44 protein-coding genes and 2 pseudogenes (2 of these 46 only partly in view) are annotated in these 57,671 nt (G+C 73.2%); 24 read left to right on the plus strand and 22 right to left on the minus strand.

What is annotated here, in order from left to right; translation table 11 throughout:
- Positions 1-44: the beginning of an acyl-CoA dehydrogenase gene (locus AC069R_RS09785; RefSeq protein ID WP_478766033.1), read on the minus strand. 1,783 nt of this gene lie to the left of the window's left edge; 44 of the gene's 1,827 nt are visible here — the first part of the coding sequence; it begins with the start codon at positions 42-44; the stop codon falls past the left edge of the window.
- 195 nt (positions 45-239) lie between these two features.
- On the opposite strand from AC069R_RS09785, the gene AC069R_RS09790 reads away from it, so the two are divergent.
- From AC069R_RS09790 to AC069R_RS09800, 3 genes are all read left to right on the plus strand, one after another.
- Entirely contained in the window at positions 240-722 is a 483-nt protein-coding gene (locus tag AC069R_RS09790; protein ID WP_478766035.1) for an SseB family protein, read from the plus strand.
- Between the two features lie 114 nt (positions 723-836).
- Entirely contained in the window at positions 837-1,814 is a 978-nt protein-coding gene (locus AC069R_RS09795; protein WP_478766037.1) for a pirin family protein, read from the plus strand.
- A 125-nt stretch (positions 1,815-1,939) separates the two neighbouring features.
- The gene (locus tag AC069R_RS09800; RefSeq protein WP_478766039.1) at positions 1,940-3,013 is read left to right on the plus strand and encodes an AI-2E family transporter; all 1,074 of its coding nucleotides are present in this window, start codon (positions 1,940-1,942) and stop codon (positions 3,011-3,013) included.
- Here the strand turns inward: AC069R_RS09800 and AC069R_RS09805 are convergent.
- Complete coding sequence (locus AC069R_RS09805; RefSeq protein WP_478766041.1) at positions 2,956-5,115, minus strand: SpoIIE family protein phosphatase; 2,160 nt, start codon at positions 5,113-5,115, stop codon at positions 2,956-2,958. The two genes, AC069R_RS09800 and AC069R_RS09805, sit on opposite strands and share 58 nt — an antisense overlap.
- A gap of 169 nt (positions 5,116-5,284) precedes the next feature.
- On the opposite strand from AC069R_RS09805, the gene aspS reads away from it, so the two are divergent.
- Positions 5,285-7,048, plus strand: a complete 1,764-nt coding sequence (aspS, locus tag AC069R_RS09810; protein ID WP_397984944.1) for an aspartate--tRNA ligase — start codon at positions 5,285-5,287, stop codon at positions 7,046-7,048.
- Between the two features lie 54 nt (positions 7,049-7,102).
- Here the strand turns inward: aspS and AC069R_RS09815 are convergent, their stop codons facing one another.
- From AC069R_RS09815 to AC069R_RS09830, 4 genes are all read right to left on the minus strand, one after another.
- A complete protein-coding gene (locus AC069R_RS09815) occupies positions 7,103-7,831 on the minus strand; it encodes a hypothetical protein (protein WP_478766043.1) in 729 nt (242 codons plus the stop codon).
- A 100-nt stretch (positions 7,832-7,931) separates the two neighbouring features.
- Positions 7,932-9,548 (minus strand): methionine--tRNA ligase, encoded by a 1,617-nt coding sequence (metG, locus tag AC069R_RS09820; protein WP_478766045.1) that lies wholly within the window; start codon positions 9,546-9,548, stop codon positions 7,932-7,934.
- 97 nt (positions 9,549-9,645) lie between these two features.
- Entirely contained in the window at positions 9,646-11,661 is a 2,016-nt protein-coding gene (locus tag AC069R_RS09825; protein WP_478766047.1) for a VWA domain-containing protein, read from the minus strand.
- Between the two features lie 98 nt (positions 11,662-11,759).
- Entirely contained in the window at positions 11,760-12,548 is a 789-nt protein-coding gene (locus AC069R_RS09830; protein ID WP_478766049.1) for an alpha/beta fold hydrolase, read from the minus strand.
- A gap of 87 nt (positions 12,549-12,635) precedes the next feature.
- On the opposite strand from AC069R_RS09830, the gene AC069R_RS09835 reads away from it, so the two are divergent.
- Positions 12,636-14,003, plus strand: coding sequence for an aminotransferase-like domain-containing protein (locus AC069R_RS09835; protein ID WP_478766051.1), 1,368 nt, complete (start codon positions 12,636-12,638; stop codon positions 14,001-14,003).
- Here the strand turns inward: AC069R_RS09835 and AC069R_RS09840 are convergent.
- Both AC069R_RS09840 and AC069R_RS09845 read right to left on the minus strand, forming a co-directional pair.
- Entirely contained in the window at positions 13,891-14,826 is a 936-nt protein-coding gene (locus AC069R_RS09840; protein ID WP_478766053.1) for a hypothetical protein, read from the minus strand. The genes AC069R_RS09835 and AC069R_RS09840 overlap by 113 nt on opposite strands.
- A gap of 77 nt (positions 14,827-14,903) precedes the next feature.
- The gene (locus tag AC069R_RS09845) at positions 14,904-15,386 is read right to left on the minus strand and encodes a hypothetical protein (RefSeq protein WP_478766055.1); all 483 of its coding nucleotides are present in this window, start codon (positions 15,384-15,386) and stop codon (positions 14,904-14,906) included.
- 166 nt (positions 15,387-15,552) lie between these two features.
- On the opposite strand from AC069R_RS09845, the gene AC069R_RS09850 reads away from it, so the two are divergent.
- Positions 15,553-16,839 (plus strand): PP2C family protein-serine/threonine phosphatase, encoded by a 1,287-nt coding sequence (locus tag AC069R_RS09850; protein WP_478766057.1) that lies wholly within the window; start codon positions 15,553-15,555, stop codon positions 16,837-16,839.
- A 98-nt stretch (positions 16,840-16,937) separates the two neighbouring features.
- A complete protein-coding gene (locus AC069R_RS09855) occupies positions 16,938-18,308 on the plus strand; it encodes a hypothetical protein (protein WP_478766059.1) in 1,371 nt (456 codons plus the stop codon).
- Between the two features lie 65 nt (positions 18,309-18,373).
- Here AC069R_RS09855 and AC069R_RS09860 read toward each other — a convergent pair whose 3' ends face one another.
- Together AC069R_RS09860 and AC069R_RS09865 are read right to left on the minus strand one after the other, a co-directional pair.
- The gene (locus tag AC069R_RS09860; protein ID WP_478766061.1) at positions 18,374-19,618 is read right to left on the minus strand and encodes an amidohydrolase; all 1,245 of its coding nucleotides are present in this window, start codon (positions 19,616-19,618) and stop codon (positions 18,374-18,376) included.
- 94 nt (positions 19,619-19,712) lie between these two features.
- Positions 19,713-19,892, minus strand: a complete 180-nt coding sequence (locus AC069R_RS09865; RefSeq protein WP_478766063.1) for a hypothetical protein — start codon at positions 19,890-19,892, stop codon at positions 19,713-19,715.
- Between the two features lie 347 nt (positions 19,893-20,239).
- Here AC069R_RS09865 and AC069R_RS09870 point away from each other — a divergent pair, with 347 nt between their 5' ends.
- The gene (locus AC069R_RS09870; protein WP_478766065.1) at positions 20,240-20,587 is read left to right on the plus strand and encodes a hypothetical protein; all 348 of its coding nucleotides are present in this window, start codon (positions 20,240-20,242) and stop codon (positions 20,585-20,587) included.
- A 45-nt stretch (positions 20,588-20,632) separates the two neighbouring features.
- Here the strand turns inward: AC069R_RS09870 and AC069R_RS09875 are convergent, their stop codons facing one another.
- Entirely contained in the window at positions 20,633-21,421 is a 789-nt protein-coding gene (locus AC069R_RS09875; protein ID WP_478766067.1) for a hypothetical protein, read from the minus strand.
- 328 nt (positions 21,422-21,749) lie between these two features.
- Between AC069R_RS09875 and thrS the strand changes: the two genes are divergently transcribed.
- From thrS to AC069R_RS09905, 6 genes are all read left to right on the plus strand, one after another.
- Positions 21,750-23,051, plus strand: coding sequence for a threonine--tRNA ligase (thrS, locus tag AC069R_RS09880; RefSeq protein WP_478766069.1), 1,302 nt, complete (start codon positions 21,750-21,752; stop codon positions 23,049-23,051).
- Positions 23,052-23,106: 55 nt separating this feature from the next.
- Positions 23,107-24,075 carry a nucleoside hydrolase gene (locus tag AC069R_RS09885; RefSeq protein WP_478766071.1) on the plus strand — a complete coding sequence of 323 codons (969 nt, stop codon included), beginning with the start codon at positions 23,107-23,109 and terminating at the stop codon, positions 24,073-24,075.
- A gap of 140 nt (positions 24,076-24,215) precedes the next feature.
- Positions 24,216-25,862 carry a glycoside hydrolase family 13 protein gene (locus tag AC069R_RS09890; protein WP_478766073.1) on the plus strand — a complete coding sequence of 549 codons (1,647 nt, stop codon included), beginning with the start codon at positions 24,216-24,218 and terminating at the stop codon, positions 25,860-25,862.
- 225 nt (positions 25,863-26,087) lie between these two features.
- Positions 26,088-26,789: a DUF6445 family protein gene (locus AC069R_RS09895; protein ID WP_478766075.1), complete on the plus strand. Its 702-nt coding sequence runs from the start codon at positions 26,088-26,090 to the stop codon at positions 26,787-26,789.
- Between the two features lie 37 nt (positions 26,790-26,826).
- The gene (locus AC069R_RS09900; RefSeq protein ID WP_478766077.1) at positions 26,827-27,504 is read left to right on the plus strand and encodes an SDR family NAD(P)-dependent oxidoreductase; all 678 of its coding nucleotides are present in this window, start codon (positions 26,827-26,829) and stop codon (positions 27,502-27,504) included.
- A 109-nt stretch (positions 27,505-27,613) separates the two neighbouring features.
- Entirely contained in the window at positions 27,614-28,552 is a 939-nt protein-coding gene (locus AC069R_RS09905) for an MIP/aquaporin family protein (protein WP_478766079.1), read from the plus strand.
- A 67-nt stretch (positions 28,553-28,619) separates the two neighbouring features.
- Here the strand turns inward: AC069R_RS09905 and AC069R_RS09910 are convergent.
- Positions 28,620-28,747: pseudogene (locus tag AC069R_RS09910) on the minus strand (VOC family protein); the annotation flags it as partial.
- A 31-nt stretch (positions 28,748-28,778) separates the two neighbouring features.
- Positions 28,779-29,846: a PucR family transcriptional regulator gene (locus AC069R_RS09915; protein WP_478766081.1), complete on the minus strand. Its 1,068-nt coding sequence runs from the start codon at positions 29,844-29,846 to the stop codon at positions 28,779-28,781.
- Between the two features lie 236 nt (positions 29,847-30,082).
- Here AC069R_RS09915 and AC069R_RS09920 point away from each other — a divergent pair, with 236 nt between their 5' ends.
- A complete protein-coding gene (locus tag AC069R_RS09920; RefSeq protein WP_478766083.1) occupies positions 30,083-32,269 on the plus strand; it encodes a flotillin family protein in 2,187 nt (728 codons plus the stop codon).
- Positions 32,270-32,507: 238 nt separating this feature from the next.
- The gene (locus tag AC069R_RS09925) at positions 32,508-37,403 is read left to right on the plus strand and encodes a DNA repair ATPase (RefSeq protein ID WP_478766085.1); all 4,896 of its coding nucleotides are present in this window, start codon (positions 32,508-32,510) and stop codon (positions 37,401-37,403) included.
- Between the two features lie 6 nt (positions 37,404-37,409).
- Here the strand turns inward: AC069R_RS09925 and AC069R_RS09930 are convergent, their stop codons facing one another.
- The 5 genes from AC069R_RS09930 to AC069R_RS09950 all read right to left on the minus strand — a co-directional run bounded on the left by AC069R_RS09930 (position 37,410) and on the right by AC069R_RS09950 (position 43,730).
- A complete protein-coding gene (locus AC069R_RS09930; RefSeq protein ID WP_478766087.1) occupies positions 37,410-38,810 on the minus strand; it encodes a DUF6177 family protein in 1,401 nt (466 codons plus the stop codon).
- Between the two features lie 11 nt (positions 38,811-38,821).
- On the minus strand, positions 38,822-39,682 hold the full coding sequence (locus AC069R_RS09935; protein WP_478766089.1) for an immunity 49 family protein: 861 nt from the start codon (positions 39,680-39,682) through the stop codon (positions 38,822-38,824).
- A 2-nt stretch (positions 39,683-39,684) separates the two neighbouring features.
- The gene (locus AC069R_RS09940; protein ID WP_478766091.1) at positions 39,685-42,021 is read right to left on the minus strand and encodes a hypothetical protein; all 2,337 of its coding nucleotides are present in this window, start codon (positions 42,019-42,021) and stop codon (positions 39,685-39,687) included.
- A complete protein-coding gene (locus AC069R_RS09945; RefSeq protein ID WP_478766093.1) occupies positions 42,018-42,476 on the minus strand; it encodes a DUF6507 family protein in 459 nt (152 codons plus the stop codon). Before AC069R_RS09945 ends, AC069R_RS09940 begins: the two co-directional genes overlap by 4 nt.
- A gap of 81 nt (positions 42,477-42,557) precedes the next feature.
- The gene (locus tag AC069R_RS09950; protein ID WP_478766095.1) at positions 42,558-43,730 is read right to left on the minus strand and encodes a permease; all 1,173 of its coding nucleotides are present in this window, start codon (positions 43,728-43,730) and stop codon (positions 42,558-42,560) included.
- Between the two features lie 94 nt (positions 43,731-43,824).
- Between AC069R_RS09950 and AC069R_RS09955 the strand changes: the two are divergent.
- A pseudogene (locus AC069R_RS09955) lies at positions 43,825-44,145 on the plus strand (GNAT family N-acetyltransferase); the annotation flags it as partial.
- A gap of 44 nt (positions 44,146-44,189) precedes the next feature.
- Here AC069R_RS09955 and AC069R_RS09960 read toward each other — a convergent pair.
- Positions 44,190-44,819 carry a phosphatase PAP2 family protein gene (locus AC069R_RS09960; RefSeq protein WP_478766097.1) on the minus strand — a complete coding sequence of 210 codons (630 nt, stop codon included), beginning with the start codon at positions 44,817-44,819 and terminating at the stop codon, positions 44,190-44,192.
- Positions 44,820-45,355: 536 nt separating this feature from the next.
- On the opposite strand from AC069R_RS09960, the gene AC069R_RS09965 reads away from it, so the two are divergent.
- The 4 genes from AC069R_RS09965 (at position 45,356) to AC069R_RS09980 (ending at position 50,039) form a co-directional block, all read left to right on the plus strand.
- A complete protein-coding gene (locus AC069R_RS09965) occupies positions 45,356-46,606 on the plus strand; it encodes a hypothetical protein (protein WP_478766146.1) in 1,251 nt (416 codons plus the stop codon).
- A 217-nt stretch (positions 46,607-46,823) separates the two neighbouring features.
- Positions 46,824-47,576: a GntR family transcriptional regulator gene (locus AC069R_RS09970; protein WP_478766099.1), complete on the plus strand. Its 753-nt coding sequence runs from the start codon at positions 46,824-46,826 to the stop codon at positions 47,574-47,576.
- Between the two features lie 6 nt (positions 47,577-47,582).
- On the plus strand, positions 47,583-48,845 hold the full coding sequence (locus tag AC069R_RS09975; protein ID WP_478766101.1) for an MFS transporter: 1,263 nt from the start codon (positions 47,583-47,585) through the stop codon (positions 48,843-48,845).
- Between the two features lie 156 nt (positions 48,846-49,001).
- A complete protein-coding gene (locus AC069R_RS09980) occupies positions 49,002-50,039 on the plus strand; it encodes a sphingomyelin phosphodiesterase (RefSeq protein WP_478766103.1) in 1,038 nt (345 codons plus the stop codon).
- A 2-nt stretch (positions 50,040-50,041) separates the two neighbouring features.
- On the opposite strand, the gene AC069R_RS09985 is transcribed toward AC069R_RS09980, so the two are convergent.
- From AC069R_RS09985 to AC069R_RS09995, 3 genes are read right to left on the minus strand one after another with little or no spacing between them, the layout of a single operon-like run.
- Positions 50,042-51,553 carry a hypothetical protein gene (locus AC069R_RS09985; RefSeq protein ID WP_478766105.1) on the minus strand — a complete coding sequence of 504 codons (1,512 nt, stop codon included), beginning with the start codon at positions 51,551-51,553 and terminating at the stop codon, positions 50,042-50,044.
- A 25-nt stretch (positions 51,554-51,578) separates the two neighbouring features.
- On the minus strand, positions 51,579-53,759 hold the full coding sequence (locus tag AC069R_RS09990) for a TIR domain-containing protein (RefSeq protein WP_478766107.1): 2,181 nt from the start codon (positions 53,757-53,759) through the stop codon (positions 51,579-51,581).
- A 39-nt stretch (positions 53,760-53,798) separates the two neighbouring features.
- Positions 53,799-54,530 carry a hypothetical protein gene (locus AC069R_RS09995; protein WP_478766109.1) on the minus strand — a complete coding sequence of 244 codons (732 nt, stop codon included), beginning with the start codon at positions 54,528-54,530 and terminating at the stop codon, positions 53,799-53,801.
- A 479-nt stretch (positions 54,531-55,009) separates the two neighbouring features.
- On the opposite strand from AC069R_RS09995, the gene AC069R_RS10000 reads away from it, so the two are divergent.
- From AC069R_RS10000 to AC069R_RS10010, 3 genes are all read left to right on the plus strand, one after another.
- Complete coding sequence (locus AC069R_RS10000) at positions 55,010-55,345, plus strand: hypothetical protein (protein ID WP_478766111.1); 336 nt, start codon at positions 55,010-55,012, stop codon at positions 55,343-55,345.
- Between the two features lie 121 nt (positions 55,346-55,466).
- A complete protein-coding gene (gene sigJ, locus AC069R_RS10005) occupies positions 55,467-56,411 on the plus strand; it encodes an RNA polymerase sigma factor SigJ (RefSeq protein ID WP_478766113.1) in 945 nt (314 codons plus the stop codon).
- Positions 56,412-56,529: 118 nt separating this feature from the next.
- Positions 56,530-57,671, plus strand: the 5' portion of a protein-coding gene (locus tag AC069R_RS10010; RefSeq protein WP_478766115.1) for an NAD(P)/FAD-dependent oxidoreductase. Its footprint extends 79 nt past the window's final position; the window shows 1,142 of its 1,221 coding nt (coding positions 1-1,142); its start codon is at positions 56,530-56,532; its stop codon lies off the right edge, out of view.

Here is a 57,671-nt window from a genome sequence, read left to right on the forward strand (position 1 = left end):
AGGTTGAACTCGATGTCGCGGAGATTCGACTTGTAGTGCCCCATGGCGACGGCTCCGTTGAGGGATCGGCGAGGCACTGACTCCTCGCAGCTGTTTCACGTACCAATAAGTAGCTACGATGATGCTACCCGCCGGTAATAAGACGCAACCCCAGTCCGGCCAAGTGTGAGATGGGTCTACTCCTGTAGGCCGTTCGGGTCCATCCCTGCGGCGGCGCGGATCTCGGTACGCTTGCGCCCATGTACGGATACGGCCAGCCCATGGACGGCGGCGCCGCGCAGCAGCAGTACACGTCGGGGCAGCAGCAGATGGCGGGCGGGGCCGGCGGATACGGCCAGCAGCCGCCGCTCTATCCGGAGCCGTCCCCGCCCTCGCTCGCGGACGCCGTGCGCGCGTTCACCACCGGTCAGATGTCCCCCGAGGACTTCCAGCAGATCTTCGCCACGTCGAAGGTGTACTGCCCGCGCGGTGACACCCCCGGCTTCCTCGCCCTGCACAACACCCAGCAGCCGGTGATCCCGATGTTCACCTCGCTCAAGGAGCTGCGGCGGTACGCGGGCAAGGAGTCCAAGTACTTCGTGATCACCGGCGCGGAGGTGATCGACCTGCTGCCGACCGGCTACGGCTTCGTCCTGGACATGGAGGGCGAGCACCGGATGGTGTTCGACGCGAAGGCGGTCGAGCAGATGGTCGACTACGCGATGTGCCGCATGTACGGCTGATCGGCCGAGAGGCGCCGTTGCGCGGGCCCGGAGGGAATTCCTTCCGGGCCCGCTCTGTTGTGGGTGGTAAGAAGTTCAACGCTCAACTAAAGTGAGCGCACGAAGGAGGCCGCCATGCCCGCAGTGACCGTCGAGAACCCGTTGACGCTGCCCCGTGTGTCCGCTCCCGCCGACGCGGTGGCGCGCAAGGTCCTCACCGTCACCACCGCGCCGAGCGGCTACGAGGGTGAGGGCTTCCCGGTGCGCCGGGCGTTCGCGGGGATCGATTACCGCCATCTCGACCCGTTCATCATGATGGACCAGATGGGCGAGGTGGAGTACGCGCCGGGCGAGCCCAAGGGCACCCCCTGGCATCCGCACCGCGGCTTCGAGACCGTCACCTACATCATCGACGGGATCTTCGACCACCAGGACAGCCAGGGCGGCGGCGGCACCATCACCGACGGCGACACCCAGTGGATGACCGCGGGCGCCGGGCTGCTGCACATCGAGGCGCCGCCGGAGCACCTCGTCGTCTCGGGCGGCCTCTTCCACGGGCTCCAGCTGTGGGTGAACCTCCCGGCCAGGGACAAGATGATGGCACCGCGCTACCAGGACATCCGGGCCCGCAGCGTGCAGCTGCTGACCTCGCCGGACGGCGGTGCGCTGCTGCGGGTGATCGCCGGCGAGCTGGACGGCCACGAGGGCCCCGGCATCACGCACACCCCGATCACCATGGTCCACGCGACGCTCGCGCCGGGCGCGGAGATCACGCTGCCCTGGCGGGAGGACTTCAACGGGCTCGCGTACGTACTGGCCGGCCGCGGCAGCGCCGGTGCCGAGCGCCGCCCCGTCCACACGGGCCAGACGGCCGTCTTCGGCGCCGGGTCCTCGCTGACCGTGCGCGCGGACGAGCGGCAGGACGGCAACACGCCGGACCTGGAGGTCGTCCTCCTGGGCGGCCGTCCGATCCGCGAGCCGATGGCCCACTACGGCCCCTTCGTCATGAACACCAAGGACGAACTGATGCAGGCATTCGAGGACTTCCAGAAGGGCCGCCTGGGCACCGTCCCGGCCGTCCACGGCATGACCGACGAGGGCCCCGGCGCCTGACCCTCACGGACGGGGCGCCCCTGCGGCCGGCGAAGCCCGCGGGGGCGCCCGTTCGGCCGGACGGCGCTCACCCGCCCGGACCCGCGGGGCGGGACACCCGGCGCCCGGCGTGATCGGCTGGGGGCGTGCCTCTGTTGCCCGAGCCCGTGAGGCGGTTCGCCGCGTGGTGCGCCGTGCTGCTGCTGGCCGCCGGGGTCGGATGGGTCGCGGTGCGGCTGTGCGGGGAGTTCCGTACGGCCGTCACCGCGGTGCTGCTCGCCCTCCTCGGCACCGCCCTGCTCGGCCCGCTGCACCGCCGCCTGGTGCGGGCCGGCGTCCAGCGCTCGGTGTCGGCCGGGCTGACCTGCGTGGCGGTGGTGGCCGTCGTCGGCGGCGCCGTCTACATCGTCGTCGCCGCCCTCGTGGACAGCGGCGACGAGATCATGACCTCCCTGCGCAACGCCGCCAAGAGCGTCTCCCGGCACTTCGGGGCCGCCGGAACCGGCTTGGAGGACCTCACCACCAACTCCGGGGAACTGCTGCGCCGATTCGGCGGCACAGCCGCGTCCAACGTGATCAGCGGGGTGAGCGTCGTCGGCGAGAGCATCGCCCTGGCCGTCCTCGCCCTCGTCCTGGTCTTCTTCTTCCTGCGCGACTCCCACCTGGTGACGGGCGCCCTGCGCTCCCTCGCGCCGCAGGGCACCGCCGACACCCTGGAGGCCGTCGCCCGGCGCGCCTACCGGGCGGTCGAGGGGTTCATGCGCGGCACCACCCTGATCGCCCTGATCGACGCCGCCTGCATCACCGTCGGCCTGCTGATCCTCCGGGTGCCCGGCGCCCTCGGGCTCGGCGCGCTGGTCTTCGTCGGCGCCTACATCCCCTACCTCGGCGCGTTCATCTCCGGCGCGGTCTCGGTGCTCGTCGCCCTCGCCGACCGGGGCTTCGTCATCGCGCTGTGGACGCTCGGGGTGGTGCTCGCCGTGCAGGTGCTGGAGGGGCATGTGCTCCAGCCGGTGATCCAGAGCCGTACCGTGCAGATGCACCCCGCGGTGGTCATGGTCACCATCACGGCCGGCGCCTCCGTGGCCGGCATCCTCGGCATGCTCCTGGCCGTCCCGCTGACCGCGGCCGCCTTCGGCGTCGTACAGGAACTGCGCGACCGCTACCCGCCCGCACCCGCCGGGGACGCCCCGCCACCCGGCTCCCCCGACCCCTCGTAGAGCTCGAACCAGATGCTCTTGCCCTCGCCCTGCGGGTCCACCCCCCAGGCGTGCGCCAGGAGCCCGATCAGCAGCAACCCGCGCCCGGAGGACGCCAGTTCGCCGGGCCGGCGCTTGTGCGGCAGGTCGTCGCCGCTGTCGAAGACCTCCACCCGCAGCCGCCGCCGGCCGTCCTCTCGGGAGACCTCCACCAGCAGCAGCGCGTCCGCGTCGGTGTGCACCAGGACGTTGGTGACCATCTCGGAGACCAGCAGCTCCGCCGAGTCGACCTGGTCGGGGCAGGCCCAGTCGTGCAGCACATCGCGCACATGCCGGCGCGCCACCGCGATCCGCTCCGGCTCGTCCTGGCCCACCGACAGCAGCATGCGCCGCATCCGCGGCCGCGCCGGCACGGTGTCGTCGCAGCCGCAGCCCGGCCCCGGACGGCACAGGAGCAGCAGCGCGATGTCGTCCTCGCGGCGGTCGGCCAGCGGTCCCGTCGTGTGGTGCGAGGACGGCCCGTGCACGCCCTGCACCAGCGCGTCGGCCAGCGCCTCCAGGTCGCCCTCGTGCTGCTCCAGGATCGCCCGCAGCCGCTGCCAGCCGCTGTCCAGATCGTGCCCGCCGGTCTCGATCAGCCCGTCGGTGCACAGCATCAGCGTCTCTCCGGGCTGGAGCGCGAACCGGGTCGTCGGATAGTCCGCGTCCGGGTCGATGCCCAGCGGCAGCCCGCCCGCCGTCGGCCGCAGCATCACCGTGCCGTCGGCCATCCGGATCACCGGGTCCGGATGGCCCGCGCGGGCGATCTCCAGCCGCCCGCTCACCGGGTCCACCGCCACGTACAGGCAGGTCGCGAAGCGCGGGTCGGAGATCTCCGCGTCCTGCGTCATCCCGTGCAGAAAGCGGGAGGCGCGCGAGAGCACGGCGTCCGGGCGGTGCCCCTCGGAGGCGTAGGCACGCAGCGCGATCCGCAGCTGCCCCATCAGCCCGGCCGCCCGCACATCGTGGCCCTGCACATCCCCGATGACCAGCGCGAACCGGCCGGCCGGCAGCGGGATCATGTCGTACCAGTCGCCGCCCACCTGGAGCCCGCCGCCGGTCGGGATGTAGCGGGCGGCGATCCGCACCCCCGGTACCTCCGGGCCCAGCGAGGGCAGCATGGAGCGCTGGAGGCCCTCGGTCAGCTCCCGCTCCGACTCGGCGGTCTCCGCACGGGACAGCGCCTGCGCGAGCATCCGGGCCACCGTCGTCAGCACCGCCCGCTCGTCCGGGGTGAACGCCACCGGATAGGCGAAGCCCGCCATCCAGGCGCCCATGGTGCGCCCGCCCACGGTCAGCGGCAGGAACGCCCACGAACTGCGCCCGAAGGGCCGGGCCAGCGGCCAGGTCACCGGATAGCGCTCCCGGTACTCCTCCGGCGAGGAGAGGTACACCGCCCGCCCGGTGCGCACCACCTCGGCCGCCGGATAGTCCAGGGCCAGCGGCATGCTGGTGAACGGGCCCATCTCCTCGGACTCGTGCCCGTGGTGGCCGATCATCGTCAGCCGGTCGCCCTCCACCCCGAACACCACCAGGCCGTTCGGCGAGAACCCCGGCATCGACAGGCCCGCCGCGACCCGCAGCACCTCCGCGGTGGACCGCGCCTCGGCCAGCGCCCGGCCCGCGTCCAGCAGGAACGCCTCCCGCGAGCGCCGCCAGGGTCCCGTGACCGCGGTGCGGCCGCCCACCGGGTCGGGGCCGTCCGGACCCGGCTCGGCGACCTCCTGGAGGGTTCCGGTCAGGACATAGGCGCGCCGCTCGGCGTCGTACGACGGCTTCGAGCGGCTGCGGACGACGCGCAGGACGGTGCCCTCCTCGTCCATGATCCGCACCCGCACCTCGGCGAGCGTGCCCTCGGCGACCGCGCGCTGCACCACCGCGGTGATCTCGTTCCAGTCGGCCGGATGCAGCCGGGCGCGGGTCTGCTCCTCGGTGAGGGTGGCCGGCGCCGCGGGCAGCCCGAGCAGCCGCGCCGCCTCCGCGTCCACGGTGACCAGCTTGTCCGCGGTGTCCCAGTGCCAGAGCCCGGTCGCGAGGGCGGCGAGGACGTCTCCGACGGCCGGGAGCGGCTCACCTGTACGCATTGCCCTAATTTAAGGAGATGCGACCGGTGCGTGCCACCGTACGGCCGGGGAAGGGGCCGGGCTGCAAAACACGGGGAGCCCATCTTGGGGTGGCCGGTACCCTTGGACCAGCCGGGGTCGGCAACCTTGGCGATCACCACTCGAAACCCACGAAGGACGATGAACGACGATGCATCGGTACAGGTCCCACACCTGCGGCCAGCTCCGCGCCTCTGACGTCGGCACCGACGTCCGGCTCAGTGGCTGGCTGCACAATCGGCGCGACCTGGGCGGCATCCTCTTCATCGATCTGCGCGACCACTACGGCATCACGCAGCTGGTCGCCCGCCCCGGCACCCCCGCCTACGAGGCCCTGGACAAGCTCTCCAAGGAGTCCACGGTCCGCGTCGACGGCTCCGTTGTTTCACGTGGAACCGAGAACGTGAACCCGGACCTGCCGACCGGCGAGATCGAGGTCGAGGTGACCGAGGTCGAGCTGCTCGGCGCGGCCCAGCCGCTGCCCTTCACCATCAACGCCGAGGACGGGGTCAACGAGGAGCGGCGCCTGGAGTACCGCTTCCTCGACCTGCGCCGCGAGCGCATGCACCGCAACATCATGCTGCGTACGGCGGTCATCTCCGCGATCCGCCACAAGATGACCGCGCTCGGCTTCAACGAGATGGCGACGCCGATCCTGTCCGCGACCTCCCCCGAGGGCGCCCGCGACTTCGTCGTCCCCTCCCGGCTGAACCCCGGCAAGTTCTACGCGCTGCCGCAGGCCCCGCAGCAGTTCAAGCAGCTGCTGATGATCTCCGGCTTCGACCGCTACTTCCAGATCGCGCCCTGCTTCCGCGACGAGGACGCCCGCGCCGACCGTTCGCCGGGCGAGTTCTACCAGCTCGACGTCGAGATGAGCTTCGTCGAGCAGGAGGACGTCTTCCAGCCGATCGAGAAGCTCATGACCGAGCTGTTCGAGGAGTTCGGCGGCGGCCGGCACGTCACCTCCCCCTTCCCGCGGATCCCGTTCCGCGAGGCGATGCTGAAGTACGGCTCCGACAAGCCGGACCTGCGCGCCAAGCTGGAGCTGGTGGACATCACCGATGTCTTCGAGGGCTCGGAGTTCAAGGCGTTCGCGGGCAAGCACGTGCGCGCGCTGCCGGTGCCGGCGGTGCAGGACCAGCCGCGCAAGTTCTTCGACCAGCTCGGCGACTTCGCGGTGACGCTGGGCGCCAAGGGCCTGGCCTGGGTCCGCGTCGGCGAGGACGGGACGCTGACCGGCCCGATCGCGAAGTTCCTCACCGAGGAGAACGTCGCCGAGCTGACCAAGCGCCTCTCCCTCGCCCCCGGCCACGCGATCTTCTTCGGCGCGGGCGAGTACGACGAGGTCTCCAAGATCATGGGCGCGGTCCGCGTCGAGGCCGCCAAGCGCGCCGGCCAGTTCGAGGAGAACGTCTTCCGCTTCTGCTGGATCGTCGACTTCCCGATGTACGAGAAGGACGAGGAGACCGGCAAGATCGACTTCTCGCACAACCCCTTCTCGATGCCGCAGGGCGGTCTTCAGGCCCTGGAGACCCAGGACCCGCTGGACATCCTGGGCTGGCAGTACGACATCGTCTGCAACGGCGTCGAGCTGTCCTCCGGCGCGATCCGGAACCACGAGCCGGAGATCATGCTGAAGGCGTTCGAGATCGCGGGCTACGACCGGGAGACCGTCGAGGAGAAGTTCGCCGGCATGCTGCGCGCGTTCCGCTTCGGCGCCCCGCCGCACGGCGGCATCGCCCCCGGCGTGGACCGCATCGTCATGCTCCTCGCGGACGAGCCCAGCATCCGCGAGACGATCGCCTTCCCGCTCAACGGCAACGCCCAGGACCTGATGATGGGCGCCCCGACCGAGCTGGAGGAGTCCCGGCTGCGCGAGCTGCACCTGAGCATCAGGAAGCCGCAGCCGAAGTAGTTCCCCCGCGTGCGCGAGACGCCCGGAGCCCTCGGGGTTCCGGGCGTCTTCGCGTCACTCGCCCTCCTCCCGCCCGTTCTCCTCCAGGTCGGGGAAGGCCAGGTCGGGGGAGGCCAGGTCGGGGGAGGCGCCGTCCTCCAGCAGCCGCTCGGCGATGTCGTCCGACCACCGCTGGGCCCAGGCCCGCAGCCCGGCGATCTCCGCCTCGTCCAGGCCGTACCGGGTGAACTGGGTGTCGGGGTAGAAGTCGGTGCCGGTCAGCCGGGACTGGAGGGTGGGCAGGTCGAAGGCGTCATGGGCGTGCCGGCGGCCCAGTTCCTCCAGGTCGGGCAGGGAGAACCGGTCCGCCGCGGCCCGCGCGTCGATCAGGTCGACGGCGGCGCCCCGGTCGTAGAGCGCGCGGATCTTCGTGCCGACGGCGTCCTCCAGGCACAGCGCGGGCCCGTACGCGGTGAGCTCCGGCGGCCCCCACAGGCTCTCCTTGTGCAGGCCGAGGACGCCGGGCTCGCCGGTCGGCGGGTCGGTGACGGTGAGCCGCGCGGTGCGCGCGGTCACGTCCCCGGCCCGGACGGTACGGCCCCTCGCCTCCAGGGCGGCCGCGACCGCGCCGGCGAGGTGCGGCATGTCCTCGGCGCTCTCGGTGGCGAGGTCGACATCGCCGTGCGGGCGCCGCAGGAGCGCGTGCGCCTCCAGCGCGTATCCGCCGGCGAGGACCAGACCGTGCGGTCCGCCCGCCGTGACGGCGTTCGCGATCAGCCGCCGGTGGGGTTCGGGAAGGTTCACGACATCCGTACTCTGCCAGAGGAAGCGGGCCCGGAGGACACGGACAGGGCCCGGAAGCCATGATGGCGTTCCGGGCCCTGGTGTGCCGTACGAGGGCGGCTCAGGCGGTCGGCTTCTCCTCCAGGCGGGGGAAGAGGACCGCGCCCTTGGTGACGGTGGAACCGGCCGGGAGCCGGCCCCAGTCGCCCGCCTCCTGGACACGCTGCTCGGCGAGCGCGCCCAGCGTGGCCTCGGCGCCCAGGGAGTCCCACAGCTTCTGCGAGGTCTCCGGCATCACCGGGTTGAGCAGGACGGCGACCGCGCGCAGCGACTCGGCGGCGGTGTAGAGGATGGTCGCGAGGCGGGCCCGGCCCTCCTCGGAGTCGTCCCTGGCCACCTTCCACGGCTCCTGCTCCGTGATGTAGCCGTTGACCTGCTTGACGAAGTCGAAGACGGCCAGGATGCCGCCCTGGAAGTCCAGTTCCTCGCCGATCTTCCGGTCGGCCTCGGCGACGGCCTTGGCCAGGCCCTCGTGGACCGCCGTCTCCGCCGGGCCGTCGGCCGCGGCGGCGGGCAGGGTGCCGCCGAAGTACTTGCCGACCATGGCGGCCACGCGGGAGGCGAGGTTGCCGTAGTCGTTGGCCAGCTCGCTGGTGTAGCGGGCGGAGAAGTCCTCCCAGGAGAAGGAGCCGTCCTGGCCGAAGGCGATGGCGCGCAGGAAGTACCAGCGGTAGGCGTCGACGCCGAAGTGCTCGGTGAGGTCCTGCGGCTTGATGCCGGTCAGGTTGGACTTCGACATCTTCTCGCCGCCGACCATCAGCCAGCCGTTCGCGGCGATCTTGCTGGGCAGGGGCAGGCCCTGGGCCATCAGCATGGCCGGCCAGATCACCGCGTGGAAGCGGAGGATGTCCTTGCCGACGAGGTGGACGTCGGCCGGGAAGGTCTCCTGGAACTTCTCCTGGTTCTCGTTGTAGCCGACCGCCGTGGCGTAGTTCAGCAGGGCGTCGACCCACACGTAGATCACGTGCTTGTCGTCCCAGGGGATCGGGATGCCCCAGTCGAACGTCGAGCGGGAGATGGAGAGGTCCTGCAGGCCCTGGCGGACGAAGTTCACGACCTCGTTGCGCGCGGACTCGGGCTGGATGAAGCCGGGGTTCGCCTCGTAGAGGGCGAGGAGCTTGTCGCCGTACTCGCTCAGCCGGAAGAAGTAGTTCTCCTCGCTGAGGATCTCCACGGGCCGCTTGTGGATGGGGCACAGCTTCTGGCCCGCGTACTCGCCCTCGCCGTCGAGGAGCTCGCCGGGGAGCTTGTACTCCTCGCAGCCGACGCAGTACGGGCCCTCGTAGCCGCCCTTGTAGATCTCGCCCTTGTCGTACAGGTCCTGCACGAATTCCTGGACGCGGTCCGTGTGCCGCTGCTGGGTGGTGCGGATGAAATCGTCGTTCGCGATCTCCAGGTGCTCCCAGAGCGGCTTCCAGGCCTCGGTGACGAGCTTGTCCGCCCACTGCTGGGGCGTCACCCCGTTCGCCTCGGCCGTGCGCATGATCTTCTGACCGTGCTCGTCCGTGCCGGTGAGGTACCACACCTTCTCGCCGCGCTGGCGGTGCCAGCGGGTGAGCACGTCGCCTGCGACGGTCGTGTAGGCGTGGCCCAGGTGAGGAGCGTCGTTGACGTAGTAGATGGGCGTGGAGACGTAGTACGCCTTCCCCGCCTGCTTCTCGGATCCAGTGGCCGCCATAAGGCGGAATCCTACTGGTCCCGCGGTGCTGGGCTCACACGCGTTCCGGGGGGTGGACGCGGTCGTCCACCCCCCGGTCGCCTCGTGTCCTACGGCCTCACGGGCGCCAGGTGGCGAGGACGCCTTCGTAGAGTTCCGTGTCCGTCAGTTCGCGGGGGGTGGGGCCCGCGTGGAAGAAGGCGGTGTTGGGGGTCTTCAGCTTGCGGAGGTAGTCGAAGGCCTTGTTGTCCGTGTCACCGAACGCGACGAAGGAGAAGAACACCGTGGGGTGGGACGTCGCGGCGGCGGTCAGGGCCTGGGTCGCGGGGGTCTTGGCGTCGGGGGCGCCGTCGGTCTGGAAGACGACGAGGGCGGGGGTGCCGGGGGCGACGTTGGCGTCGTAGTGGGCGAGTACGGCTGCCACGGCGGCGTGGTAGCTGGTACGGCCCATCCGGCCCAGGCCCGCGTGGGTGTCGTCGATCCGCGTGGCGTGGTCCGGGGTGAGGGTGAGGTCGGTGGTGCCGTCCACTTCGGTGGAGAAGAAGACGGTGTGGACCGTGGCCTCGGGGTCCAGGTGCGCGGCGAGGGCGAGGGTCTGGTCGGCGAGGGCCTGGGCGGAGCCGTCCTTGTAGTACGGCCGCATGCTCGCGGAGCGGTCCAGCACGAGGTAGAGCTTGGCGCGGGTGCCGGTGAGGTCGGTCTTCGCGAGGGGGGCGGTGGCGGCGGTGTAGGCGGTGGCGAGGGCGGGGGCGTGCTTCTTGAGGGCGGGGAGGGGGGTGGCGGGGGTGCGGGCGCGGTCCGTGCGGTCCGCGTCTTCGCCGTCGGCGGCTTGCGGGTTGTGGGGGGTGTCGTGTTTCCCGCCCGCGCCACCCGTGCGGGTTGTGTTGTCGGGTGCGGGTGCCGCCTGCGGGGCGTCTTCGCCGTCGGCGGCTTGCGGGTTGTGGGGGGCTTCGGCGGTGGCGGTGGGTGCCTGCGGCTCGGGGTCGGTGGGCTCGGCGGTCGCCGTGGACGCGTCCGGGGCCGGGAGGGTCGGGGGCTCCTCGTCCGTGGGCGCGGCGGCTGCTTCCGGCTGCTCGTCGGCAACCGGTTCCGGTTCCGGGTCCGCTGCGGGCTCCGCCTCCGTGGCCGTGGGCTCAGGAGAGACGGACTCGGTCTCCGCCGCCGGCTCCGGTTCCGCCTGCGCGGTGGGCTCAGCCGCGGTGTCGGTTTCCGGCTGGAGGTCCGCCTCGGTGGCCTCGATCGCGGGTTCGTCCTCGGCCGCTACCGCCTCGGCCTCGGTCTCCGGCTCGGACTCAGCCTCGGTTTCCGGCTGGAGATCCGCCTCGGGAGCCGCTTCGCTCTCGGCTTGCGGCTCGATGTCCGCCTCCGGCTCAGCGTTCGCCTCGGCGACGGTCTCGGTCTCCACCGCGGCCTCGGCTGCCGCCTGCTCAGCCTCGGGCTCCGGATCGGTGCCGGCCTCCACCGCGGTCTCGGCCGCCGCCCGCTCGGGCTCCGGTTCGCCGTCCGTCTCGGCTTCGCCCTCTGCCGTCGTCTCGGCGGTGGTCTCGGTTTCCAGTGCCGGCACAGGTGCGACTTCGGTCACCGTCAGCTCGGCTTCGGGCTCGGGCTCGATGTTCGCCTCAGCCCCAACCGTCTCCTTAGGCTCAGCCTTCTCCCCGGCTTCGGTGCCTACCGCAGCCGTAGGCACAGCCTCGGCCTCGGCGCTGGCCTCAGGCTTCTCCTCGGCCGCACGCTCGATGCCGACCTCGGCTGCCGCCCCCTCGGACCCGGCCTCGGCCTTGGTCTCCACCGCGGCTGCGACCTCGGCCTCGGCCGCCGTCCGCTCGGCCTCGGTGTCCGCCTCGGCCTCAACCGGCGGTCCAGCCTCGGCCTTGGCTTCGGTGTCCGCCCCGGTCGCAGCCGCAGCCCCGGCCTCCCCAGGCTTGCCCTCGGTCTCAAGCTCCCCCGCCTGCCTCGGCACCCGTACCTTGTCGAACGCGGCCGCCACCAGGTCGTGTTCCTCGGTGGTCGGGGACTCGCGGGGCTCGGGGATCACCGGGGCCGGGGCCGGTTGGGGCGTCGCACCCTCTGCCTCGGCGGCCCGGAGTTTGCGTGAGCGGCCGAACGCGTTTCGCAGGAGAGTGAGAATGCCCATGTGTGCAACCCTTCGCTGAGGTGACACCGTCAATCGCTGGCCAGGACGGACACGTAAGGTTAGCGGCCCTGGATGCGGTGCCCGGTCCGCGTCCGTGCCTACGCGGTCCCGTCCACGCGAGTGAGGAAGGCCGCCAGCGCGCGGTTGAACTCCTCGGGACGTTCCAGATTCGGCAGATGCGCCGCGCCCTCGACCACCTCGACGGCGGAGTCCGGCAGCACGGCGTGCAGGGCCTCGGCGTCCGGGACCGGCGTGTACGTGTCGTCGGCGCCGACCAGGATCAGGGCCGGAGCGGAGACGCGGGCCAACACCGGCCGGTAGTCGGGGCGTTCGGCACGGCCCCGCAGGGAGGCCGCGGCGCCCTCCGGCGGCGTTGCCGTCATCATGCCGTGCACCCGGGCCTTCACCCGCGCGTCGGCGTAGGGCGCGACCATCCGTTCCAGCACCTCGTCGGCGTACCCCCGCATCCCCTCGGCGAGCAGCCGGTCCGCCATCGCGCGCCGGCCCCGCTTCCCCTCGGGTGTCTCCGGGGTGGCGAAGGTGCCGGCCAGGACCAGGCCCCGGACCCGGTCGCCGAACCGGGCGCAGCACTCCATCGCGATCTGACCGCCCATCGAAAGCCCCACCGCCACGAACGCGTCCACGCCCAGGAAGTCCAGGAGTTCCGCCAGGTCGTCGGCATGACGGGCGAAGGGGACCGTGCCCGGCGTCACCGGCGAGGCGCCGTAGCCGCGCAGGTCCGGGGCGATCACCCGGCGCTCGGCCGAGAACCGCGCCACCTGCGGGTCCCACATCGCCCGGTCGAAGGGGTGGCCGTGGAGGAGGAGAAGAGGGGCCGGGTGCGTTGTTCCGGGGCCTTTGTCGGTGTAAGCGAGGGAAGGGGGCATACGGGTGACCCTAGGGGCCGCCAATTCCTCGGTGCAATAAGATCTTTGCCCTCGGTGCAATCCGGGGTGGGAGCGACAGGGGGACTCGTGAACGACTTCCGGCGCATCGCCGACCGGATAGCCGCCGACATCGCGAGCGGGCGGCTGCGGCCGGGCCAGCGGCTGCCCCCGCAGCGGGCGTTCGCGCGGCGGCACGGGCTGGCCCCCTCCACCGCGGGGCGGGTGTACGCCGAACTCGTGCGCCGGGGGCTGGTGGTGGGCGAGGTCGGCCGCGGGACGTTCGTACGGGCCGGTGCGCCGGACGGGCAGCCGGGGCGCGCCCTGACCGAGTCGGCGGGCGCCGAGCCCGTGAACCTGGAGCTCAACTACCCCTGTCTTCCTGGGCAGTCGGAGCTGCTGAGCCCCGTCCTCGCCTCGCTCGCGCGGTCCGACGCGCTCGGGGACGTACTGCGGCCCGCCGCGGTCGCGGGGACGCCGGCCGCGCGGGAGGCGGTCGCCGGGCTGCTCGCCCGTGGCGGGGTGCGCGCCGAGCCGGAGCGGATCCTGTTCACCGGCAACGCCCGGCAGGCGATCGCCGCCACGCTCGTCTCCCTGGTCCGGCCCGGCGGCCGGATCGGCGTCGAACCGCTGACGTATCCGATGGTCAAGGAGATCGGCGCCCGGCTCGGCCGCACCCTGGTGCCGATCGGCACGGACGAGGAGGGCCCCCGGCCGGACGCCCTCGCCGCCGCCCACCGCGCCGCGCCGCTGTCCGCCCTCTACCTCCAGCCCACCCTGCACAACCCGACCACGCTGACCATGAGCGCGGGCCGCCGGGCCGAGCTGGCGGACGTCGTCCACAGGCTGGGGATACCGGTGGTCGAGGACCGGATCTGGTCCTTCCTCCATCCGCCGGGCGGCACCGGCGCGCCCCCGCTCGCGGCCCTCGCCCCCGACCTCGTCCACCTGGTCGACGGCCTCTCCAAGCGCGTCGCGCCCGGACTCACCGTCGGCTTCGTCGTCGTACCCGAGGACCGGACCGAGGCCGTGGCGCGGGCGATCAGGGCCGGGGGGTGGAACGCGGGCGGGTTCGCGCTGGAGGCGGCGGTGCGGTGGATCGGCGACGGCACCGTGCAGCGGCTGGTGGCGGCCAAGCGGCATGATGCCGCGCGGCGCCGGCGGCTGCTGACCGCGGAACTGGACGGATTCGCCGTACGGTCCGACCCGGCCGCGTACTTCGCCTGGTGGCAGTTGCCGGCGCCGTGGCGGGCCGACACCTTCGCGGCGGCGGCGCGGGAGCGGGGGATCGCCGTCACGCCGGGGACGGCGTTCGCGGTGGGGCCCGGCGGGGCGCCGGACGCGGTCAGGCTTGGACTCGGGTCGGCTCCTGAGCCGGAGCTGGCGCGGGCTCTTTCGGTCCTCGCAGCCGTCGCACGAGACGGGCGGGACGCAGGTTCCGGGTCAGCCAGGTGGTGAGGGCCACCGTGAGGCCGAGCCCGAGCAGCAGCCAGGAGACGGTGCGCAGGGTGCCGGTCAGCGCGTCGTAGACGGCGCCCGCGGCCGCGCGGGGCACGTCGGCGGGCAGACCGGCGAGGGTCAGGGTGCGGCCGACGGCGACCGCGAGCCCGAGCAGCGCGCCGCCGAGGGCGGTGCCCAGCGCGGTCGCGGCGATGGCCCGGCGGCGGCGCACGGCCAGGGCGATCCCCGCGGCGGCGAAGACCACGGCCGCGAGCGGCAGCCAGAATCCGGCGACTTCGAGCACGTGGAACCCCTTTCGGAGCGAGGACAGTTCGTCGGCCGGGAGCACGGCGACCGCCGTGTGCTGCACCGGGATACGGGTGGCGAGCGGTATGTGCTCGTCGCTCAGCTGCTGTTTGACCTGGGCGGTGACGGGCGCGAAGTCCACGGTGACCGGCTCGGCGGCCGCTTCGTCGCGGTCGTCGCGCAGGGCCCGCAGCACCGCGTCGTGGGTGACCCGGTTGCCCGCGTCCCAGGCGAGCCGGAAGGCGCGGGTCTGGGTGAAGGAGCGCACGGCGTCGTGCACGAAGGGCCGTACGGGGCCTTGCAGCGGTCCGGCGTCCAGCCGGTGGCCGGCCTCGCGGAGCAGGCTGTCGCCGACGGCGTCCGCGACGGCCTCCCGTACGTCCGGGTCGGTGGCGAGCGGGGCCATCGTGGTGACGTACCGGCCCGTGTCGGTGAGTCCGTACGTCGCCCACAGTGCCAGCGCGCCGAACGGCACGAGCAGGCAGGACAGGGTGATCAGTACGGCCGACAGGGCGCTCCTCATACGTGGCGGCACCCTCTCAGGCAACGGCCCGCGGGGCCGGTGCGCGAGCGGAGTGCGTCCGCTCGGGCGATGGCGGCGGGGCGCCGGCCTCAGTGGATCCGCCGTCCGAAGGCGTCCTCGCGGGTGTAGTACCGGTAGAAGAAGGCGATGAAGGTGGCCCCGGCGATCAGCAGGGACATCAGGAGGGACCGCACGATCGAGTGGTCGCTCTGGCTGTAGATGAAGCCGAAGGCGATGCCGACGAACGCCGTCCACAGCAGTGCGTGCACCTCCCGGATCATCCGGGGGGCCAGCGCCAGCAGGGCGACGCAGACCACGGCGAAGACGAGGGCGCTGGCGAAGCCGAGCAGCAGGTTCCAGCCGGTGATGGGGCCGCCCGCGCGGTTGATGGCCGCGACCCAGTAGCCGTAGATCAGGGCCAGCACGACGGGGACCGCGATCCGGGCGATGCGATGGGTGCGGGCGCCGAGGACGTCGGGTGTCCGGCGCCGGTCCGGGGACGTGCCGGCCCGCACCTCGGGCACCGGGGCGCGCCGGGGGATTCCGCCGGATGTGGGTGCCGCATGAGCCATGGGAGCACTCCTTCCTCCTCGCCCCCGTTCCGCTATCCAATGCACACCCGGGCGCACGCTCCGGCAACTCGGCCGGCGCGCCGGGCCCGCAATCCCGGCGGGTCCGGCGGGTCCGGGGCGGCCGCGGGGCTCGTACGGGCCGCGGGTTCCCGCAGGCGCGCCCCCGATGGATGTAGCGCGCCGGTGTGTTACCGGGGAAGCTGGAGACTCGGACCCCGTGACCGGGACGACGTACCAGCGGTGGCGTCCGCCGCGCATCTGCGGACGGGGCTACGCGTGGCTGCTGCCCTCGCTGACGCTCGTCGGCATCGCGCTGCTGGACTTCAACACCGGCGCGCAGTACCGGTTCGTCTCCTGGGTCGTCCTGGTGCCCGGCATCGCCTCCGCGGTCTGCGGGGTGTGGACGACGGCCGGTTTCGCGGCGCTGTCCCTGGTGACGTACGTCCTCGTGGACAACGCCTGGCCCGACCAGTACCGGGCGGGCCTGCCCGACTTCCTGCTGGTCGCCCTCGGTGGTGTGCTGGCCGTGTTCGCGGCGGTGGTGCGCACCCGGCGGGAGCGGCGCGTGCTGCACATGCAGGACATCGCGGAGACCACGGTACGGGCCGTGCTGCGGCCGCTGCCCAGACGCTGGGCCGGTGTGGAACAGGCGGGCGTGTATCTCGCCGCGGACGTGGAGGCGCAGGTCGGGGGCGACTTCTACGACATCCAGCCCGGTCCGTACGGCACCCGTGTGCTCGTCGGCGATGTGCAGGGCAAGGGGCTCGGCGCGGTGGAGGCGGCGGCCGCGCTGCTCGGCAGCTTCCGGGAGGCCGGCTACTTCGAGGAGGACCTGCGGACCGTCGCCGAGCACCTGGAGACCCGGATCGTCCGGCACCGCATGCACACCGCCGTGGTCGGCAGCCAGGACGGGGAGCGGTTCGCCACGGCGGTGCTGGCCGCCTTCTCCCGCGAGGCCCCCGGCATGGTCGACATCATCAACTTCGGGCACGAGGCGCCGCTCGCGGTCGGGCCGGGCGGGGTGCGGGAGCTGCCCTGCGGCGACGGGGTGCCGCTCGGCCTGAGCGATCTGACCGGGGGGCTGCCGCCGACGCACCGGGTGCCGCTCGCGCCGGACGAGACGCTGCTGCTGGTCACCGACGGGGTGACCGAGGCCCGTGACCGCAAGGGCGAGTTCTACGACGTGGTCCGCGACGTCGGCGAGGCGGTCGCCGCCGATCCCGCCTGCGCCGAGCCCGGCCGCCTGGTCCGCCGGGTCCGCGACGGCGTGCTCCGGCACAGCCGGGGGCAGCTGGCCGACGACACCACGGCCTTCGGGGTCCGCCGCCTCCCGGAGGACGAGGAGTGTCCGGGCCCCACGCTCCTGCCGGCGGCGGCGGAGGCGCAGCAACTGCCCGGCTGGGGCCGGGGGTGGGGTGCGTGGGGGGTGCGCAGGACCTCCGAACGGGGTTGATCCGCCGCCTGCGGCGCGGCCCGCGGGCCACAGCGGCTACGGTGCTGACGGGAGAGAGCGGATCCGCAGGGACCGCAGCGCCTACAGGGGGAGGGACCATGCCCGGAACCGTGCTGCTGCTCGCGGCCTCGCCGCTGGGCCGGGGACGCCTGGTGGACGCGGCCGCGGTGCTGCCGGTGCTGGCCGCCGTCGCCCCCACCGTGCTGTCCGGCACCGACACCGCCAACGTCGTGGAGCTCGTGGACCCGGTGGACCCCCAGGGCGTCCTCACCCGGCTGCGCGCCGCCGCGGCCGCGCCGGGACCGCTCACCGTGTTCCTCACCGGCCAGCTGCACCTGGACCGCCGGCAGCGGCTGCCGCATCTGGCGCTGGCCCGCACCACCTCGGCCACCGTCCGCTACACCGCGCTGCCCTGGCACTGGATCCGCGAGGAACTGCGGCTGCGCGCCCCCGGACAGACGGCCCTGCTGGTGGACCTGCACGCGGACCCGGAGGCCTGGCGGCACCTGCACGAACACCCGCTGGACTGCGGTCGCGCCACCGCGGTCTACGGCCGGATCGCCCCACCGCACGGGCGCCGGGGCCCGGCCGAGCCGTCGTACATGAAGACGGTGGCCACCCTGCTGCGCAGCGGCCACCGCCCCCCGCTGGACGACCTCCACCAGCAGGCCCTCGCCCGCATCCCGGAGGAGACCGCGACCAACATCCTGCTGGCCCCGGCCCAGGCTCCGGTCCCGGCCCAGGCTCCCGGTCAGGTCCCGCAGCCGTATCCGGCGATCCCGCACCCGGCGCCCGGCGGGACCCTCGGGACCGGGCCGGCCACGGGCGGGCGGCAGACGTACGGCGGCCCCGTCGGCACGGGCACCGGCACGGGGGCGGTGGTGGAACCGGGTACGGTCTCGGAACCGGGCGGGGTGGCGGAGCCGGGCGGGGTGGCGGAGCCGGGCGGGGTGGCGGAACCGGGCGGGGTGGCGGAGCCGGCCGCGGTTGTGAAACCGGGCACTCCCCTCGGCATCCCCCCGCAGTCCGGAACCCCCGCGGACCCGGCCCCCGACCCCCATGCCGCCATCAGTACCGCCGTGCGGGCCGGGCGGCACGAGGAGGCGGACGCGATCGCCGCCCGGTACCAGGAGGCCGCCGCGGACGAGCACGGGCCGGCCTCCGAGGACGCCCTGCACTGGGCCGAGGTGCGCGCCGATCTCGCGATGTTCGCCAAGGACCCGGTGCGCAGCTGCCGGGGGTGGCTGGAGGTCGCCGAGCACCGGCTCGCGGCCGGGCAGCCGGCGGACGCGCCCGCCGTGGAGGCCGCGGTGGACCGGGCGCACCACCAGTGGGGCCGGATCGAGGAGGCGGCGCGCGCCCGCGAACTCGGGCCCGCGCTCGCCCGGTTACGCGCCCGCGTGCCGGGCCGCCGGCAGGGCGCGCTGGAGGACGTACGGCGCCAGCTCAGTCAGCTCCAGCAGACCTGAACCGGCGCCGCGCTCGGGTGGCGGCGACGACCGCTGCCCACGGGGGCGGGGATGCGACGACCAGGTCATGCCTGCGACAAAAGCGCCAGCGCCCCCGAGACCAGGGTGCGCACGCCGGGGGCGACGGTGGCCAGGTCCGGGGCGAAGTGGGGGCTGTGGTTGCTGGGGACGGCCGCGAGCTTCTCCGGGAGGGTGTCGCCGGGGGCCTTGTCCCAGATGTCGTGGGGCGTGGTGGTGACGAACCAGTACGCGTAGGGGATGGCGCCGTCCAGGGCCAGCTCGGGGAAGTCCTCGCTGCCCATCGCCGGACCGGGGTCGAACACCGTCTCCGCGCCGAAGAGTTCACCGTGCACGGCGGCCACGGCGGCATCGGTGGCCGCGTCGTTCACGGTCAGCGGGAAGGAAGTGGCGATGGTCACCTCGGGCTCGCGGGGGCAGCCGGCGGCCAGGCACTCGCCCCGCGCGATCCGGCGGATGGCGGTCAGCATCCGCTGCCGTACCGCCTCGGACTGGGTGCGCAGGTTCAGGGCGATGCGCGCCTCGTCGGGGATGATGTTGTGCCGGGTGCCCGCCTCGATGCGGCCCACCGTGAGGACGGCGGACTCGCCCGCGGCGACCTCGCGCGAGACCACGGTCTGGAGCCGGGTGACGAGGTAGGCGGCGGTCACCACCGGGTCCACGGTGGCCTCGGGGCGCGAGCCGTGGCCGCCCCGGCCGTACACCACGATGTCCACGTCCGTCGCCGCGGACATGATCAGTCCCGGTGCGTGCGGGTACGCGCCCGCCGGACCGGGCACGGCGTGCTGGCCGAGCAGCGCGTCGGGCCGTCCGAAGCGCTCGTACAGGCCGTCGGCGAGCATCCCGCGGGCGCCCTGTCCGCTCTCCTCGGCGGGCTGCCCCACCAGCAGCAGGGTGCCGCGCCAGGTGTCCCGGCCCGCGGCGAGCGCGGCGGCGGCCCCGGCCAGCCAGGTGACGTGCAGGTCGTGCCCGCAGGCGTGCATCACACCGTCGGTGGTGGAGGCGTACGGCAGCCCGGTCGCCTCGGTGACGGGCAGCGCGTCCATGTCGGCGCGCAGCAGCACGGTGGGGCCGTCGCCGTTGGCCAGCCGCCCGACGACACCGGTGCCGCCGACGCCCTCGGCCGTCTCGAACCCGGCGTCCCTGAGCCGCCCGGCGAGTTTCTGGGCGGTGCGGTGTTCGCGCAGGGACAGCTCGGGATGCCGGTGCAGGTCCCGGTAGAGGTCTTCAAGACCGGTGAGCGGGAGGTCGGCGGTGAGGTCCCGCGCGGTGCGGGCGGCGGCGGAGGTCATGCGGGCAGGTTAGGCCGGTGGTGGAGATGGCGGTACCGGTGGCTTCTGTGAGTCCTGTGGTCTGTGTCACCCGGCCGCCGGTGTGACCTGGGGGTCAGTGGTCGGCCGCCGCCGGTGCCGAGGCGGTGATCCGGGCGTCGGGCACCGCCGGGGTCGTGGCGCGGGCGGGCCCGGCGTTGGCCGCGAGTATCAGGGACGCCGCGGCGGCCACGGCGGCGGCGACGGCCCTCCGCGCGGTGGAGTATCCGTAGGCAGCGGATGGACGTCCGTACACGGCGACCTCGCAACACGACAGCGGCGTATTAAGCGGGTTTGACCCGCAGTCAACTTAGAGGCATTCCAGAACGAACGGCAAGAGCGGGCGGGGCGGTTGGGGAGGGCCGCGGTGCGCGAGCGGGACGGACGTCTTGCGTCTCTCCGTACCCGCCTGCCTACGGTGATCCCGCTTGCCCCCGGATGCGGCTGACCACCGCTCGGACAAGGGGGCGCGTACCGGCGGCGGGGAGAGCCGCTTACGACGGAGGGGGAGAAGCGCATGGGTCTGTACCGCGTCTTCGAGAAGTACGTCTTCGAAAAGTACGTCTTCGAGAAGTACTACGCGCCGATGCGCGATCACGCCTGATGAAGGGCCTGCGGTCACTGTGGCCGGCGTTGCTGGTCAACCTCCTCGTCGGGATCCCGGCCCTGGTTCCGCTGTACAGCCTGTGGTGGCTGGCCGCACGCCGATGGGGTGGGACTGTCATCGATCGCTCCAGCACGATCGTCGGCGTGTGCGGGGCCGACTGCGACAAGGCCGGTCTGGCCACGTGGACGGCGACCGCGTCCGGGCTGCTGGTGGTGGCGCTGCTGGTCGTGGCGGACGTGCTTGTGCCGCTGCACCGTGACCGGCCTCCGGGGCCGTGGCTGAAGGCCACGCCGGTCGTCATCGTCCCCTTCCTCGTCTTTCAGGCCGTCTCCTCGGCCCTGTGACGCCGAGCCTCCGAACGTACGGGCAGCCTCCCCGCCGCGCCCGCCCTACACCTCCGCCCGCCCCTGCCTGCGCACGTCCGTCAGGCGTAGTGCGCCCACCTGGACGGCGGCCTGGGTGGCGTCGTTGGGGGCGTCGCCCAGGCCGCCGTTGGTGAAGGCGAAGGCGTCGTCGCCGACGCGGACCGCGGCGACGTCCAGGGTGAGCCGGATGTCCTGGTCGTCCTCCGTGGTGGCGGAGACGGTGATGTGCAGGCCCTGGCGGGCGTCGCCGACCTCGGGCAGGGCCAGCTCCGTGACCTGGACGTCCTCCTGGAGGTCCTGCTGGGTGACGGCGGTGAAGCGGGCGCAGTCCGCCGGCATCGTGCGCAGCCAGTCCAGCGTGGCGTCCACGTCGGACGGGCGGCGGGCGCCGATCTGGTAGCGGAGCTGAGCGCCGGCGCCGGGGTCGTCCAGGCCGACGGCGACACGGGCCGGGCCGCCGAGGAGCCGGTCGGTGTAGAGGGCGTCGAGGAGCTTCTGGCACTCACCGGCCGACGTGCTCGCCTTCAGCATCCCGTCCCGCCAGGTCGCCGCGCCGCTCGTCGCGGTCCAGGCGGCACCGAGGTCGCTCTGGCCGATCAGCGCGGCCTGCGCCTGCGCGTCGGTGAGCGAGGAGCCGTCGGGCCGGGCGGGGGCCTTCGAACTCGCGGCCGGCCGGTCGATCGTCGGCAGCGGCTGCCGCGCCGTCTCCGGCTGCTTCAGCGTCAGCGCCGCGCACCCCCCGATCCCGAGCAGCCCGAGCCCGGTCAGGAACCTCGGCAGGCGTCCGCGCGGGCGTATCCCCTCGTACCTCACGCTGCCTCCCGTCCCTGGTGCCTCCTCCCACGGCACCACCGCCCCGGCCGCCCCACCAGCGCGGGGAGCCGGACGGGTGAGGGCGGAGGTCCAGGGGAGGCGGGGCGGGCGGAGCCCCGGAAAAGGCGTCGCGCGGGCGGGGGAGGCGGCGCTAGCCTTCCGGCCATGCAGCGCGCCCAGCAGTGCCCCGTCCCGTGCCCGTGCGGCACGACGACGCCGGAGACCGTCCCGGCGCGCTGACATCCGACCTGTCCGAAGCTCCGGGGCGAACGCCCCGGAGCTTCGGCGTGTCACGGGGTGTCGCCCCCTCCCACGGAGGAGCCCCCTCATGAACGACCACCTGAAGAATCATCTGGACCATCAGGTGAACGACCACCTGGACGACGACCAACTGCCCGACCACCGCCGCCTCGGCCGCGAACTCGGCCTCTTCGGCACCGATCCGCTGATGGGCGCGGGCCTGCCGTACTGGCTGCCGGACGGCGCGGTGGTGCGGCACACTCTGGAGGAGTACATCCGCGAGGCCGAACGCCGGGCCGGGTACCGGCACGTGTACTCGCCCGCGCTCGGCAAACGCGAGCTGTACGAGGTCTCCGGGCACTGGGACCACTACCGCGACGACATGTACCCTCCGATGCGGCTGGGCTCGGAGGAGGTCGTGCTGCGGCCCAGCCTCTGCCCCCACCACGCCCTGATCTACCGCTCCCGCTCCCGCAGCTACCGCGAACTGCCGCTGCGGCTAGCCGAGTTGGGCGCCATGTACCGCGCGGAGCTGTCCGGCGTGCTCGGCGGGCTGACCCGCGTACGCGCCATCCAGCTCAACGACGCCCATGTCTTCTGCACCCTGGACCAGGCGGTCGAAGAGGCCCGCGCGGCCCTGGAACTGATCGCCCGCGCCTATGCCGACCTCGGCATCCGCGCCGTACGCCACCGGCTCTCCCTGCCCGGCGAGGGCGGCAAGTACGTCGCCGATCCGAAGCTGTGGCGCCGGGCCACCGCGCTGCTGCGCGAGGTGCTGGACGCGTCGGGCGTGGCGTACGAGGAGGCGGCGGGCGAGGCCGCCTTCTACGGGCCCAAGATCGATGTGCAGATCGCCGACCCGGCGGGGCGCGAGTCCACCCTCTCCACCGTGCAGATCGACCTCCACCAGCCCGCCCGCTTCGGCCTGCGCTACACCGGGCCCGACGGCGCGAAGCACCGCCCCGTGATGGTGCACCGCAGCGTCATCGGCAGCGTGGAGCGCGCCGTGGCCCATCTGGTCGAGGCGCACGCCGGCGCCCTTCCCGCCTGGCTGGCGCCGGTGCAGCTGGTGGTGCTGCCGGTCGGCGCGGAGCAGGAGGAGCGGGCGGCGGCCGTCGTACGGGAGGCCCTGGCGCGGGGCCTGCGCGCCGAGCTGGCCGGGCCCGCCCGGGGCACCCTGGGCGCCAGGGTCCGCGCCGCGCGCCTGGTGCCGTACCAGGCGGTGATCGGGGCCCGCGAGGCGGCCGCGGACCGGGCCGCCGTCCGGCTGCGGGACGGGCGGCGGCCCGGTGGGTTGCCGGTGGCGGAGCTGCTGGACCGGATCGCCGGGCGGGTCGCGGCGAAGGGAACCGAACTGTGGGGCGAGCCGGTACCGGGCCTGCCGGCCTGAACTAGTGTCTGAGTCCCGCGCCCCAAGCCGCGCCTCCCGCCCCGAAGGAGCCCCCATGCCCGGCCGCCCCGTGCCCGTGATCATGGACTGCGACACCGGGGTGGACGACGCCCTCGCGCTGCTGTTCGCCGTGCGCCACCCCGGCATCGAGCTGCGGGCGGTGACCTGTGTGGCCGGGAACACCGATGTGGACGGGGTGGTGCGGAACACGCTGACCGTGCTGGAGCAGGCCGGCGCGCCCGAGATCCCTGTGGCGCGCGGGGCCGAGCGGCCGCTGCTGGAACCCGCCCGGCCGGCCACGCATGTGCACGGCCGGGACGGCATGGGGGGCCTGGGGCTGCCCGCCCCGGCCCGCCGGCCCGCCGAGGTGGACGCGGTCACCCTGCTGCGCCGCGAGATCCTCGCCGCGCCCCGCCCGGTCACCCTGGTCCCCACCGCGCCGCTGACCAACATCGCGCTGCTGCTGCGCACCCACCCCGAGGTGACCCGCAACATCGAGCGGATCGTCTTCATGGGCGGCGCCGTCGGGACCGGGAACGCCACGCCCGTCGCCGAGTTCAACGTCTGGCACGACCCGGAGGCGGCGGCCGTGCTGCTCACCGCCGGGGTGCCGATCACGATGTACGGCCTGGACGTGTTCCGGCAGGTGGTCGTGGCCGCCGGGGAGGTGGAGCGGCTGCGGGCGAGCGGGGACCGCGGGGCGCGGCTGGCCGGGGAACTGCTCGCCCACCGCCCGGCCGCCCAGGGCGAGCCGCCCGAGGCGGAGGAGGCGGGCGGGCTCGGGGACGCGGGGGCGGTGTGCGCGGTCGCCGATCCGGGCGGCCTGACCACCCGTGCGCTGCCCGTCGAGGTGAGCCTCGCGCCCGGCCCGGCGCGCGGACAGACGATCGTCGACCGGCGGCCGGGGCCGGGCGAGGCCGAGATCCACCACGGGCAGCGCCAACGGCCCCTGATCGACGTGGCGTTGGACGTGGACGCGCGCCGGTACGCACGGCTGTACCTGGAGACGGTCGGACGGCCCTGACGCCGGACCCGGTTTCCAAGGTTCGCTTTCCGGGCAATGTGGACAGATTCTCTACGTCGCGTCCGTCGCGTCCGTCGCGTCCGTCGCGTCCGTCGTGTTCGTCGCGTCCGCTTCGTCCGTCGTACCGAAGGGAAACCCGTATGGCAGACCTCTCCTCCAGGAACCCCGACTGGTGGCGGCAGGCCGTCATCTACCAGGTGTATCCGCGCAGCTTCGCCGACGCCGACGGGGACGGGCTCGGGGACCTCAAGGGCATCACCCGGCGCCTGGACCACCTCGCGGCGCTCGGTGTGGACGCCCTGTGGCTGAGCCCGTTCTATCCGTCCGAACTCGCCGACGGCGGGTACGACGTCGCCGACCACCGGGACGTCGATCCGCGCCTGGGCAGCCTGGACGACTTCGACGCCCTGGTCGCCGAGGCGCACCGGCTGGGCCTGAAGGTCGTGGTGGACCTCGTGCCCAACCACACCTCGCACCAGCACCCCTGGTTCCAGGAGGCGTTGCGGGCCGGGCCCGGATCGGCCGCCCGCGAGCGGTACGTCTTCCGCCCCGGACGCGGCACCCACGGCGAACTCCCGCCTTCCGACTGGCAGTCCGTCTTCGGCGGCAGCGCCTGGCGGCGGGTGCCCGACGGCGAGTGGTACCTGCATCTGTTCGCCGCCGAACAGCCCGACCTGGACTGGGACAACGAGGAGGTGCGCGCCGACTTCCGCACCACCCTGCGGTTCTGGTCCGACCGGGGTGTGGACGGCTTCCGCGTGGACGTGGCGCACGGCCTGGCCAAGGAGCTGACCGAACCGCTGCGCGACATCGGCGACATCGGCGCCACCGGGGAGACCGCCCTGCTCCGCGTCGCGCCGGGCGACCACCCGTACTGGGACCGCGACGAGGTGCACGAGATCTACCGCGACTGGCGCAAGGTCTTCGACTCCTACCGGCCACCGCGCAGCGCCGTCGCCGAGGCCTGGGTCCCCGGTCCCCGCCGCGCCCTGTACGCCCGCCCGGACGAGCTCGGGCAGGCGTTCAACTTCGAGTTTCTGGAGGCCGGTTGGGACGCGGAGGAGCTGCGCCGTGTGATCACCGAGGAGCTGGCCACCGCGCGGGCCGCCGGTGCCGCCGCCACCTGGGTGCTGTCCAACCACGACGTCGTACGCCACCACTCCCGGCTGATGCTCCCGCCCGGCACCGACCCCGGCGCCTGGCTGCTGTCCGGCGGGCGTGCGCCCGAGATCGACACGGAGGCCGGGCTGCGCCGGGGGCGGGCCGCGACCCTGCTGATGCTGGCGCTGCCCGGCGCGTCGTACCTCTACCAGGGGGAGGAGTTGGGGCTGCCCGAGGTCGCCGATCTGCCCACCGAGGTGCTCCAGGACCCGATCTGGGAGCAGACCGGGCATGTCCGCAAGGGCCGGGACGGATGCCGGGTGCCGCTGCCGTGGACGGTGGACGGGCCGTCGTACGGCTTCGGGCCCGGCGGTGCCTGGCTGCCGCAGCCGTCCGGCTTCGCGGCGTACGCCGTCGAGGCGCAGCACGGGGTCGAGGGCTCGACGCTGGAGCTGTACCGCACCGCGCTGCGCCTGCGCCGCAAGCTGCTGGACGGGGAATCGCTCACCTGGACGGCGAACTCCCCCGACGGAGTACTGGACTTCAGCCGCTGCGCGGGGTGGCGGTGCGTCACCAACCTGGGGGCACAGCCGGTGGCGCTGCCGGCCGGTGAGGTGCTGCTGAGCAGCGGGCCGCTGCCGGGGGACGGGCGGCTGCCGCCGGACACGACGGTCTGGCTCGGCTGACCGGCGGGGCCGGTCGCGTGGCGGCCGGCACCCGCGCCGGAGGGGCCCGGCCGCCCGCGGGCCGGCCCCACGTCGGAGGGGGGGCCGGTCACCCGCGGCCGGCGCCATCGCCGCTTTCCGCGGGCCGGTCCCATTGCCGGGTTTTGGTGTACATGACACACGGTTGGGGAAACGTTGACCGGTCGCCGGGAGATGGCGGGGAGAACGCGGGCCTAGATTCGCCGCATGCCCCCACAGCCACCTCCCGGGATGCCCGCGGCCCGCACGCCGGGCGCGCTGCCCGTGCTGCCCTACCGCAAACCCACCAAGGGCCGCGACTACTGGGTCCTGGACGACGTCCTGCCCGACGTGGACGCCGTCCGCGCCCGGTGCCTGGCCAAGGACGACTGGGTCGAGGGCTACCCGTACACCTCCGAGACCTGGCCGGGGCTGCGTGCCATGCCGGGGCTCGAACCCGCCGAACTCGCCGTCATCGAGCGGCTGGTGAGGAAGGCGACCGGCGCCAAGGAGCTGTGGGTGCAGAAGGCGCCCGGCGGCGGCACGCTCAACCACAACTGCGTGCAGGTCGTCGGCGCGGGCGAGAGCGAGCCGCGCCCGCACACCGACTCGCGCGCGCTGTGCCGGTACGCGGCCGTGCTGTACCTCAACCCGAACGTCCCCAAGGACTGCGGCACCAGCTTCTACCGCCAGCACCTGCCCGGCGGCCGGCTCGGCGGCAACGTCGTGCAGGCCCCGCACACCAACCTGGTCGAGGCCCTGGGCACCCGCTTCGTCGCCCCGGACGCCTTCGAGGAGGACGTGCGCGTCCCGCACAAGTACAACCGCCTGCTGCTCTACAACGCCAACCTCGTGCACAGCGCGACCGGTTACACCGGCACCACGCTGGAGGAGAAGCGCATGACGGCCGTCTTCTTCTGGATGGCCTGACCCCGCGGGATGCGGCCGGGCCCGGTGTGCGGTACGGATGGTGGACGTGAGCGTTGTCGCCATCGTGGGCGCCGGGCCGGGTCTCGGCGCCGCCGTCGCCCGGCGGTTCGGGCGCGAAGGGTACGGCATCGCCCTCGTCGCCCGCGACCGCGACCGGCTGGAGGCGCTGGCCGGGGAGCTGGCCGGGGACGGTGTGGACGCGCGCGCCTTCCCCGCCGACGTCCGCGAACCGGACCGGCTCACCCGCGCCCTCGCCGACGCCGCGCGGGAACTGGGCCCCGTCGAGGTGCTCCAGTACAGCCCGGCGCCGCACCGGGACTTCATGCGGCCCGTCCTGGAGACCGGCCCCCGGCAGCTGACCGGGCCGCTCGAATTCTCGGTGTACGGGCCGGTGGCCGCCGTACAGCAGGTGCTGCCCGGAATGCGGGAGCTGGGGCGCGGAACCATACTGTTCGTGAACGGGGGCACCGCCGCCGTGCCGCATGCCGAGCGCGCCGGCACCTCCGTCGCGTTCGCCGCGCAGAGCGCCTACGGGCATCTGCTGCACGAACGCCTCGCCGCCGAGGGCATCCACGTCGCGCAACTCGTCGTGCCCGGCGCCATCACCCCCGGCCACGCCCGCAAGGACCCCGCCGTGCTGGCCGAGATGCTGTGGGGCATGCACCGGGAACGGCACGGATTCCGGCACTTCGCGGACGACCTCGACAGCCGGTGACGGATCACGCGAAGGGATGACGGCCCCCCTCGGCTCACCCTGCGCACGGGGCATTTGTGGGCCAATATGGGGACGTTGGCAGTTTTGCTCCTCTCCAAGGGGGCCTTTCATGGCTGTCGAAGTTCCGTCGCTGATCAAACCCTCCACATTGCGGGCCAGAGGCGGCCTGGTGGGCGAGTGCCTGGCGGAGTTCCTCGGGACGTTCGTCCTCATCTGCTTCGGCTGCGGCGTCGTCGCGATGGCCGTCGCCGCGCTGCCCGGTTCGGGCCGTGCCGCCACTCCCACCACGATCTTCCTCGCGGCCGGCGACTGGCTGCTGATCACCTGGGGCTGGGCGATGGCCGTCGTCTTCGGCGTCTATGTGGCCGGTGGTGTCAGCGGTGCCCACATCAATCCCGCCGTGACGCTCGCGATGGCGGTGCGCCGGGGCTTCCCCTGGGTCAAGGTGCTGCCGTACTGGTGCGCGCAGGTGGTCGGCGCCTTCACCGGCGCGGCGCTGGTGTACCTGGTCTACCACCAGGCGATCGGCGCGTACGACGCCGCCGCCACCGGGCCCAAGGTGAACGGGCACACGAACGCCACGTTCTCCATCTTCGCGACCTTCCCCGCCCAGTACTTCCACGGCGGGATCTGGGGTCCGCTGATCGACCAGATCGTCGGTACGGCGTTCCTGGTGATGTTCGTCGTGGCCGTCATCGACCTGCGCAACCAGGCCGTGCAGTCCAACCTCGCCCCGCTGATCACGGGCTTCATCGTGGCCGCCATCGGCATGTCCTTCGGCGCCAACGCGGGCTACGCCATCAACCCGGCCCGCGACTTCGGCCCCCGCCTGCTCACCTGGGCCGAGGGCTGGGGGAGCCTGGCCTTCCCCGGCAGCGTGGCCGGGGTGTTCAGCGACTACTGGTGGATCCCCATCGTGGGTCCGCTGGTCGGCGGTGTCATCGGGGTCCTGGTGTACGACCTGTTCATCGGCGACGTCCTGGTGGCCCGCGCCGTCCGCGACCAGCCCCAGGAGCCGGGCCGGGCCCGCCCGGAGCCGCCGCGCTGACCCGGCCGGGACCCTGGACGCCGCGTTGGTCCGGCCGGGCCCCCGTGGAGTGCTTCAGCCCTTGGGCGGTGAAGCGAATGCGGTTGCCGAAGGGGTCGCGCAGACCGCAGTCGATGCCGTACGGACGCTCGGTGGGCTCCTCGGACAGCGCCGGGGGCCCGGCTGCTCCAGGAGGATCTGCCGCTCGGGGTGGCCGGCGCCTGACGGGCCGGCGCCCGGCCGCGCGTCACAGCGGCTGGTCGGGCCAGCCCAGCAGGCGGGCGCCGATCACCGCGGTCTGGAGCATGTAGCGGTGTGCCGGGTCGGCCGGGTCGGCGGCGGTGAGCTGGCGGATGCGCTCCAGACGGTAGGTGAGCGCGCGCACGCTCAGGGAGAGCCGGCGCGCCGCCTCGGCGGCCACGCAGCCGGAGTCGAAGTAGGCGACCAGGGTCTCCAGCAGCGGGACCGCGCCGCCGCGGGCCGCGGTCAGCGGGCCCAGGGTGTGCTGCACCAGGTCGGCCATCGCCTGCCGGTCACGCGCGAGCACCGGGTAGACCAGCAGGTCGGCGGAGCGCAGCACCGGCCCCGGCAGCCCGAGCCGCTCCGCCATCTCCAGCGCCGCCAGCGCCTCCTCGTACGACTGCACGACGCCGCCGGGACCGGTCCCCGGGCGCCCGATCGCCACCCGGCCGCCCTCGGTGGCGGCGGTCGCCTGCCGGGCGAAGTAGGCGAGGACCTCGTCGGTGTCGCCGGGCGCGATGCACAGCAGCCGGCCGTTCTTGGTGGTGAGCAGGATGCTGTGGGAGTCGAAGCGGGCGAGCACCGCGGCCTCCACCCGCCGGGCGACGGGGCCGCCCTCGCCGTAGGACTGGGGGCCCTCGGCGACCGCGACCGCGTGCGCGCGCGAGAGCCGCAGCCCGAACCGTTCGGCGCGCTCGGCGAGCCGGCCCAGGTCGCTGCGGCCGTAGAGCAGGTCGTCGATGAACTCCCGGCGGGCGGCCTCCTCCCGGCGTACGGTCAGCCGCTGGGCGCGCTCGTAGCCTTCCGCGAACACGTCGACGGCCTGCTCCACGGCGGCCAGCGCGGCCAGGGTGCTCTCGGTCGAACCGGGGCCGACCGGCCAGGCGTTACGGGCGGCGGCCAGGTGCGCGACGATCAGGGCGCGCAGCCCGAGCCCCGCCTCGGCGGCCTGTTCGCCCAGCGTCCGACGGGTCTTCAGCTCCTCCCTGGTCAGCCGCCGGCCGGTGCTCGCGACCTCGGCCAGCACCCGCGCGAAGCCGTCCAGATAGCGCTCCGATATCCCCTGCTCGCCCACTCTGCCCCGTTCCCCCGTGATCTTGACGCGCCGGTGACGCTTTCTTAGCGCATTTCCGGCATGCAGACAGTAGTGAACACTGCCGGAAACCGGCAATGCGCGAACGGCCGTCCGGGCCGCACCATCCTCTGCGGGGAGCACTACGGAGGGCTCCGGTGCCGGGCATCGCGGGGGGATGCCCGGCACCGGCGCCTCGGGGGAGCTCCGACCCACCGTCTGACGCAAGGACGTATGCCATGGAAGCCCTCGGCGTGCTCGTCGCCGCCTGTGTGATCCTCGCCCTGCTGTTGCTGCTCGGGTTCTCCCGGCTGTACCGCAAGGTCGACCAGAGCCAGGCCCTGATCGTCTCCAAGACGCGGCGCGTGGACGTGTCCTTCACCGGACAGGTCGTGCTGCCGATCCTGCACAAGGCCGAGGTCATGGACATCTCGGTGAAGACCATCGAGATCAGCCGCTCCGGGCGGGACGGGCTGATCTGCCGGGACAACATCCGGGCGGACATCCGGATCCTGTTCTTCGTCAAGGTCAACAAGACCGTCGAGGACGTCATCAAGGTCGCCCAGTCCGTGGGCACCGAGCGGGCCAGCCACCAGGACACGCTCCAGGAGCTGTTCCACGCGAAGTTCTCCGAGGCGCTGAAGACCGTCGGCAAGCAGATGGACTTCACCGACCTGTACACCAAGCGCGAGGAACTGCGGTACCACATCATCGAGTTGATCGGTGTCGATCTCAACGGCTACCACCTGGAGGACGCGGCGATCGACTACCTGGAGCAGACGCCGCTGACCCAGCTCGACCCGGCCAACGTCCTCGACGCGCAGGGCATCCGCAAGATCACCGAGCTGACCGCCGTCGAGCATGTGCGCACCAACGAGGCCAAGCGCACCGAGCAGAAGGAGATCACCCGGCAGGACGTCGACGCCCGCGAGGCCATCCTGGAGCTGGAGCGCCGGCAGGCGGACGCCGAGATCAAGCAGAAGCGGGAGATCGAGACGTCCCGCGCCCGCGAGGAGGCCGAGACCGCACGGGTGATGGAGGAGGAACGGCTGCGCGCGCAGACCGCCTTCCTGCGCACCGAGGAGCAGCTGGGCGTGCAGCGGGAGAACCAGGCCCGCGAGATCGCGGTCGCCGCGAAGAACCGCGAGCGGGTCATCGCCGTCGAGAACGAGCGCATCGAGAAGGACCGGCTGCTGGAGGTCATCGCCCGCGAGCGGGAGACCCAGCTGACCCAGATCTCCGCCGAGAAGGAGGTCGAGGCGGAGAAGCGGGAGATCGCCGAGGTCATCCGGGAGCGGGTCGCGGTGGACCGTACGGTCGCCGAGCAGGAGGAGTCCATCAAGAAGCTGCGCGTGGTCGAGGAGGCCGAGCGCGAGCGGCAGGCCCTCGTGATCGCCGCGGAGGCTCAGGCGCAGGAGAAGCTGGTCAAGGACATCAAGGCGGCGGAGGCCGCCGAGCAGGCCGCGACGCACCGGGCCGCCGAGGAACTCACCCTGGCCGAGGCCCGGTTGAAGACCGCCGACCTCGACGCGCGGGCCAAGCTGCGGCTCGCCGAGGGCGTGCAGGCCGAGTCGGCGGCCGAGGGGCTCGCCGCGGTGCAGGTCCGGGACAAGGAGGCCGAGGTCACGGTCAAGGCCGGGCGCGCGGAGGCGGAGGCCACCGAGGCGCGGCTGCGGGCGGAGGCCGAGGGCACCCAGGCGAAGGCGCTGGCGGAGGCCGAGGGCGCGCGGGCCAGGGGGCTCGCGGAGGCCGAGGGTGCGCAGGCGGCGGCCGCGGCGACGGAGGCGCGGCTGCGGGCCGAGGCGGAGGGCGCGCGGGCGAAGGCGCTGGCGGAGGCCGAGGGGGCGAAGGCGGCGGCGCTCGCGGAGGCCGCCGGTATCGGCGAGAAGCTGCGGGCCGAGGCGGCGGGGCTCACCGAGAAGGCGGCGGCGATGGCCGCGCTGGACGAGGCGTCGCGCGGGCACGAGGAGTACCGGCTGCGGCTCCAGGCGGAGAAGGAGATCCGGCTGGCCGGGCTGGAGACGCAGCGGCAGGTGGCGCAGGCGCAGGCGACGGTGCTGGCGACGGGGCTGGAGAACGCCGACATCGACATCGTCGGCGGGGAGTCCGTCTTCTTCGACCGGCTGGTCTCGGCGGTCTCCTTCGGCAAGGGGGTCGACGGCTTCGTCGCCAACTCCCGTACGGCGCAGACCCTGGCGAAGCCGTGGCTGGACGGGTCGGGGAGCTTCACGGAGGACCTGGGCCGGGTGCTCGGTTCCGTGGGGACGGCGGACATCCAGAACCTCACGGTCTCCGCCCTGCTGATGAAGCTGATGAACGGCGGCGGCGCGGACGCCTCCCAGTTCCGCCAGCTGCTGGAGAAGGCCGGGGAACTGGGCCTGGCGGACACCCCGGTCGCCTCCCTGAACGGCTCCACCCACAACTAGCGGGACGGAGCGCCCCGCAGGGGCGCGGGGAACTGCGCGCCAAGCCACCACGCACCCGCACCCGGCGTCGTCCCCCGCGCCTCTCACGGCGACCCCGCCTTCTCACCGGCGAGGAGAAGCGCCCCGCAGGGGCGCGGGGAACTGCGCGATCAGCCACGACGCACCCGCACCCGGCCGACGACCCCCGTGCCCCCCACAGCGACTCCGCACCCCACCCCCCGATCCACGAAAGGCGACCATGGCCACCGAGACCGTCGACGCCGGCACCTACGACGTCCTCCGCGACCGGCTGGCCGCACACGCCGCCGAGCTGGCACGGCGAGCCGGGGAACTGAACACCCGCCGCGCGGAGGAGTTCGGCTCGACCCGGCTCGCCCTCTCCGCCACCACCACCCTCAAGACCCCCCACGCCTGCCTCCGCCAGGACATCGTGGCCGTCGGCGACCGACTCCTCCTCGGCAGCACCGGCCGCGGCGGCGAGAACACCGGCGTCGACGACGTACTCGCCCTCTACGACCGCGACGGCAACCGCCTCCCCGAGGACGACGGCTTCCTCGCCGACCCCGCGTTCGTCCGCGAGTTCACCGCCCTGACCCGCTACTACCGCGACGCCCACCTCCTGCGCCTGCGCCGCACCGACGGCCGTCTCCTCGCGGTGTTCCGCACCGGCGAGAAGGCCGACGACATCCGCGCCCTGCGCTGGACCCTGACCGAGGACGGCCGCGCCGAGTTCCTGGACGCCCGCGGCGACCGCGACGACGCCGTACCGCCCGCGCAGGACGTGACCTGGACCGACACCGGCCGCGCGGACCACGTCCTGGGCCGGGAACCGTACGTCGCCGTACCCGGTGGCCTCGGCGTCGCCGCCCTCGGCGGCACCCTCACCGTCCGCGGCGAGGACGGCGCGGAGCTGTACGCCGAGCCCGTCGCGGAACCCCTCCAGTCCCTCGCCGACGCCGCCGTGGCCCACGCGCGGGTCGGCCCCCTCACGCTGCTGCGCGTGCGGCCGTACAAGGAGGACACCGACCGCTACCTGGTCTTCAACGCCCTGACCCGGACGGTCGTCCGCCTCGACGGCCTCGGCCAGGCGTGCCGGCGGCTCCCCGAGGAGCAGGGCGTCGTCTTCCCCGGCGGGTACTGCCTGGCGAGCGGTCGCCACAAGGTGTACGAACTCGACGTCACCGGGCTGGAGTTCGAGCAGGAGATCCGCGCGCCCAACGGGGAGGACGTGCTGTACGCGTTCCGGGACCGTTCCGGCGGCGGCACGCTCCTGCTGTCGTACAACACGCTGCGCAAGGAGGTCGAGACCCCGCTGCCCTGCCAGGGCTGGGCGCTGTTCGAGGACGGCGCGCTCGCCGTGCTGCGCGCCGGGAGCGACGAGCCCGCGCACACGCACCCCCTCCAGTGGTGGACCTCGCCGTACGTCTCCGACACCCACGCCGCCGCGCTGCGCACCGGCACCGGCCCGCTCGCCCGCGTCGGCAACGCCGACCTCGTGCGCGGCCTCGCGGACTGCCTGTCCGTGGCCCGGCTGGTGGCCGACGGCATCACCACCGGCGAGGGCTACCGCGCGCTGACCGCCGCCTGCGTCCGGGCGGCCGACACCCACCACTGGCTCTCCGATCCCGAACTCGGCGATCTGCACGCGCCGTTGGCGGACGTGCGCGCGACCGCCGAGCAGGTGCTGGCCGAGTTCGAGACCGTACGCGAGCTGACCGAAGGCGCCGCCGGGGCGCTGGAGGAGGCCGCGGAGCGGATCGCGGCCGTGGTGCGCCGGCTGCGCGGCGAGGCCCCGCGCGAGGCCGCCGCCTGGGTCCGCGGACTGACCGAACTCCGCCGCGCCCACGGCCACGTGCTCACCCTGCGCGAGCTGCGCTACGTGGACCTGGACCGGGTGGCCGCGCTCGCCGCCGAGGCGGAGTCCGACCTGGCCGCCTTCGGCAAGCGCGCGGTGACGTTCCTGTCCCGCGAGGACGCCTTCACCGCCCAACGGGCCGAGGTGGAGCGGCTGGTGGCGGACGCGGACGCGATCGGCACCGTCGCGGACGCCGGACCGGTCGCCGAGCGCCTGGACGAGCTGGCCGACGGGCTGCACACCGTCACCGAGGTGGTCACCGGCCTCGACATCGCCGACGCCACCGTGCGCACGGCCGTACTGGAGCGGATCGCGGACGTCCTGGGCGGCGTCAACCGGGCCCGTGCCACCCTCGACGCCCGCCGCCGTGCCCTCCAGGACCAGGAGGGGCGCGCCGAGTTCGCCGCCGAGACGGCCCTGCTCGCCCAGGCCGTCACCGCCGCGCTGGCCGGTGCCACCAGCCCCGAGGCGTGCGACGACCAACTGGCCGCCGTACTGGCCCGGTTGGAGGACCTGGACGGCCGGTTCGCGGAGTTCGACGACTTCCTCGCCGAACTCGCCGCCAAACGCACCGAGATCTACGAGGCGTTCACCGCCCGCAAGCAGTCCCTCGCCGACGTCCGGGCCCGCCGGGCCGAGCAACTCGCCGTCTCGGCGGGGCGGATGCTGGAGACGGTGACCCGGCGGGCGGCCGGCCTCCCCGACACCGACGCGGTCACCGCGTACTTCGCCTCCGACCCGCTGGTCGCCAAGATCGTCCGCACCGCCGGGGAGCTGCGCGACCTCGGTGACAGCGTGCGCGCCGAGGAACTCGACGGCCGCCTCAAGGCCGCCCGCCAGGAGGCCGCGCGCGCCCTGCGCGACCGCGCCGACCTGTACGCCGACGACGGCCGCACCCTGCTGCTCGGCGGCCACCGCTTCGCCGTCAACACCCAGCCGCTCGACCTCGCCCTCGTGCCCGCCGGCGACGGCCTCGCCCTCGCCGTCACCGGCACCGACTACCGCGCCCCGGTCACCGACCCCGAGTTCACCGCCACCCGCCCCTACTGGGACCGGCACCTGCCCTCCGAGTCGCCCGAGGTCTACCGCGCCGAGTACCTCGCCGCCCGCCTCCTGGCCGAGCACGGCCCCGCCGCCCTCGCCGCCGCGGACGACCTGGCGGGACTGGTCCGCCGGGCGGCGCAGGAGTCGTACGACGAGGGCTACGAGCGCGGTGTCCACGACCATGACGCGACCCTGATCCTGACCGCGCTCCTCCCGCTGTACGAGGCCGCGGGCCCGCTGCGCCACGAACCCGCCGCCCGCGCCGCCGCCCACCTCTTCTGGACCCACGGCACCACGGAGCCGGCCCGCGCCGCCTGGCACCGCCGCGCCGTGTCCCTGGCCCGCGCCCGCGACGCCTTCGGCCCGACGGCGGCGCTGGGAGACCTGGTGGCGGAGCTGGCGGCGGCGATCGGGGAGTGGAACGGGGAGTGCGCTGGGGGGTGCGCCGGGGAGTGCGCCGGCGGTTCGTCCGGGGCGCCCGGAGAAGGAGCGGGGGCCGTGGTGGGAGCGCGCGCCGGGGCCGCCGCCGCATACCTCTTCGACGAGCTGACCGGCGGCCCCGACGGCTTCGTCCTCGGCGCGGCCGCCCGCACCCTGCTGGACAAGTTCCGCCAGGCGACGGCGGGTTCGGGCTACGGCCGGGACCTGGAGGGGCTGACCGGGCTGCGCGCCCGCCGGCAGGTGGCCGAGGCGTGGCTCACCGCGTACGCCGGCGCGAGCGGCGGCGACGCCGCCCCCGGCGAGCTGGCGGAGGCGGTCGCCGCCGAACTGTGTCCCGCGCTGCCCCGCTACGACGGCGACGCCCGGCTCGGTACGACCGTGGAGGGCCTCCTCGGCGCCCACCCCCGCGTGCCGGGCGGGCGGCTGGAGCTGCGGCTGGACGAGTTCCTGGCCCGTACCGCCCGCCACACCGCCCACGACGTGCCCGGCTTCCGGGCCTACCAGCGCCGCCGGGGCGCCCTGCTGGCCGCCGAGCGCGAACGGCTGCGCCTGGACGACCACCGCCCGCGCGTGATGCCGGCGTTCGTCCGCAACCGCCTCGTGGACGAGGTCTATCTGCCGCTGATCGGCGACAGCCTCGCCCGCCAGCTGGGCACCACCGGCACCACCAAGCGCACCGACACCGGCGGCCTGCTCCTGCTGGTCTCGCCGCCCGGCTACGGCAAGACGACGCTCATGGAGTACGTCGCCGACCGGCTCGGCCTGATGCTGGTCAAGATCAGCGGCCCGGCGCTCGGCCACACCGTCACCTCGCTGGACCCGGCCGACGCCCCGAACGCCACCGCGCGCCGGGAGATCGAGAAGATCAACTTCGCGCTGGCGGCGGGCAACAACACGCTGCTGTACCTGGACGACATCCAGCACACCTCGCCCGAACTCCTCCAGAAATTCATCCCGTTGTGCGATGCGACGCGGCGCGTGGACGGCGCCTGGGACGGCGAGCCGCGCACCTACGACCTGCGCGGCAAGCGGTTCGCGGTGTGCATGGCGGGCAACCCGTACACGGAGTCGGGGGAGCGGTTCCGGATCCCCGACATGCTCGCCAACCGGGCCGACGTATGGAACCTGGGCGACGTGCTGACCGGCAAGGAGGACGTGTTCGCGCTGAGCTTCGTGGAGAACGCCCTGACCGCCAACCCGGCCCTGGCGCCCCTCGCCGCCCGCGACCGCGCCGACCTGGACCTGCTGGTCCGCCTGGCCGCGAACGACCCGACCGCCCGCGCCGACCGCCTGTCGTCCCCCCTCCCCCCGGCCGAACTCGGCACGGTACTGGCCCTGTTGGGCCACCTCCTCGCCGTCCGCGACACGATCCTCACCGTCAACGCGGCCTACATCGCCTCCGCCGCCCAGTCCGCGGACGCCCGCACCGAGCCGCCGTTCCGCCTCCAGGGCTCGTACCGCGACATGAACAAGATCACCCAGCGCCTGCGCCCGGTCATGAACCCCGCCGAGCGCGAGGCCGTCGTCCAGGACCACTACACGGCCGAGGCCCAGACCCTGACCACGGGCGCCGAGGCGAACCTCCTCAAACTCGCCGAACTGCGCGGCACCCTGGACCCGGCCCAGTCCGCCCGCTGGACCGCCATCAAATCCGCCCACCTCCGCACCCGCACCCTCGGCGGCCCCGAGGACAACCCCCTGACCCGCGCCGTCGCCGCGCTGACCGTGCTGGCGGACCGGGTGGCCGCCGTGGAGACGGCCATCAACCGTGCCACCGGCCACACCTCCACCTGAACCGGCTCAGCGCGCGGACCTGGGGTGATCGCGGAGGTGCCGGAGGCGTTGCCAGGAGGCGGGGTCGGTGCCGTCGCCGAGCGGGTAGTGGAGGGCGGGCCGCGCCACGGGGCCGAGCCGGACAGGCCGAACCGGCCCCGCTTCGGCCACCGCGGCACCTGTGAGACGTACCGCCTCGCAGCCCAGTGTGAAGGAGAGCGGCACGAATGGCGGCTCGCGGTACGGCGGGGTGGTCAGGTCGGCGCGGGCGGTGCGCAGGCTGGCGAGCATGGACGTGAGGCGGTGGCGGGTGGCCAGCGTCTCGGCCAGCCCGGCGAGGGCGCGCGGAGGCGCCTGGCCGCCGCGGTAGCCGAAGGCGAGGGTGATCTGCTCCTCCACACCGGCCGGGGTGCGCACGACACGGCAGGTCGCGATCGCCGGGCGGTCCGGGGCCCCGACGGCGACCAGCCAGGTGCCGGCGGACTTCTCGGCACGGGCACGGGCCAGTTCGGTCAACTGCCGTGGCGACCAAGGCAGGTTGACGGGCTCGGCGGTGGACCAGCCGGCGGGCGTGTCCCCGGTGAGGGCCCGCCACGCGGCCTCCAGGGCGCCGCCGAGGACAAGGTTGTCGTCGGCCGGGTGAGTGGTGCGGATGGTCAGCTGGAGCTGCCGCTCACCGTGGGCGGCAGCGGGCGCCTCGAAGGCGCCGGCCACCTTCGCCCCGCCGTCCGCCGCCGGCACGGGAGCGAAGCGGCCCTCGTGCCAGTGGAGTACGGCGCCGGTGAGCCCGTCGTAGTAGCCGCAGGCGGGGTCGCGGACGACCCAGCGGACGGGCAGGCCGGTCATCAGGGTGCGGGTGGGCAGGGTGAGCCGGGTGCCGGGCGGGGTGAGGATCTGAAGCTCGCGTCCGGAGGGGATGGTGGCCCGCAGGAGATCGGTGAGCCAGGTGGTCGCGGCGACGACGGGACGGTCCTGGACGAGTACGGCCGCCCGGTCGGTGAGGAGGTCGACGCCGAGGGCGCTGTCATCGGAACTGCCCTCGATGCCGGAGGGAAGAAGGACGACCTCCGTGTGCGCGGCCTCGGCCGGCCAGGTGACCCCGCCCAGCACGGAGGCGAGCCGCCCGGCGACCGACCCGGCCAGCCGCCCGGCCTCCGCGACCGCGGCGGTCGCCCGCACCTCGGTCCACCACACCGGCGCCTCGCCCCGCACACCCACCCCGAGCAACCGGCCGACCTCACCGGGCACCTGCACGAACAACGGCACTTCGACATCCACCAGGGGCCACCCACCAACCGCACACAACCGAACGGCGGCCCCCTCGGAGACACGGTCCACCCGTAGACCTGGGCCACCGGCGAACAGCCCGGCGAGCAAGGTCCGGACATCTGGCGCCTTCGGGGTGAGGGCGATCACGTCATGCGTCATGGGACCAGAACTCACGTTTCGAACTCGTTGAGCCAGCTTCCCCGCAACAGGTGTTTGGGCAGGTATTCAGATTCGACTTCGATCGGGAACCCCGCATCATGGGCGAGGCAGGCCATGGCGAGCGGTCCTAGAGCAATGAAGCCGGAAGGGCTAGTGATTCGTTCTTCGTCCTGGGTCCAGTATTCCTTGTGCCAGCGAATTGCGTCGAACAGAGCTTCGTTGAACTGGTCCGGCTGTCGGGCGATATACCTGTAGAACAGGTTGATCGGTGGGTAGAGCACCTTCAGGACGGTGTCCGAGTCTGCCACGTGGATAGCCTCCGGGGCGGTGCCGTCCATTGCGGCGGTCAGTAGCCCACCGATGTCACCTCCTCGACGCCAAGCCGATTGCAGAGCCCCCACCCAAGGGTAAATATATTCATCGAAGACGGCACCCGAGTCGCGTAGCAAGGTCACCGGTACGGTCGCTAGCCTGTTCATGCGGTCCTGTTCGCGGCAGACGACCGCCAGCCAGAACGCGGTCAACCAGTTGCCCGCATCCGTGTAGTGCTGCGGACCCGTGGTCTGAATGGTCCTTACCCTGTCGGCGATGCGGCACGACACTGTTCCCTCGGTGGAGGTCGCGGCCGCGAACAGAGCGGACCCCACCTGCATGGCGGTGACCCATGCTTCCCAGGTGGGGAGGTTCGCGGCCCTGGGGTCAGCGGCGCAGTAGGTCTGGGCGGCGAGCACGGATGTGCCGAACGCCAGGTTGAAGTTCTCCGGAGATGACTCCAGGGTATCGATCCTTTGATGAGCGCGTTCGTCCAGCTTCCTCGCTCGATTCTCCATTTCATCCAGAGGGAAATCGTGCCGCGGCACGGTGGTTGTCATTTCTATGTCCCTTTTCGAATGTCGAAGTACTTCAAGACGTAACCATTATACTTATCGCCCTTGGGGTTCGCCCTGACTTCGATATAGTCGAGGTTTCCCTCGTCGAGGGCGGTGGTCAGGTTTTCTGCCAAATCAAATTCTCCGCGTGCCTCCATCTTGAGGATCGTGGCTTCGAAATATTGTCGGGTCCCCTGTTGGTATCTTCGGCCGCCGAGGTCTCGCTCGCCCAGATCGGTTGTAAGCGAAGCTTTTGCCTCTACCACTATTATTTTTCCAGAGGGGGTGCGCCATATCTGGTCGAACTTGAAGCGCCCGCGGGTTCCGTCGTCCAGTCGGGTGGAGCCTCGGTAGTTATCCGGGATGGCGTGATATTCTGCTGCCTTTTCTCCCAGATCTTCGGCGCCGTCCCGAGCGGCGGTATGGGATTCTTTGTATTCCTTCACCGCTTTGTGCAGAGCGGCCTCGTTAGCCGGAGACTCGTGCGCATCATATGCGGCTTGCGCGGCTAGTTTCTTCTTCTCGGTGGCCAGGTCTATGTCGATAAGATGCCGACGCTTCGCAGCGGTCTCGTCCAGCAGAGGGCGATGTTCCGGGTTGACGGATGCGGGATCTCCGATCACCTCGCCGGGATGGTAAGTGGCTCGAACCAGCGGGGGCTCGTTGGCAGACCATGGCCGATCAGGGTTTCCGGTGGCGTGCAGCTGCGCGAGATCATTGCCGTACTCGTCCTTGCCTTCGACGGAGAGACGTCGGCCGTTGGAGCGGTAGTGCTTCTTGAACCACTCCGGGTTGTTGTTGGCTTTGTCGACCTGCTCCCGGAGTATCTCCTCGTGGGATTTCCCGCTTTGGTGAGAGTTGCCGCTGCCACTGTCATGGCCGCTGCCGGCACTGTGCCGACTACCGTCAGCACTACCGTGTGCAGCAAACCCCTCAGCTCCACTGTGCGGTCCGGACAATTCGGCAACGCCATGGGCCGGGGCCGTTCCGACGTGAGACCCACCATGTCCTGCGCCGACCAGTTCGTGTTGGCGCTCCGGCGTCGAGACCGAGCGTGTCCGGTCCTCGGCCGCCGGTTCGTGGGGCGCCGCTGAGGTGTCGTCGGCGCCGTGCTTGCCGTGGATGAACTTGCCGTCCTCGATGCGCAGATGGGAGCCGTCGGGCAGGCGGAGGAAGCTGTGGGCCTTGTCTGCGGTGGTGGCGGCGTCCGTGGCCGCCCGGACGCCCGAGACCAGGTCGGATACCTTCGGCAGGGTGCGGGCGGCGACGCCGGCCGTTTTGGCTGCCGCGCCGATCGGGTCCAGCGCCTCGCCGATCTTTGCCGCGGTGCCGGCCACCCGTGCCACGGCGCCCGCCTCGCCCGCCGCAGAGCCCGCCCTGGAGGCGGCGCCAAGGGGGCCCGCGCCCAGGGTGAGGGCGTTGAAGACGACCGTGCCGAATGCCTTGCCGGGGTTGGTGGACCAGTCGTCCCAGCCGACGAGGGATTTGGCGAACTCCTTGGCGTAGGGCTTGTTGTCCTCCATGAACTGGTCCGCCACCGGGCCGAGGTGGCTGTTCCGGTCGCCGTTCGGGTCGAGGAGGTAGCCTTCGGCGCCGACGATGACCCGCACCAGGCCCTCACGGGTGGTGCTGCCCTCGCGACCGGGGCTGAGCAGGTCGATCAGTCCCGTGACCGAGCCCTTTGCGTTGTCCCAAATGCCGATCCCCACCTGCTCGAGGTGGTAGTCGATGCCGAACGGCAGCATCTCCTCGTGCTCCGGGCTGCCCCACGGCAGCTTCTGCGCATGGGCCAGCTGGTCGGCGCTGAAACCGTAAGTGTTCTTCTGGTCCGGCTTGCCGTTGGCCATGTGCCACTGGGTACCGCCCACCAACGCGGTGATCTTGTCGGCACAGCTCACCTCGGCTTGCTCGAAGGCGGCGACCGCCGTGTTCACTCCGTCCCAGATCGCCTGGTACTCGGCCACCTTGTCCGGGTCCTTGCGCCAGGTCTCCATGCCGCTGTCGTGACCCTTGACCGACGCCACGAACACCCGCGCCTGCTCGCGCAGCGTCTCCAACCGCTTGACGATCTCGGCGACTTCGACCATGTACGTCTCCAGCGCACCGGCCACCGAGTTCAGCTTGTCGCCGAAATCCGCGGAAGTGTCCCGCACCGCCTGCGTGGTGCCGAAGAGTTGCGCGGCCTCGGGCGCCTTGTAGAAGGCGTCGAGATGCTGGAAGCGGGTGTGGACGGCGCCGCCGTGTTCGCTGATCGCCTGTGCCGCCTGCCGCAGGGAGATGATCTGCTGGTGGAGCCGGACGAGGTCACCGGTGAACGTCGGGATCTTCTCCGGGCTGATCACCGCTTGCTGTCCGCCTTCCGGCGGGCCTTCTCCAGGAACGCCGCCACGTCAGGCGGCAGCGTCGCGTGATGCTGGGCGTTCCACGCCTGCTCCAAGTCCCCGGCCAGGTAGGCGTTGGTCGCCTCGATCGCGCCGTTCGCCGAGTCGCTGGCGCGCAGCGGGAGGAACGCCACGTCCTTCTCCGTGCCTTCGACGAACTTCCCGAGCGCAACCGCCACCAGCCCACCCGCCTGGCCGGCCCCACCGCCGCCCTCCCCGCCGAAGGACAACGTGCCCGCCGCCTCCATCGCACCCTGCACGCTCCCCCCGTACAGCGTGATCCCGGCGCTCATCTCTCCGGCGGCCTCCCTCACCTTGGAGATCACCGACTGCACGCCTCCGGGAGAGATGTCCCACCCCGTCACGCGACCCCCTAAATCCTCTGCTCGCAACGCCACTTCAGTGTCGCCGAGCATTGCACACCTCACTGACAGCGGAACTTCATTATGGTCAGCCGGTCATGTGCGGCAGCAACGCGGGCAGAGCGGAAGGCGTCCTCAAACGTGGTGGTGGCTTTGCCCCCCGTGCCCCCCGGCGCCTTCCGGCGTTCCGCCCATCGTCCGCAGCATCGCCCTCCCGCCCGTGCGCAGGAAGCGGAGGACGAGGGTGGCGGCGAGGAGGAGGAAGGCCAGGTTGAGCCAGGTCGTGTAGTTCCAGCGGATGCCTTCCTCGGGGAGCCGGGCGGTGACGTGGCCGGGGATGAGGCCGAGGCCGCCGAAGAGGTACTCCACCGCGTAGCCGGCCACCGCGATGGCGGTGAAGAAGGTGGCCAGCAGGAACGCGGCCATGCGCGGCCCGTAGTACTTCCGGTAGATGTTGAGGATCGGGAGGATCAGCAGGTCGGCGTAGATGAAGGCGATGACGCCGCCGAAGCTGATGCCGCCCTTCCACAGGACCACCGCCAGCGGCACGTTGCCGATCGAGCAGACGAACGTGGCGACGGCGACGACCGGGCCGATCAGCGGGCCGGTCAGCTTGGCGGCGAGGGGGTGGCCGGCCAGGAAGAAGGTGTGCCAGAAGTCGTCGGGCACCCACGCGGCGATGGCCCCGGCGATCAGCAGTCCCGCCACCAGGTCGCGCAGGATCGCCGCCCACTCCATGACGAAGATGTGCGACACGGAGGTGAACCCGGCGCGCGAGAGGAGCCGGCGCAGGAAACCGCCCTCGCCCTGGACCGACATGTCCATCGCCGCGTGGCCCTCCATCGACCCGGCGACGCCCCGTTCGGCCTGCTCACGGGCCCCGCGCAGCAGCCGTTCGCGCAGGAGGACGCGGAACAGCGCCGCCAGTACGACGATCATGATCGGGCCGCCGGCGAACTCCGCCGCGGTGAACTGCCAGCCCATCAACAGGGCCAGGATCACGCCGAGTTCGATGACGAGGTTGGTCGAGGCGATCTCGAAGGCCATCGCGGCGGTGAAGTTCGCGCCCTTGCGGAACAGGGAGCGGGCGAGGGCGACGGCGGCGTACGAGCAGGAGGACGACGCGGCGCCGAGGCCCGCGGACAGGGCGAGCGTGCGCGGGCGGTCGTCGCCGAGCAGTCGTACGACCGTCTCGCGGCGCACCACCGCCTGCACGACGGCCGAGAGCGTGAAGCCGAGGATCAGTGCCCAGGCGATCTCCCAGGCCATCGATCCGGTGATGAACAGCGCGTGCCCGATCGCGTGCATGCAGCGCACTCCCTCCGCGGTGGTGCGTTTCCGCCACCCGGCGAGAGTACCCCCGTGGGGTATCGGGAAACGTGGGAAAGGCCCCGTTCGGCGAATCGAGCGGCTGGTGGCCTGCGGCGCCGACACGGTGCTCGTCGCCCGTGCCCCCGAGGCGATTGTCGGCACCCTGGTCCTGGTGCTGCTGCCCCTGCCGTCCGGGCTGCGGGGCCGGATCGAGGACGTGGTGGTCGACGGCGCGGCGCGCGGCCGGGGGGTCGCCGGGCTGCTGATCGAGGAGGCGGTGCGGCTCGCCCGTGAGGCGGGAGCGCGGACGCTCGACCTCACCTCACGTCCGGACCGTGCCGCCGCGAACCGGCTGTACGAGCGGATCGGCTTCCGGGCGCGGGAGTCCGCCGTGTTCCGGCTGGGGCGGTAGGTCCCTTTCGGCGTACCGCCATCCCGTGCGGTACGCCGGGAGGGTCAGGACGGCTGTGACGTCAGCAGGGGGCGCAGGGCGCCCGTGCGCAGGCGGTCCACCAGTGGCGGGGCGGTGCGGCGCAGCACGAGGACGGCGGCGAGGGAGACGACGCTGCCGACCAGGGCGCCGACGGCCACGTCGTGGGGGTAGTGCGCGCCGACGTACACCCGCGAGGCGCCCATCGCGATCGCGGTGACGAGGGCGAGGGCGCCGAGGCGGCGGTTGATCAGGAGCAGGGCCACCGCGAAGGCGAAGGCGACGGTGGTGTGGTTGCTGGGGAAGGCGTAGTCGTCGGGCGCGGGGCACGCCTCCAGCAGGAAGTCGTGGGGGAGCGCGCGGCACGGGCGGGGCTCGTCGAAGACGTCCTTGATCCCGCTGTTGACCGCGTACGCGAGGAGGACGGCGATCGGCGTCGCCAGTACGGCGGCCATGGCGGTGCTGCCCTGTCCCCTGGCCCGCCACCACGCCACCAGCAGATACACCGCGAACAGGCCGATGCCGAAGGCGCTGAACAGCGATGCCGGCTCGTTCAGCCAGTGCGTGTGCCGGGCGAAGTCGGTGACGTCGGTGTACAGGCCGCCGTCTATCGCCGCGCCGTCGAGCGCCTGGGTGGTCGGGGAGGAAGTCGTCATCAGGTGGGTCTCCGGGCCGTGCTGCATGTGCCGCGGGCGCCGGGAAACGGGCGCGGGCACCGATCGGACGTACGGATGAAGCGCGGACGTCCCCGAGGTGAACGTCTACAAGTATGTAGACGATATCAGGTGACGACATGAGATGCCGACCCGCCCGCGCCGGCCCCTGCCAGACCCGCCCGCGCCGGCCCCTCTCCGACCCGCCCCTGCCTGCCCCGCCCGACCCGAACGGCCCCGCTCTGCTCGCGCCCGCGCGCGGAGGGCGGTGCGCTGGTGACCTGTACGGCGAGGAGGTGCCAGTGACGAACGGCGCGACCCCCGACCATCCCGACCACGACCCGGACCGCCCACGCCAGGACTGGGACCGCCCCGGCGACCCCGGCCGTCCCGGCGACCCCGGCCGTCCCGGTGACCCCGGCGACCCCGGCCGTCCCGGCGACCCCGGCGGCCCCGGCGGTCCCGGTGACCCCGGCGACCCCAGCCACACCGCCCACCCCAGCGACCCCGACCACCCCGACCACCCCGACCGCTCCGAGCTGGACGATCTGCGTGCCCGGCTCGCCGCCCTCGAAGCCGAGCGGCGCGCACGGCACGGCGGGGCGGTACGGGCCCGGCGCCGTCCCGTCTCCGCCCTCGCCGCCGTCCTCCTCGTCCTCGGCTGCCTCCTCGTCCCGCTCGCCGTCGTCGCCACCTGGGCCGCCGATCTGGTCGGCGACACCGACCGCTATGTCGCCACCGTCGCCCCGCTCGCCTCCGACCCCGCCGTGCAGGACGCCGTCGCGAACCGAACCACCGACGCGCTGATGGACCGGATCCACCTGCCCACGCTGCTCTCCGACGTGGCGCCCTCCGACCGCCCCCTGCTGGAGAAGGCGCTGGGCGGGCTGGGCGGTGGCCTGGAGAACGCCGTACGGGGGTTCGTACACGATCAGGCCCGCGACGCCGCCGCCTCGCCGGCCTTCGCCACGGTCTGGACCGACGCCAACCGCGCGGTGCACGCCTCCCTGGACAAGGCGCTGACCGGCACCGGGGGCGGCGCGGTGCGGCTGACGGACGACACCGTGACCCTCGATCTCGCCCCGCTCATCGAGGACGTCAAGAAGCGCATGGCCGGCGCGGGGATGACCTTCGCGAGTCATATCCCCGCCGTCCACGCCCGGTTCACGCTTCTGGAGTCCCGGCAGGTGGCCGAGGTGAGGACGTACGTACGGCTGCTGCGCATCGCCGGCAACTGGCTGCCGGTGCTCGCCGTCCTGCTGATCGCCGCGGGGGTCCTGCTGTCGCTGCGCCGCCGCCGCGCCCTCGTCGCGGGTTGTCTCGGCGCGGCCCTCGCCACCGCCCTGCTCGGCATCGGGCTGCGCGTCTTCCGCGCGTTCTACCTGGACCGGCTGCCCGCCGACGTCTTCCCGGACGCGGCCGGCGCGGTCTACGACACCCTGACCCGCTTCCTTCAGACCGCGGTGCGGATGGTGATCGTGCTCGGCGTCGTCATCGCGCTGGGCGCCTGGCTGAGCGGCTCCGGGCGGCGGGCCGCTCTGGTGCGGGGCCTGTGGACCGAGGGCATCGGCGCGGCCCGCGGCACCGCCGGCCGCGCGGGCCTGCGCACCGGCCCGGTCGGCCCCTTCGTACGCCGGCACCGCCCCTGGTTCACCTGGCTCCTGGTCGCCGCGGCCGTGCTGGTCTGCCTGCTGTGGCCGTACCCCACGGGCTGGGTGATCCTCGTCATCGTCCTGTGCCTGCTGTTCGCCCTGGCGGCGGTCGAGTTCCTGGCGACGGGCGCCGCGTAGACCGTGGTCGCGCCAGGCAGCCTCACCAGCCCCCGGCCGCCGCCCCGTGAACCACTGCCCCGAAGCCCACCCGCCGCTGCCCCCTCCCTCCCCCTCCGCTGCTCCCCGCGCCGCTCACCCCCTCGACCCCACCCCCCGTATTCCTGCTCCATCAGCTTTCCGCCCGTGCAGTGGCTTTCCGACTCCGTCCGCAACCGCCGTGAGACCGGAGAGCCGCATGTCCCGAGAGGCGCCCTACCTCGCCGTGGCCGACGCGCTGCGGGCGCGGATTCTCGCGGGGGAGTGGCGGCTCGGCGGGCGGCTGCCGTCGCGGGCGCGGCTCGCGGTGGAGTACGGGGTCGGCCGCAATGTCGCCCAGCGGGCCGTGGACCGGCTGATCGCCGAGGGGCTGCTGGAGGGGCGCGCGGGATCGGGGACGTACGTACGGGCGCCCCGCGAACGCCTGCCGATGATCCGGGCGCGCCGGCGCGGGAGCCCCGGACACCCGGCCACCAGCGTGGCCGAGCGCGGCCGGGCCGGCGCGTGGGACTTCCATACGCGGGTGCGGGTCCCCGCCCCCGCGGCCATCGCCGGGCGGCTCGCCATCGCGCCCGGCGACCCGTGCGTCAGCACGCACTACGAATTCCTCGCCGACGGACAGCCCGTCCAACTCTCCGACTCCTGGGAACCGTTGGCGATCACCGGCGGTACCCCGGTCGTGCTGCCGGAGCGGGGGCCGCTCGCGGGCAAGGGCGTGATCGCGCGGATGCGCTCCCTCGGGGTGCGCGTCGAGACCGTGGCCGAACTGCCCCGCCCGGCCCGTGCCACACGGGAGCAGGCCAATCTGCTCGGCATCAGCCCCGGCGACCTGGTCCTGCGGATCGAGCGGACCCTCTACGACTCCGGGGGCCGCCCGGTGGAGACCGCCGACATCGTCGTCCCGGACGCACGGCGCGAAGTGCTCTACGAGTTCGCCGTCGACCGGGGGTAGCCGCCGATGCCCCCGCTCCCCGCCACCCGGTCCGGTCTCCTGCGCGACCGGGACTTCCGCCTCCTGTTCGCCGCCACCGCGCTCGGCCAGCTCGGTGACCGCGTCGTCTTCCTGGCGCTGCCCCTGGTCGCCCTCACGGTCCTGCGCGCCGACGCGTTCCAGGTCGGCCTGCTGACCGCGGCCACCACGGCGGGCTCCCTGCTGGCCGGTCTCCCGGCGGGCGCCTGGGTGGACCGCGTGCGCAAGCGCCCGGTGCTGACCGGCGCCGACCTCGCGCGCGCCGCCGTGCTGCTCTCGGTCCCGGCGGCCCGCTGGTCCGGCCTGCTGACCGTCGAGTGGCTCTACGGCACCGCCCTCGCCCACGGCCTGCTCACCGTCTTCTTCGACGTCTCCTACGCCAGTTACCTGCCCCACCTGGTCGGCCGCGCGAGGCTCCTGGAGGCCAACTCCACGCTCTCCGCGGTCCGTTCGGCGACCAGTATCGGCGGCCCGGCGCTGGCGGGCCCGCTGGTGGGCGGCTGCGGACCGGCGACGACCCTCCTGGCGAGCGCGACCGGGATGACGCTGTCCGCGCTCCTCGCGCTCGCCGTCCGCCGCCGCGAGGACAGGCCCGTACGGCAAGACGCCCGGCCCCGGCTGCGCCGCGAGGTGCGGGAAGGGCTGCGCTTCGTGCTCGCCCACCCGGTGCTGCGCGCGACGATCCTCGGCGACGCGGTCTTCAACCTCTTCCTGGCCATGTACCAGGCCATGCTCCTGCTCTTTCTGGAACGGGAGTCGGGTCTCGGCGCGGCCGGTGCCGGGCTGGTCCTCTCCGGGATGGGGTGCGGCGCTCTGCTGGGCGCGCTGTCGGTGACCTGGCTCGTGCGGCGGTTCGGGCAGGGGACGGTGGTCTGGCTCGCCCCGCTGGTCACCTGCCCGCCGACCGCGCTGACCCCCTTGGCCCGTACCGGAGCCGGCCTCGGCGTGGCGGCGGTGGGGCTGGCGGCGCTGAGCTTCGGCGGGGTCGTACGCGTCGTCGCCCAGACCGGCTTCCAGCAGTCCCTCACCCCGGACGGGCTGCTCGGCCGGATGAACGCGACCGCCCGGTTCGTCTCCTGGGGCGTCCTCCCGCTCGGCGGTCTGCTGGGCGGTGCCGCGGGCACGGCCTTCGGGGCACCGGCCGCCCTGCTGGTCGCCGCGGCCGGTATGACGCTCGGCTTCCTCCCCGCCTTTCTGTCCCCACTGCGCACAGCCGAAAGGAATAAATCGCCTGCCTGCAAGCCGAATTGAGGTTTCCCGCCGCCGACTTGTCCGGACATGTTTTCGCCGTCCGGCCACGGTCCGCTCCACCGGCGTTCTTCCGGGCGTACCCGCGCGCCCCTAGGTTCCCGCTGTCATGTACGCGCCCCGCTTCCGGTCAGGGGCCCACTTCCAGCAGGAGAGCGCATGGTCTCGCGTCGTACCGCTACCGCCCTCACCGCCACGGCGGCCGCCACGCTCCTCGGGTTCGCCGGGTACACGGCACCCGCGGCCAGTGCGGCGGGCACCGGCACCAGCCTGTCGGTGTTCGCCTGGAACGTCGACCTCGGCACCGCGATCGTGGACAGCACCCAGAACGAGAAGGCGGCCCAGCGCACGCCGGTCATCGAGTCGATCGTCCGGGCGCACGGCGCGGACGTGGTGGTGCTGGACGAGGACTTCAACAACACCTCGACCGCCGACATCGTGAGCAAGCTGTCGGACCTGTACCCGTACCACACCCCGGTGGTCGGCCAGACCTGCTCCGGCGGCGGCTGGAACGGCATCAGCGGCGACTGCTCCGACTCGCCGTTCGTCATCAACGGCGGCACGATGATCCTGTCCAAGTACCCGATCACCGCCCAGTACGCGCACGTCTTCAGCAACTCCACCTCCGGCACCTGGGACTACCACGCCAACAAGGGCGCGGCGCTGGTCCGCATCGCCAAGGGCGGCACCCAGAGCTGGGTGGTCGGCACCCACCTCCAGGCCGACGAGTCCGGCACCTCCACCGACACCACCCAGTCCACCCGGCTCGCCCAGCTCCGCGAGATCCGCTCCTGGGCCGACTCCATCGCCGGCACCAGCGCCCCGGTGCTGATCGGCGGCGACATGAACGTGGAGTACTACGGCGGCCAGTCCCGCGGCGACTACGCCAACGCCCAGACCGCGGTGAACGGCGTCCTCGGCACCCCCGCCACCGACCCGGCCCAGACCCTGCGCACCATGGACTGCCCGGTCTCCGCCTGGTGCCAGTACATGTCCGGCGTCGAGAGCTTCCCCGAGGACTACCGCGACGACGTCGACTACCTCGGCTACCTCAACGCCCCCGGCCGCCCGGTCCCCTCGGCCGTCTCCCCGGTCAAGGTCGACTTCGACCCCCAGCCCGGCTGGACCACCGGCCAGACCGACACCAACGCCCCCAGCGACCACTACCCGGTCGAGACGACGTTCCAGCTCGGCTGACGTCAGCGAGCGGCCGGCGATCCCGCCGCCGCGGAGCCGCCCGCTCCGCAGCGGCGGGCCCCGTCCTGCCGCGGAACGAGCCTGACCTGGTCGGCGGTGACCCCGAAGGAGATGTACGGCCGGCCGGGTCTCAAGGCCCCGCCTTTCTCGGTGCGTTCGCCCGGCCGCACGACCGGCACGACGCACATCCACTCCGGGGTGACGCCGAAGTATCCGGGAGGTGCGGTGCCGTGCACGGCTGCCCGCTTCAGGTGTGCGGCGGCGGTGGCGGGCGACTGAAGAGTGGTCGAGACGGTCAGGGTCAGGGCCGCGACGACGGCGAGCGCGGCCAGGACGGCGGCGGAGACACTGCGCGGGCGGATGAAGTGGAAGTGGCGCAGGATGCCCCAGCCGGCGGCGATGAACAGGAGGACACCGAGGATCGGCCAGAGCAGCCGCACCGTGGCCGCCAGCTGCCAGAGGCCGCTGACGCTCGTCTCACCGGGCTCCAGGGCGAGTTCGTCCGCGTAGAGGTCGTAGAGGAAGTGACTGCTGAAGGGGAGGGCCGCCACTGCCACGGTGACCAGCAGCGGCACCACACCGGCGGTCAGCGCCTGCCACTTCCAGCGGCGGCCGAGCAGCACCAGGCCGATCGCGTAGTAGGCGGCACCGGCCGGCGCGAGTGCCTCTGCGGCCGTCATGCCGGCGCCCAGACCCGGCAGGCCCGGCACGATGACCGACACGAGTGCCGTGACCAGGAGCATGGCCAGCGCGGAGCCGGTCCGGGTGGCGGCCACGGGCAGGGTCAGCGCCGTCCGCCAGGCGACGCAGAGGCCGGCCAGCGCCACGACGCAGCACAGGGCGACGCCGAGGGGTGCCGCGTGGCGGGCCAGGTCGAGGAAGAGCAGCGCCGTGAACAGCGGGCCGAAGATCAGCGTGAGAGCCCGGTCGAACGCGTCCTCACGGTGTCGCACGGACCCCGGACGCCCCCGCCCGTCGAGCGGCCGCACATCGATGTCGGTCCGTGCGGTCATGCCCCGGACGAGGCCGAGGACGGCGGACCTGCTGCCGTGCAGCCGCGTTCCGATGTCGTACCGGCCCTGCCGGACCGCCGTGCGGTACAGGGCCTCGCGCAGCCTGCGGAACGGCATCGACCGCGCCGGCGTGGTGTGGGCCGGTGTGCCGGTCGAGTACGCCTGCCACGCGGGCTCCATCGTCCGGTCGGCCTCCTCGGGCCGGAGCATACGGTCGTGGACGACGACCTGTGTCGCCTTGCGCAGGGCGGCCACCCGCCACGAGGCCGCCCGGTCCGCGCGCCAGGCGGAACCGGCGACCGGGACGTCGACCCAGAGGAAACGGGAGTCGGCGGGGTCGGTGCCGAAGGAACGGCGGGCGGTACGGCGCTCCTTCGGCGAGGGGGCCCGGTAGGACCACGCCTTCTCCCGCAGATGCTGTTCGACCTTCTCCCATTTGACCGGGCCGCCGCGTATCTCCAGCAGCACGGTGACCAGGACGCCGGGGTCCGTCGCGGCCATCGACTTCCTTTCGCGGGTGTGGAGTTCATTGCTCCGGGGCCGGCGTGGGTCCCAGCAGGTCGATGCCGCACAGGGCGGCGAGTTCGCGGGCGTCCGAGAGCAGGGGGGTGCGCAGGGCGGTCAGGTCGGCGCGCAGGGCGGGGGAGCGGGGCCAGCGTCTCTCGTGTTCGACGGCGCTGACGTCCGGGGGACGGGTGGCCTCGTGTTCCTGGAGGGCGGGGTGCCAGACGGAGAGGAACGGGCGCAGATGGAGGTTGGTCAGGCGGGTGGCGATGGCCGGGAGGGACAGCGGGGCCGAGGACTCGGCCGCGACGCGGTGGAGCAGGTCGCGGGTGGTGGCGAAGAGGGAGTGGAGCGAGGTGAGGGCCTCGCGCAGGGAGCCGTGGTCGGGGGCGAGGGGCTGGACGCCGACGCGGGTCACCAGTTCCACCTGGAGATCGAAGGCGGCGGTGCGTTCCACGGGTCCCGGACGGGGAGCGGACCCGGCCGGCGGGGCATCGGGACGGTGGGCCGCACCCGACGGACGCGGGGCCGGGAAGGCGGCGGCGGACGGGTCGCACAAGGCGGCGTCGGACGGTATGCCCGCCGGGGCCAGGGTGTGCAGAAGGACCCGGCGGAGGTCCTCCTGCCGCGCCATGTCCGTGTCGTGGCGGTGGACGGCGCGGGCCAGCAGCGGATGGACGGTCCAGGAGCGGTCGTGGGCCGGGTCGCGGCGCAGGGCTCCGGAGCCGCGCAGAGCGTCGACGGCCTGGGCGACCAGGGTGCCCGCCTCCCACGGGTCGTAGGGGCCGACGGCGGTCAGCACCCGTTCCAGCGCCGGCTGGGACAGCGGTGCGGGGCAGGCCAGCGCCAGCAGCCGCAGGACGTCGTCGGCCGGATGGGTGCCGGTCAGCGGTCCGGGCAGCAGCGCGCTCGCCAGGGGCCGGCGGTCCGGCCCCCCGGTGCCGTTGGTGAGCCGGCGGGTCGCCAGGACGTCCGGGGCGTGCGCGTGCAGCCGGTTGCGCACGTCGGCGAAGCTGCCCGTCGCCGCCTCGTCGGCGAGCAGGTCCAGCGCCTCGGGATGACCCCCCACGTCGCGGACCAGCGCGAGCGCCGCGGCCCGGTCCCGTTCGCTGCCCGGCGCCCGCCGGGAGGTGAGCACCCGGAAGCCGTCGGCCTCCGACAGCGGCGCGAGGTCGACGCACTCGGCGAAGCCCGGATAGTGCGCGGAGCGGGTGGTGATGAGGGTGGAGGCGAGCAGGTGCGGGCCGCGCAGCAGGTGCAGCCGGTCCGCGGACAGTCCGTCCGGCACCCCGTCCACCACCCACAGGCAGGCCGCGTTCCGCTCCCCCAGCACCACCGCGAGCCGGCTGAGCAGCGCGGGCAGCGAGGACGCGGAGGTGTCCACGCCGAGCGCGGTCAGCACCGTGCCGACCTGTTCCGCGTACGCGTCCATGGTTTCCGCGGCGCCGACGCGGTCGTACGGGTGCAGGTCGAACCAGAAGACGCCGCCGGGATACGCGGAGCCGAAGTGCAGCGCGTACTCCTGCGCGAGCAGCGACTTTCCGATGCCGGGCATGCCGCGCAGCTGCGCGCCCCGGCCGCCTCCGGAGTGCGCGACCAGCGGCGCGCGATGGCGGTGCAGCGCGGTGTGCACGCGCCACTGCTCGGCCAGCCGGCCCGCGAACCGGACCGAGCCGGTGCGCGCCGGGGCGGGCAGCCAGCGGACGAACGGCGCCTCGGCGGCCTCGCCCATGCCGCCGGCGACGGTGCGCACATGGCCCGCGACCCGTTCGGCGAGCCGGTCGACGCTCTCTCTGGTGCCGGGCCACGGCCAGTAGCGGGCGTCCCGGAGTTCCACCGGGTGCACATGGTCGGCGCTCGGCTCGGGATTGACCACCAGCGTCCGCCGGCGCGGATCGCCCTCGCGCTGGCCGGCCAGATACGCGTACGTCAGCTCCCACTGGCAGGCCCGCCGTTGTGGATAGTCCGCCGAGTACAGGGCGAGCAGCACACGGGAGTGGGCCAGCGCCTCGGCGATGGTGGCGGTGATGGAGGCGAAGTCGTCCACGGCGGTGTCGTCCACGAAGACGCGCAGTCCGCGCCCCCGCAGCGCCTCCACCAGCACGCCGACCCGGCCGGCGTCGGACCGGCTGTAGCTGACGAAGACGTCCCACTCCGGCGCGGCGGCGAAGGATCGGGTGGGGCCAGGGAGAGAGATCGTCACTCCGCCATCATGCGATACGGCGTATGGCGGCCGCCGGGGTCACCCGCCCGCGGACGGCTCCTGCCGTCCGGGCTGCACGTCCGGCACCTGCTGCCGGGGCACCGCGCCCGCGGACGGCGGGAAACGGCCGGACGGGCGCAGATGCCGCTCCGGCTCCCGGATCCCGGCGATCTCGCCGAGCCCGATGACATAGGGCCGCAGGCGTTCCTGCAACGCGCGCAGTTCCGCCCGGAACACGGCGTTCTGCGGCCACGCGGACTCCTCGCCGCCGCGCTCCTCGTACTCCTTCAGCCGCGGGTGCCACTTGGCCAGGAAGGGCGCCAGCTCGAAGTTGAGGATCTCCAGGGCGAGTTCGTACACCGAGTCGCCCTTGGCCGGTGGCGGCGGGGTGGTGTCCGCCTCCAGCGGCTCGCGGTAGAGATCGAACAGCGTCTTCAGCGAGGTCAGGGCCTCGCGCAGATTTCCGCTGCCGTCCGCCAGGGGCCGGGTGGCCACTCGGGTCGCCGCCTGGAAGAACATCCGCTGGGCCGCCTGGCGCATGTCCGCCTTGGCCGCGAACGACATCTCGTTGCCCAGGACGACGAGCTTGACCTGCGTCAGCCGCCCGGACCTGCGGTACAACTCCAGGCCCAGGGCGATGCCGACGCCGAGCAGCGCGCCCACGACGACCGACAGCCGCTGCCCGCCCGTGCGGCTGATCGAGTAGCCGGCGATGCCGATGATCCCGCCCATGACCCCGAAGAACACGGCACGCAGCGCCGACCACGCCATGCCGTTCCCGCCCCGCCTAGCCACCGAAGGCCCCCCTCGCAGACGCCGGACGCTCCCACTGTAATCGGGTGGCCCCCCGCCGCACGCCGACTCCGGTGCCGGCGTGGCGAGTTGGCGAACTCCCGTCCCGTGTACCGCTGTTCACCCACTGTTCGGACACCGTCACCGGTACCCGGCGTGGCCTTCACATACCGTCCTGCTGCCGACGGGCGATCACCGGTCGCCGGAGTCGCCGGAGTCGCCGGGGGCGTCGGGGTCGCCGGGGACGCCGGCGAGCCTGCGCGCGTGCCGGGGTCCGGTCGTCACGGGGCGGCCGCGCACCGGGCCGGGATGCCCGCGGCGCACAACACTCACTTCCGGGGGGCTCGTCGAACTCTCGTACCCGTTGCCACCTCGCGACGCTCACCTCGGCCGCCTCGCTGGCGGCCGGACTGTTCAAGAGCTACATCAACGCGCTCGACCCGAAGTCCACCAAGCTGGTGACCGTCGGTTCCAACGCGGACCAGGCGATGCGGCACACGGCGCTCTACCTGAGCCAGGAGGCAGCGAGCGTCCAGGCCGTGGAGACCTTCGGCGGCAACTCCTCCCACCCGCCGGCCAACCGCACCGCCATCGGCGACGCGATCGCCGCGAGCAGCGCCTGGACGTCCACGGTCTGGGCGGCGGGCGGCGACCTCCCGGCGGCCTCGCCCCGCGGCATCAAGGCCCCGGCGCCGGCCGCAGGGGGCGCCACCGCACCCGTCGGCCGCCCGGCGCCCGGCACCGGTCCCGACCGCACCCACCTGCCCGCTCCGGACGCCCGCACCGCCCGCTGACCGGGCACACCTCGCGAAAGACCGGTGACCCACCGATCGCCGGTGACCCACCGCTCGTCAGTGGGTCACCGGCCCCGATATCCGGGGCGGTCGGCCGGTTCCGGGGGCTAGGATCCCGGCCATGGCCCTGACCGCGGACGACGTGGACCGGTTCGAGGCGTCCAGGCACCGGCTGGAAGCCATCGCCTATCGCCTGCTCGGCTCGGCGAGCGAGGCGGAGGACGCCGTACAGGAGACGTACCTGCGCTGGCAGGGCGCCGACACCGGGCGCATCGAGGTCCCCGAGGCCTGGCTGACCAAGGTGCTCACCAACCTGTGCCTCAACCAGCTCGCCTCCGCCCGCGCCCGCCGCGAGACCTACGTCGGCGCCTGGCTGCCCGAGCCGCTGCTCGCCGGGGACCCGATGCTGGGCCCCGCCGACACCGCCGAACAGCGCGAGTCGGTGTCGTACGCCGTCCTCACCCTGATGGAGCGGCTCACCCCGAACGAGCGCGCGGTGTACGTGCTGCGCGAGGCGTTCGACTACCCGCACCGGGAGATCGCGCGGATCCTCGACCTCACCGAGACCGCCAGCCAGCAGATATTCCACCGCGCGAAGAAGCACGTCGCCGCCGGCCGGACGCGCGCCGAGATCGACGAGGCGGCGGCGCGGCGGATCGTGGACGAGTTCCTCGCCGCCGCCACCAGCGGCCGTACCGAACCGCTGGTACGACTGCTCACCGAGAACGCCGTCGCGATCGGCGACGGCGGCGGCAAGGTGCCGGCCCGCGCCCGCGCGTTCGAGGGCGCCCGTGCCGTCGCGACCTTCATGCGGGGCCTGTTCAAGCCCGGCAAGGCCAAGCGCAACCTGGTCGGCGGCTCGCCCGACCTCCACGTCTGCCCGGTCAACGGCGCCCCCGCGCTCGTCGTGGTGCTCGACGGGCGGGTCATCGGCATCACCTGCCTGGAGATCACCCGGCAGGGCATCGCGGCCTTCCGCAGCCAGGTCAACCCGGACAAGCTGGAGCGCGCGACCCGGCGGTGGGCGGCCGGCGAGCACGGCGAGCCCGTGCTCAAGGTCTTCTGACCCGCACCCCTCGCGTATGTGACGCGGGTCACAGCCTGCTCCTGTCAGAAAACGGCGGGCCGCCCGGTTCAAGGGGCGAACCGCCTGGGATCCCTCCCACGAGCGACAGGAGCAGGCCATGCAGCACCGCGTCATCGTCCTCGGCGCCGGGTACACCGGAGCCATCGCCGCCGGCCGCCTCGCCCGCCGGCTGCGCCGCGAGGACGTCGCCATCACCCTCGTCAACGCCGGACCCGACTTCGTCGAGCGCGTCCGGCTGCACCAGCTCGCCGCCGGACAGGACCTTCCGCCCCGGCCGCTCGCCGCGATGTTCGCGGGCACCGGCGTCACCCTGAGGCTCGCGCGGGTCACCGCCGTGGACGCCGACCGCGGGACCGTGACCGTCACCGGGGAGCGGGAGGCGCGGGAGGAACTGCCGTACGACACCCTCGTCTACGCCCTCGGCAGCGGCCGGCACGACCAGGGCGTGCCGGGGGTCGCCGAGCATGCCCACGACATCGCGAGCCGCCCCGGCGCGCTGCGGCTGCGCGCCCGCCTCGCCGAACTGGCGGCCGGGGCGCCCGTGCTCGTGGTCGGCGGCGGTCTCACCGGCCTGGAGGCCGCGACCGAACTCGCCGAGGCCCGCCCGGATCTGGACGTAGCCCTCGCCGTGCGCGGCGCCCTCGGCGAGCAGTTCTCGCCCAGGGGCCGCCGCCATCTGCGCGCCGTCTGCGACCGGCTCGGCATCACCGTGCACGAGCACACGGCCGTCGACGCGGTGGCCGCCGACCGCGTCACCACCGCCGACGGCACCTCGATCCCGTCCGCGGCCACCGTGTGGACCACCGGGTTCGCCGTCCACCCGATCGCGCGGGCCACCACCCTGGAGACCGGCGAGAGCGGCCGGATCGTGGTCGACCGGTCGATGCGCTCGGTCTCCCACCCGGACGTGTACGCCGTCGGCGACGCGGCGCTCGCCATGGGCCCCGGCGGCAAGCCGCTGCGGATGTCGTGCGCCTCGGGCGTGCCCATGGCCTGGCAGGCGGCCGACGCGATCGCGGCGCGGCTCAGCGGGAGCAAGGTGCCGGTGACGCCGGTGCGGTACTACCAGCAGTGCGTCTCGCTCGGCCGCGGGGACGGCCTGATCCAGTTCGTCACCGCCGACGACCGCGCGGTCGACCGGGCCCTGACCGGCCGACTCGCCGCCCGCTACAAGGAGTTGATCTGCAAGGGCGCCACATGGGGCGTCGTCCACCCGCTGCTGGTACCGGTCCGGGCGCG

Source organism: Streptomyces sp. NPDC043952 (assembly GCF_056435325.1).

Excerpts from the sequence above, each read along its gene's own strand:
- AC069R_RS09920 (WP_478766083.1), top strand. The coding sequence starts at position 30,083 with ATGGAAGCCCTCGGCGTGCTCGTCGCCGCCTGTGTGATCCTCGCCCTG.
- AC069R_RS09970 (WP_478766099.1), top strand. The coding sequence starts at position 46,824 with ATGTCCCGAGAGGCGCCCTACCTCGCCGTGGCCGACGCGCTGCGGGCG.
- AC069R_RS09950 (WP_478766095.1), bottom strand. The coding sequence starts at position 43,730 with ATGCACGCGATCGGGCACGCGCTGTTCATCACCGGATCGATGGCCTGG.
- AC069R_RS09905 (WP_478766079.1), top strand. The coding sequence starts at position 27,614 with ATGGCTGTCGAAGTTCCGTCGCTGATCAAACCCTCCACATTGCGGGCC.
- metG (WP_478766045.1), bottom strand. The coding sequence starts at position 9,548 with ATGGCGGCCACTGGATCCGAGAAGCAGGCGGGGAAGGCGTACTACGTC.
- AC069R_RS09795 (WP_478766037.1), top strand. The coding sequence starts at position 837 with ATGCCCGCAGTGACCGTCGAGAACCCGTTGACGCTGCCCCGTGTGTCC.
- AC069R_RS09805 (WP_478766041.1), bottom strand. The coding sequence starts at position 5,115 with ATGCGTACAGGTGAGCCGCTCCCGGCCGTCGGAGACGTCCTCGCCGCC.
- AC069R_RS09900 (WP_478766077.1), top strand. The coding sequence starts at position 26,827 with ATGGTGGACGTGAGCGTTGTCGCCATCGTGGGCGCCGGGCCGGGTCTC.
- AC069R_RS09830 (WP_478766049.1), bottom strand. The coding sequence starts at position 12,548 with ATGCCCCCTTCCCTCGCTTACACCGACAAAGGCCCCGGAACAACGCAC.
- AC069R_RS09870 (WP_478766065.1), top strand. The coding sequence starts at position 20,240 with ATGAAGGGCCTGCGGTCACTGTGGCCGGCGTTGCTGGTCAACCTCCTC.
- AC069R_RS09885 (WP_478766071.1), top strand. The coding sequence starts at position 23,107 with ATGCCCGGCCGCCCCGTGCCCGTGATCATGGACTGCGACACCGGGGTG.
- AC069R_RS09895 (WP_478766075.1), top strand. The coding sequence starts at position 26,088 with ATGCCCCCACAGCCACCTCCCGGGATGCCCGCGGCCCGCACGCCGGGC.
- AC069R_RS09860 (WP_478766061.1), bottom strand. The coding sequence starts at position 19,618 with ATGACCTCCGCCGCCGCCCGCACCGCGCGGGACCTCACCGCCGACCTC.
- AC069R_RS09790 (WP_478766035.1), top strand. The coding sequence starts at position 240 with ATGTACGGATACGGCCAGCCCATGGACGGCGGCGCCGCGCAGCAGCAG.
- aspS (WP_397984944.1), top strand. The coding sequence starts at position 5,285 with ATGCATCGGTACAGGTCCCACACCTGCGGCCAGCTCCGCGCCTCTGAC.
- AC069R_RS09930 (WP_478766087.1), bottom strand. The coding sequence starts at position 38,810 with ATGACGCATGACGTGATCGCCCTCACCCCGAAGGCGCCAGATGTCCGG.
- thrS (WP_478766069.1), top strand. The coding sequence starts at position 21,750 with ATGAACGACCACCTGAAGAATCATCTGGACCATCAGGTGAACGACCAC.
- AC069R_RS09995 (WP_478766109.1), bottom strand. The coding sequence starts at position 54,530 with ATGGCGTGGTCGGCGCTGCGTGCCGTGTTCTTCGGGGTCATGGGCGGG.
- sigJ (WP_478766113.1), top strand. The coding sequence starts at position 55,467 with ATGGCCCTGACCGCGGACGACGTGGACCGGTTCGAGGCGTCCAGGCAC.
- AC069R_RS09925 (WP_478766085.1), top strand. The coding sequence starts at position 32,508 with ATGGCCACCGAGACCGTCGACGCCGGCACCTACGACGTCCTCCGCGAC.
- AC069R_RS09980 (WP_478766103.1), top strand. The coding sequence starts at position 49,002 with ATGGTCTCGCGTCGTACCGCTACCGCCCTCACCGCCACGGCGGCCGCC.
- AC069R_RS09825 (WP_478766047.1), bottom strand. The coding sequence starts at position 11,661 with ATGGGCATTCTCACTCTCCTGCGAAACGCGTTCGGCCGCTCACGCAAA.
- AC069R_RS09945 (WP_478766093.1), bottom strand. The coding sequence starts at position 42,476 with ATGCTCGGCGACACTGAAGTGGCGTTGCGAGCAGAGGATTTAGGGGGT.
- AC069R_RS09960 (WP_478766097.1), bottom strand. The coding sequence starts at position 44,819 with ATGACGACTTCCTCCCCGACCACCCAGGCGCTCGACGGCGCGGCGATA.
- AC069R_RS09890 (WP_478766073.1), top strand. The coding sequence starts at position 24,216 with ATGGCAGACCTCTCCTCCAGGAACCCCGACTGGTGGCGGCAGGCCGTC.
- AC069R_RS09845 (WP_478766055.1), bottom strand. The coding sequence starts at position 15,386 with ATGGCTCATGCGGCACCCACATCCGGCGGAATCCCCCGGCGCGCCCCG.
- AC069R_RS09975 (WP_478766101.1), top strand. The coding sequence starts at position 47,583 with ATGCCCCCGCTCCCCGCCACCCGGTCCGGTCTCCTGCGCGACCGGGAC.
- AC069R_RS09985 (WP_478766105.1), bottom strand. The coding sequence starts at position 51,553 with ATGGCCGCGACGGACCCCGGCGTCCTGGTCACCGTGCTGCTGGAGATA.
- AC069R_RS09850 (WP_478766057.1), top strand. The coding sequence starts at position 15,553 with ATGGATGTAGCGCGCCGGTGTGTTACCGGGGAAGCTGGAGACTCGGAC.
- AC069R_RS09935 (WP_478766089.1), bottom strand. The coding sequence starts at position 39,682 with ATGACAACCACCGTGCCGCGGCACGATTTCCCTCTGGATGAAATGGAG.
- AC069R_RS09855 (WP_478766059.1), top strand. The coding sequence starts at position 16,938 with ATGCCCGGAACCGTGCTGCTGCTCGCGGCCTCGCCGCTGGGCCGGGGA.